The 41582-nt window shown below is 68.4% G+C and carries 32 protein-coding genes; 19 read left to right on the top strand and 13 right to left on the bottom strand.

Annotated features, from left to right (window positions below; all coding sequences use genetic code 11):
* Positions 1-893: hypothetical protein (locus TFC3_RS37780; protein ID WP_067496234.1), on the bottom strand; the 893-nt coding region annotated here is incomplete at its 3' end.
* Entirely contained in the window at positions 890-1219 is a 330-nt protein-coding gene (locus TFC3_RS05000; RefSeq protein ID WP_067496232.1) for a PadR family transcriptional regulator, read from the bottom strand. The genes TFC3_RS05000 and TFC3_RS37780, both read right to left, overlap by 4 nt.
* A gap of 321 nt (positions 1220-1540) precedes the next feature.
* On the opposite strand from TFC3_RS05000, the gene TFC3_RS04995 reads away from it, so the two are divergent.
* Entirely contained in the window at positions 1541-2056 is a 516-nt protein-coding gene (locus TFC3_RS04995; protein WP_067496229.1) for a hypothetical protein, read from the top strand.
* On the opposite strand, the gene TFC3_RS04990 is transcribed toward TFC3_RS04995, so the two are convergent.
* The 5 genes from TFC3_RS04990 to eno form a co-directional block, all read right to left on the bottom strand.
* On the bottom strand, positions 2053-2958 hold the full coding sequence (locus TFC3_RS04990; protein WP_067496226.1) for a Ppx/GppA phosphatase family protein: 906 nt from the start codon (positions 2956-2958) through the stop codon (positions 2053-2055). The two genes, TFC3_RS04995 and TFC3_RS04990, sit on opposite strands and share 4 nt — an antisense overlap.
* Positions 2959-3113: 155 nt before the next feature.
* A complete protein-coding gene (locus TFC3_RS04985) occupies positions 3114-3614 on the bottom strand; it encodes an amino-acid N-acetyltransferase (protein ID WP_067496223.1) in 501 nt (166 codons plus the stop codon).
* On the bottom strand, positions 3615-4118 hold the full coding sequence (locus TFC3_RS04980; RefSeq protein ID WP_067496221.1) for a DUF501 domain-containing protein: 504 nt from the start codon (positions 4116-4118) through the stop codon (positions 3615-3617).
* Positions 4119-4748, bottom strand: a complete 630-nt coding sequence (locus tag TFC3_RS04975) for a septum formation initiator family protein (protein ID WP_067496219.1) — start codon at positions 4746-4748, stop codon at positions 4119-4121.
* 110 nt (positions 4749-4858) lie between these two features.
* Positions 4859-6142, bottom strand: a complete 1284-nt coding sequence (gene eno, locus TFC3_RS04970) for a phosphopyruvate hydratase (RefSeq protein WP_067496215.1) — start codon at positions 6140-6142, stop codon at positions 4859-4861.
* A 211-nt stretch (positions 6143-6353) separates the two neighbouring features.
* Here eno and TFC3_RS04965 point away from each other — a divergent pair, with 211 nt between their 5' ends.
* Positions 6354-6974 carry a hypothetical protein gene (locus TFC3_RS04965; protein ID WP_067496212.1) on the top strand — a complete coding sequence of 207 codons (621 nt, stop codon included), beginning with the start codon at positions 6354-6356 and terminating at the stop codon, positions 6972-6974.
* A 64-nt stretch (positions 6975-7038) separates the two neighbouring features.
* Positions 7039-7746, top strand: a complete 708-nt coding sequence (locus tag TFC3_RS04960; RefSeq protein WP_067496210.1) for a hypothetical protein — start codon at positions 7039-7041, stop codon at positions 7744-7746.
* Here the strand turns inward: TFC3_RS04960 and TFC3_RS04955 are convergent.
* Genes TFC3_RS04955 through mfd form a run of 4 tightly spaced genes read right to left on the bottom strand, consistent with a single transcriptional unit; the run spans position 7728 to position 14862 of the window.
* A complete protein-coding gene (locus tag TFC3_RS04955; RefSeq protein ID WP_067496207.1) occupies positions 7728-9344 on the bottom strand; it encodes a DUF885 domain-containing protein in 1617 nt (538 codons plus the stop codon). The two genes, TFC3_RS04960 and TFC3_RS04955, sit on opposite strands and share 19 nt — an antisense overlap.
* 10 nt (positions 9345-9354) lie before the next feature.
* A complete protein-coding gene (locus tag TFC3_RS04950; protein WP_067496203.1) occupies positions 9355-10341 on the bottom strand; it encodes a MazG family protein in 987 nt (328 codons plus the stop codon).
* On the bottom strand, positions 10341-11129 hold the full coding sequence (locus tag TFC3_RS04945; RefSeq protein ID WP_161952534.1) for a SurA N-terminal domain-containing protein: 789 nt from the start codon (positions 11127-11129) through the stop codon (positions 10341-10343). The genes TFC3_RS04950 and TFC3_RS04945 overlap by 1 nt, the downstream gene beginning before the upstream one ends.
* 13 nt (positions 11130-11142) lie before the next feature.
* Positions 11143-14862: a transcription-repair coupling factor gene (gene mfd / locus TFC3_RS04940; RefSeq protein WP_067496197.1), complete on the bottom strand. Its 3720-nt coding sequence runs from the start codon at positions 14860-14862 to the stop codon at positions 11143-11145.
* Between the two features lie 186 nt (positions 14863-15048).
* Between mfd and TFC3_RS04935 the strand changes: the two genes are divergently transcribed.
* The 4 genes from TFC3_RS04935 (at position 15049) to TFC3_RS39060 (ending at position 23723) form a co-directional block, all read left to right on the top strand.
* Positions 15049-17088 carry a hydrogenase maturation protein gene (locus TFC3_RS04935; protein WP_236717989.1) on the top strand — a complete coding sequence of 680 codons (2040 nt, stop codon included), beginning with the start codon at positions 15049-15051 and terminating at the stop codon, positions 17086-17088.
* A gap of 332 nt (positions 17089-17420) precedes the next feature.
* Positions 17421-19427: a glycosyltransferase family 2 protein gene (locus tag TFC3_RS04930; RefSeq protein ID WP_236717988.1), complete on the top strand. Its 2007-nt coding sequence runs from the start codon at positions 17421-17423 to the stop codon at positions 19425-19427.
* A complete protein-coding gene (locus tag TFC3_RS04925) occupies positions 19424-21376 on the top strand; it encodes a galactose oxidase early set domain-containing protein (RefSeq protein ID WP_067496194.1) in 1953 nt (650 codons plus the stop codon). Before TFC3_RS04930 ends, TFC3_RS04925 begins: the two co-directional genes overlap by 4 nt.
* Before the next feature lie 1321 nt (positions 21377-22697).
* Positions 22698-23723 (top strand): glycoside hydrolase family 6 protein, encoded by a 1026-nt coding sequence (locus TFC3_RS39060; protein WP_369819664.1) that lies wholly within the window; start codon positions 22698-22700, stop codon positions 23721-23723.
* A 36-nt stretch (positions 23724-23759) separates the two neighbouring features.
* Here TFC3_RS39060 and TFC3_RS04910 read toward each other — a convergent pair whose 3' ends face one another.
* Entirely contained in the window at positions 23760-25334 is a 1575-nt protein-coding gene (locus TFC3_RS04910; RefSeq protein WP_067496188.1) for a lysyl oxidase family protein, read from the bottom strand.
* 168 nt (positions 25335-25502) lie between these two features.
* Between TFC3_RS04910 and ppc the strand changes: the two genes are divergently transcribed.
* The 7 genes from ppc to TFC3_RS04880 all read left to right on the top strand — a co-directional run bounded on the left by ppc (position 25503) and on the right by TFC3_RS04880 (position 32837).
* The gene (gene ppc, locus TFC3_RS04905; protein WP_067496185.1) at positions 25503-28298 is read left to right on the top strand and encodes a phosphoenolpyruvate carboxylase; all 2796 of its coding nucleotides are present in this window, start codon (positions 25503-25505) and stop codon (positions 28296-28298) included.
* 120 nt (positions 28299-28418) lie between these two features.
* Positions 28419-28589: a hypothetical protein gene (locus tag TFC3_RS37775; protein ID WP_161952533.1), complete on the top strand. Its 171-nt coding sequence runs from the start codon at positions 28419-28421 to the stop codon at positions 28587-28589.
* Positions 28590-28726: 137 nt separating this feature from the next.
* Positions 28727-29374: a dihydrofolate reductase family protein gene (locus TFC3_RS04900; protein ID WP_067496182.1), complete on the top strand. Its 648-nt coding sequence runs from the start codon at positions 28727-28729 to the stop codon at positions 29372-29374.
* Positions 29375-29446: 72 nt separating this feature from the next.
* On the top strand, positions 29447-30361 hold the full coding sequence (locus TFC3_RS04895) for an ABC transporter ATP-binding protein (protein WP_067496179.1): 915 nt from the start codon (positions 29447-29449) through the stop codon (positions 30359-30361).
* Positions 30354-31217: an ABC transporter permease gene (locus tag TFC3_RS04890; protein ID WP_067496176.1), complete on the top strand. Its 864-nt coding sequence runs from the start codon at positions 30354-30356 to the stop codon at positions 31215-31217. Before TFC3_RS04895 ends, TFC3_RS04890 begins: the two co-directional genes overlap by 8 nt.
* Positions 31214-32125: an ABC transporter ATP-binding protein gene (locus TFC3_RS04885; protein ID WP_173745297.1), complete on the top strand. Its 912-nt coding sequence runs from the start codon at positions 31214-31216 to the stop codon at positions 32123-32125. The genes TFC3_RS04890 and TFC3_RS04885 overlap by 4 nt, the downstream gene beginning before the upstream one ends.
* A gap of 1 nt (position 32126) precedes the next feature.
* The gene (locus TFC3_RS04880; protein ID WP_067496172.1) at positions 32127-32837 is read left to right on the top strand and encodes an ABC transporter permease subunit; all 711 of its coding nucleotides are present in this window, start codon (positions 32127-32129) and stop codon (positions 32835-32837) included.
* Between the two features lie 85 nt (positions 32838-32922).
* Here the strand turns inward: TFC3_RS04880 and TFC3_RS40150 are convergent, their stop codons facing one another.
* Positions 32923-34299 carry a glycoside hydrolase family 26 protein gene (locus TFC3_RS40150; RefSeq protein WP_067496169.1) on the bottom strand — a complete coding sequence of 459 codons (1377 nt, stop codon included), beginning with the start codon at positions 34297-34299 and terminating at the stop codon, positions 32923-32925.
* 145 nt (positions 34300-34444) lie between these two features.
* Here TFC3_RS40150 and cysC point away from each other — a divergent pair, with 145 nt between their 5' ends.
* From cysC to TFC3_RS04850, 5 genes are all read left to right on the top strand, one after another.
* On the top strand, positions 34445-35968 hold the full coding sequence (cysC, locus tag TFC3_RS04870; RefSeq protein ID WP_067496165.1) for an adenylyl-sulfate kinase: 1524 nt from the start codon (positions 34445-34447) through the stop codon (positions 35966-35968).
* A 112-nt stretch (positions 35969-36080) separates the two neighbouring features.
* Positions 36081-37958 carry a Wzz/FepE/Etk N-terminal domain-containing protein gene (locus tag TFC3_RS04865; RefSeq protein ID WP_236717986.1) on the top strand — a complete coding sequence of 626 codons (1878 nt, stop codon included), beginning with the start codon at positions 36081-36083 and terminating at the stop codon, positions 37956-37958.
* Positions 37955-39331 (top strand): O-antigen ligase, encoded by a 1377-nt coding sequence (locus tag TFC3_RS04860; RefSeq protein WP_067496161.1) that lies wholly within the window; start codon positions 37955-37957, stop codon positions 39329-39331. The genes TFC3_RS04865 and TFC3_RS04860 overlap by 4 nt, the downstream gene beginning before the upstream one ends.
* Positions 39321-40607, top strand: coding sequence for a hypothetical protein (locus tag TFC3_RS04855; protein WP_067496158.1), 1287 nt, complete (start codon positions 39321-39323; stop codon positions 40605-40607). The genes TFC3_RS04860 and TFC3_RS04855 overlap by 11 nt, the downstream gene beginning before the upstream one ends.
* On the top strand, positions 40607-41485 hold the full coding sequence (locus TFC3_RS04850; protein WP_067496155.1) for a sulfotransferase: 879 nt from the start codon (positions 40607-40609) through the stop codon (positions 41483-41485). The genes TFC3_RS04855 and TFC3_RS04850 overlap by 1 nt, the downstream gene beginning before the upstream one ends.
* The last annotated feature ends 97 nt before the right edge of the window (positions 41486-41582 follow it).

The raw sequence follows: 41582 nt of genomic DNA, 5'->3' as shown, positions 1-41582 counted from the left end.
GCGCTGGGGGTGGGCGAGGCTTCTGCGCCGGGTAGGCGGAAGGGGGCGCGGCTTGGGCAAAACGGGTAGACGCCCGGCGTGGCGTCGATGGAGAAGCCCTGCTGGTCGTCGTAACAGGAGGCGTTGCCCAGGTGGATCGGCTGGCCGTTCTGGTCGAGCAGACGGGCGTTGGTCACCAGGCGGCCCTGCTCGTCGTACACGAAAACGTCCTCGACACCGCTGTAGGGGTTGTCGTAGCTCGTTATGTTCGAATAGTACGAATTGCGGGTCTCGCTGTCGGCACTGAAGAAGCCGTTGAGCCCGACAAGCACCAGGATGGCGGTGGCCGCGTAGAAACTGAAGCGCGGCCATTGAGTCAGGGCGAACGACCGCCGGCCGAACCACACCGAGGCGACCACCCCGGCTGCGATCAGGACCCAAGCCATGGCGTCGCTGCCACCGATGCGCGGGAGCAGGCCGATTGACTGACCGCCGTTGTCGAGGAGCGCTGCGACCACCATCGCCAGCAGGTAACCGCGAACGACCCACCAGGCCGGGCGCAGCAGGCGGCCGAAGTCGCTGAGCCGCTCGTACCCCAGAATGCGTCCGGCTTTGAGGTCTGCCTCGTGCAGGTGAGGGGTGATTCGTTCGCGCAGTTCCAGCAGCGGGTTGACGCTCGAAGGCGGGTCGGGGAAACCACCGACATAGGGTGCAGTCCCCCGCAACTCGGATGCATAGGCGTCGGGGCTGCCCACGCGTTCGATGAGAGAACCTTCGCCGTCGGCCATGACTTCGCTCAGGTGCTCGGCTAGGTCCTCGAGCAACTCGTCGCGCTGAGCCTCGGGCAGGTCACCGAGCGCTGCGCGGACCGCAAAAACGTACGCGGTGATCTCGTCCTGGACCGTGGTGTTCACGCCGTCCCCCGCTCGCGAAGCAAATCGTCCATCGTGGATGCAAAGCCTTGCCATACCTTGCCCGACCGCTGCAACTCGGCCCGGCCGGCGGCGTTGAGCGCGTAGTACTTGCGGTGCGGTCCCTCATCGCTGGGCACGACGTAGGTCGTCAGCAGGCCGCCGTTGAACAGCCGGCGAAGTGTGCCATAAACGCTGGCATCGCCGACTTCCTCGAGGCCCCCGGCGCGCAGCCGGCGCAGGATGTCGTAGCCGTAACCGTCCTCCTCGCGAAGAACGGCCAGAACCGCGAGATCCAACACCCCCTTGAGTAGCTGCGTCGTATCCACGCGATGCACACTACTGTGCGATGCGAAGTAGTGTCAAAGAAGGCGTGGAATTTGCTGAACGATTGGGTCGAGGGGGGTGGCTCGCGTTTGGCAGGCTTCAAGCGGAGGCGCAAGCGTGCGGCGGGTCGCCGTGGGCGCGGCGTCCCCATGCGATGGACGCGGCGACTCGCCAGTATTCGCAGGGCCGATGCAGTAGGCGCAGGGCCGACATAACGGGTCTGGTGCCCAAATTAGTAGGCGCGGTGCCCATGCGAAGGGCGCAGTGACCCGGCAGGTGAGTACGGGGCGCAGTGGGCGCTGTCGTAGTCAGGCGGGAGAGCAGTGGACGAGATTGCGGCGCTGCCGGGGCAGGCTTGGGTTCTTGCCGGGCTGCTTCTGGTTCTTTGGGTGTTTTTGTGGTTCCAGGAGAGCCGGCCGATGCGGCTGTGGTGTGCGTTTCTTGCCCCGCCGGCTTCTTTCCTCTTCACCGTGTTTGCGGTTTGGCAGGCATTGGGCGAAGCGGACGCCGGGGATAAGTCGGTAACTCGTTTTCTGGCGCGCGCCGACAGTGCCATGGCTACGACAGCCGCTTTGAACGGCATGGGTGCGCTGGCCGCCTCGGTGCCGCTCCTGGTGATCACTTGCATTGTTGAGTTTGTGTTGCTGGTGCGGCGGCAGAACCGGGGCCTGACCGATCGGGATCTTCGGGAGAGCCGGCAGGTCTGGGATGAGCCCTGGCGCACTCAGGAAGCGGCGTGGACCTACGAGCAGGACGAGAACGATCAGCCTGAAGAGCAAATGGGAGCGCTACGACAGGCCGTAAACGATGCCGTCCAGAATGACGTGGTCGGGCGCTAAGACAGGCCGTAGGCGATGCCGTCAAGGATGTCGTGTTCGCTGGCCACTACCGCGTTCTTTCCGGCGCGTTCCATGATGATGCGCAGGATGAGCGCGCCGGCGCCGATGACGTCGGCTCGGCCGGGGTGCATGACCGGCAGGTCGCGGCGGTCGGCCACCGTGGCGCCCAGCAGTTCGGCGGTCACCTTGGCTACGTCGTCGTACGCGATCGTGGCGTGATGGATGCGCTTGGCCTCGTACGAGGGAAGCCGGAGAGCCAGGGCCGCCACGGTCGTGACCGAACCGGCAAGGCCGACCAGCGTGGCGGTGCCCCGGCCCGAGACCGTACGCAACGCGGTGTCGACGGCCTTCTTGATGTCCGCTTCCGCGGCCGCGACCTCGGCCGGAGTGGGCGGGTCGCTGTGCAGGTGGCGTTCGGTGAGGCGGACACAGCCGATGTCCATCGAGATGGCGTGGCGCACCTGCGCATCGCCGACGACGAACTCCGTTGAGCCGCCGCCGATGTCCACCACCAGGTAGGGCGCTTCGGCGGTGAGGCCGGCTACGGCACCGGTGAAGGACAGCCTGGCTTCCTCGTCGCCGGTGATGACCTCGGGGTCGGTGCCGAGCACCTGGCGAACCATGTCCCGGAATTCCTCGGCGTTGGAGGCGTCGCGGGAGGCTGAAGTGGCGCACATGCGGACGCGTTCGACGCCGAGTTCGGCGATTTCTGCTGCGTAGCCGAGGAGCGCTTGGCGGGTGCGGGCGATGGCTTCGGGGGCTAGGCGTCCGGTGCGGTCCACGCCTTCGCCGAGCCGGACGATTTCCATTCGTCGGGAAATATCCGATAAAGCCGTACCGCTCACGTCGGCGATCAGTAGGCGGATGGAGTTGGTTCCGCAGTCGATGGCGGCGACGCGCAAGGGAGGCTCCTCGAGGTGCGGCAGGACGGAGGCGCCACGAAGGATGGCGCAGCAACAAAGACAACAGGTGCAGCGACAAAGACAACAGGCGCATCAACGGCACGGGCGAAGCGGCGAAGACAACAGGTGCAGCGGCGACAGCGACTGGTGAACGGTCAGAGGTGCAGCAACATGCGCTTGTTGCCGAGGGTATTCGGCTTTACCCGTTCGAGGTCGAGGAACTCGGCTACACCTTCGTCGTATGAGCGCAACAGCTGCTCGTATACAGAGTGCGGGACCGGGGCGCCATCGATCTCGGTGAAGCCGAAGGAGCCGAAGAAGCGGGTTTCAAAGGTCAGGCAGAACACGCGGGCCACGCCGATCTCGCGGGCAACGTCCAGCAATGCCGACACGATTTTGTGTCCGATTTTCTGGCCTCGGCAGGCTGGGGCGACGGCGACCGTACGGATCTCGGCCAGGTCTTCCCACATCACGTGCAGCGCGCCGCAGCCCAGCACCTGGTCGCTCGCCGGGTCGACGGCGACCCAGAATTCTTGGACGCTTTCGTAAAGGGTGACCGTCGCCTTGCTCAGCAGCCGCCGGTCCCCGGTATAGGCGTCAACGAGCGCGCGGATCGCCTTCACATCCGACGTGCGCGCCCGGCGGATTTCAACCACTTACGTTCCTTCCGGCGAAACGCAAGGTCCCTCGGACCACCACGGCTCGATTGCCGCGCGGACCTCGTCACCGAAAGGGTTTACCCCGGATCCCGCGGCTAGTGCGTGACCGAGCTGGACATGCAGGCATTTCACCCGGTCGGGCATGCCTCCGGCCGAGATCTTGGCAATTTCCGGTACGTCCCCAAGTGCTTCGCGCCGAGCCAGGTAATCCTCGTGCGCGGCCTGGTAGCGCTGGGCCAGTTCCGGGTCGGTCGACAGGCGTTCCTGCATGTCGCGCATGACCCCGGCCGATTCCAGCCGGCTGCACGCCGCGGTAGCACGGGGGCAGGTCAGGTAGTACGTGGTGGGGAACGGGGTGCCATCGATGAGGCGGGGCTCGGTCTCCACCACGTCCGGGTTGCCGCAGGGGCACCGGTGCGCGATGGCGTGGGTGCCGCGGGGGCGGCGGCCGAGTTGCTCGGCGACGATGTCAAGATCGGATTTCGTTGGAGGGGTCGTCATCTACTTCCGGGATTCTGCATTGGCTGCTGCGACACTTCCCCACAGTGTGTCGTACCACCGGCCGGGTGGGGCGGCCGCGGTCCCCCCGCCGGCGGCGTCGCGCTGGGCGCCGGCCGGGTCGGTGTAGACCAGCAGCGGGGTTTCGCCGGGGCGGACATAGAACAGCCGGTCACGGGCCTGGATGCGGACGTATTCCGGGTCCTTCCACTTCTCGGCCTCTTCCTCCAGCCCCTTGATCGTCGCTTGTTGCGCGGCCTGCTCGGCCTGCATCTGGGCGATCTCGGACTCCTGGGCGAGATAGACCCGGACCGGATACGTATAGGCCAGGGCCAGCGCCACGAGCACGACGATCAGCACTGTCGCGCGGCCGGTGAAGGCCTTGGGCCGGGTCGCCACCGTGCGCTTGGTGGCACCGGCCGCAGCAGCCCGGCGCGCGGCAGCGGGGCGGCTGCTGGAGCGGTTGATGCTGCCGGTGGTGCGGGCGGTGGGGGTGCGGCGCGGCTCGATGCGGGTCGCCGCGGTGTCACGGGTGCGGGTGGGCCGGGCGCCATTGCGAACGCCCGGGCGTCCCGCGTAACCGGTGGGTCGGCGCGATGGCCCCTGCCCACTCGGGCTGCGGCGCTGCGTCATCCCTGCCCTCCCCCGGCACTCGCCCAAAGACCATGGAGTTGCGGCACCTGTCCCTGGACACTATGCCCACGGAACGGGGGGCCACAACTCCATGATCTCGTGACTGAGCGTTACGCGGTGCGGTAACGCGGGAACGCACCCGCACCGGCGTACCGGGCCGCCTCGCCGAGCTCCTCCTCGATGCGCAGGAGCTGGTTGTACTTCGCGACGCGGTCCGAGCGGGCCGGGGCGCCGGTCTTGATCTGCCCGCTGCCCACGGCGACGGCCAGGTCGGCGATGGTGACGTCCTCGGTCTCGCCCGAGCGGTGGCTCATCATGGTCTTGAAGCCGGCCCGGTGGGCCAGGTCGACCGCGTCGAGCGTCTCGGTCAGCGAACCGATCTGGTTGACCTTGACGAGGACCGCGTTGGCGGCACTCTCGGCGATGCCCCGGCCGATGCGAGTGGGGTTCGTCACGAACAGGTCGTCGCCGACGATCTGCACCTTGCTGCCGAGCTGAGCGGTCAGCGCGGACCAGCCCGCCCAGTCCTCCTCGGCCAGCGGGTCCTCGATCGAGACGATCGGGTACGTCTCGGCGAGCTTGGCGTAGTAGTTGATCATTTCTTCGGTCGACTTCGGCGAGCCCTCGAAGACGTACGCGCCGTCCTTGTAGAACTCGGTCGCGGCGACGTCCATGGCCAGCACGATGTCGGTGCCCAGGGTGAAGCCGGCGGCCTGCACGGCCTCGCCGATCAGGTCCAGCGCGGCGGCGTTGGTCGGCAGGCTGGGCGCGAAGCCACCCTCGTCGCCGAGGCCGGTGGACAGGCCCTTCTTCTTCAGCACCGACTTGAGCGCGTGGTAGACCTCCGCGCCGGTGCGCAGCGCCTCGCGGAACGAAGCCGCGCCGATCGGCGCGATCATGAATTCCTGGACGTCGACGTTCGAGTCGGCGTGCGCGCCACCGTTGAGAATGTTCATCATCGGCACGGGCAGCAGGTGCGCGTTGGGGCCGCCGACGTAGCGGAACAGCGGCAGCTCGGCGCTCTGCGCAGCGGCCTTGGCCACGGCGAGCGAGACGCCGAGGATGGCATTGGCGCCCAGCTCGGACTTGTCGGCGGAGCCGTCCAGGTCGAGCATCTTCTCGTCGATCAGGCGCTGCTCGCTCGCCTCATAGCCGATCAGCTCATCGGCGATCTTGTCCTCGACGTTGCTGACCGCCTTCTCGACACCCTTGCCGAGGTAGCGGCCCTTGTCACCGTCGCGCAGCTCGATTGCCTCGAACGCGCCGGTGGAGGCGCCGGACGGGACCGCTGCGCGGCCGATCGTGCCGTCGTCGAGGCCGACCTCGACCTCGACGGTGGGGTTGCCCCGCGAGTCCAGGATCTCCCGGGCGACGATCGCTTCAATGGTGGCCATCTGTCGTGTCGCTCCTCTAGGTAGAACTGTTGAAATTCCCTCGGACCGCGACCCTGCGGCCGACCACGCTCATTCGCACTGAGCGTATCTACCCTCGGATCCGGGCCATGCGGCGGCTCATGAACCCTTGGGTACGAGTTCCGGGCTTGCGCTGTTCTTGAGGCTTGCACCGCTCATGGCATCAACCGCAATGCCGATGTGCCCGGTTGCTATGACTACTCTCGCGCATCACCTCCCCGATGCCGGCTCGTACGTCGAGATGACCGCCTCCGACGAGCTGGCCGCCCGCGTCCGCGTGGTTCACGCCGAAGGCGCGGGCCTGACCCTTTCCACGCCGCTGGCGGCCGTCCCCCGGGTGGGTGCGTCTGTCACGCTGCGCTGGTCGGCTGCCCCCCGCGGCCGGTACGTCCTGCCGTGCTCGGTCATCGAGGTCGAGGAGAACCGGGTCGAGGTGCGCCCGGCCGCCGAAGCGCAGGTCGAACAGCAGCGTCACTACGTGCGCGGCGGTGGCGGCGAGCAGATCATCCTGCGCCGGCCCGGCTGGACGGATGCGCACGGCTGGATCCGCGACATCAGCGAGCACAGTGCCCGAGCCCATTTCGAGGGTACGAACGTAGTCGCCGGCGAGGGCTTGCAGCTCTGGATCCAGCTCGGCAGCGAGATTGTCGACTTGTCGGCCACCGCCTCGCGGGTCGCCATGCTGCCCCAGCAGGTGCCGCCGGGTCCGATGTCGGTGGAAATTGTCGCAGTGTTCGACTCCGACGAGGCTCAGGCCCGCGTTATCCGCCGCTATGTGATGCGCCAGCAGCTATTGAGCCGAACCCGCGCCTGATTGCGGACAGCTACCTGTCGAATACCGGTTTGCGCGGGTTGCAGGCATCGGCAAAGGTGGGCTCGTGCCCTCCTCCCGCCTCCGCTTGACCGCAGCCGTGCTGCTGGTGCTGACCGCCCTGCCGGGCTGCTCGGATCTGGACGAAGCGGCCGCCGCCGGGGTCAGCCCCAACGATCTGGTCGCCGACCTGGCGGCCCAGCTTGCGGGGGCATCGGAGCTCACCTACGAGGCGACCTACCAGCTCAGCGGCGGCGCCACGGGCACAATCGCCCAGGTACGCCAGCCGGCCGGCACGGCGTACATCTATCCCCAGGGCAAGCTGCTGGTCACCGGCGAGGCCACCACCTCCTGCGTAACCACCACCAAGCCCGCCACCTGCACTTTGACCGCGCCTGCCACCCCGACCAGCCCCACCCCGGCCGCGATGTACCGCGACGCCAGCGCCTCCGGGCTGGTCGCCCCCGCGGTCGTGCTGACGCTGCTGAACCGCGCGGTGCTGGACCCGGAGGTCGACGTCAAGCAGCGGGACACGACCATTGCGGGCCGGCACGCCACCTGCGTGACGCTCGGCGGGCTCGACGGTGCCGACACCAGCGACTTCGATACCTGCATCACCAACGAGGGAGTGCTGGGCAGCTTCAGCGGCCTGATCAACGGCACCCGCACCGACCTGGCGATGACGCACTACGCCGACCGGGTCAAGCCGGCCACGTTCATGGTCCCCGTGACGGCGAAGATCGACGACCGGCGCGCTCAGACGCCCAGCAGGTAACGCAGGTGCCGCGGCGGCGGTGAGCCGTGGGCGAGCATCGCGTCGTGCCAGGCCTTGGGGGTCGCTCCGAACGGACGGGCCGCGGCGATTCCGGCCATCTCGGTGTAGCCCACGAAGTACGTCGACAGCTGCGTCGAGGTAAGCAACGCCCGCTGCCACTTGCCGGTTGCCTCGCCCTCCTCCTGGAAGCCGAGGCCGGTCATCATCGCCATGGCTTCGGGCTCGCTCAGGTTGTCGCAGTGCACGAGCTGGTCGAGCACCGCGTTGAGGCTCATCCGAAGCTGCATCTTGAGCTGCTGCAGCCGCACCGGCAGCCCGCCGAAGCCCAAGCCGGCCATGAGCTCCTCGGCGTAGACCGCCCAGCCCTCGACGAAAGGACCGGAATAGCCGAGCGAGCGCACCCGGGTCGCCGAGCGGAAACGCCGGGCGTGGGCGAGCTGCAGGAAATGACCGGGCATCGCCTCGTGCACGGTCAGGTTGCGCAGCATGTGGTTGTTGTATTCGCGGTAGAACGAGGCCACCCGCTCGGCCGGCCAGTCCGCCGGTGCCGGGGCGATGCAGTAGAACGTGGGCAACGACGCGGTCTCCAGCGGGCCGGGCGGGTCGCAGTAGGCCACCGCCACGCCGCGGGCGAACTCCGGCATCTCCTCGATGACGCACGGGTCGTCGATCAGCGTCATCAGGGCGTGCTCGCGGACGAACTCGGTCGCCTCGCCCATGGTGAGCTTGGCCAGGTCGACGATGGTGGCGTCGTCGGGGTGCTCGGCGGCCAGCCGGCCCAGCGCCTGGCGCACGGTGTCGTCGGTTTCCGGGCCGCCGGTCAGCTCGGCGGCGGCTTCCCGCAGCTGTGCGCCCACGTCGACCAGGTTGCGGCGGGCCCGGGCGAGGATCTCGGCGGCGGGCAGCTCGGTGTCGAGGGTGTGCCACAGCCGCGCCTCCCACAGCGGGCGCCCCAGGCGGGGGTCGCGGCCGGGATCGCCGCTGTCCAGGCGCGCCTGCAGCCAGCGGTCGAAATCGCCGAGCGCGACCAGGGCGGCCTGCATCGCCGGCTCGACGGCCGGGCGCAACCCGGGAACCTCGGCGAGCAGGCTGGGGAGCTGGTTGCGGATCAGCGAGGCAGCGCCGGCGAACTGGCCGCGGGCCACCTCGGCGTGCAGCCGGGGAACGTCGTGCAGCGCCGCCCGGGCGGTGGCGAGCGCGTCGGGGATCGCGGCGAGACGGCCGGCCAGGCTGGTCAGCCGCTCCTCCGCTGGGGCAAACGGGCGGGCGATCAGCGCGTGCAGCAGCGGGCCGGGGTTGTGCTCCAGCGGGTTCCACTCGTGCTCGCGCACGTCGGTCAGCTCGAAGATGCCGCGCTCGATGACGGCCGACAGGATCGCGTGGTCGACCTGGTCCTGCTGGTCGAACAGGTCGGGGTCGATGCCGGACAGCGCGTCGGCGGCGTCACGCAGCATGGTGACCCGCTCGGTCACCGCGCCGGGCGACAGGTCGGGCAGCCGGTCATCGTAGCGATGATCGCCGGCGATGGACGCGAGCGCGGGGTCGGCTTCGAGGATGGCGTCGACGATGCGCTCGGCGAGCGGGACGAACTCCGGCATGGACCGGAATCTACTCGGCAGGTGCGACATTCTCCCGGGCAGCGGGTCCGGCTTCGGCCGATCGGATGGCTTCGGCGTACGTCAACGTGGCCTGCCGGAGCAGCGCCTCGGCATCCAGCCCGTCGCGGCGGGCCTGCGCCACCATGCGCAACAGCACAGCCCCCAAGCCGGAATTGTCGGGCAGCGCGACGTCCAGCCCGGCTCGCTCGGCCCGGTGCAGGATCTTGGCGGCCAGCGACAGCGCGGGCTGGCTCAGCGCGATGCCCTCCAGCACCGAGACCCGCGCCTTCTCTTCCTTCTTGATGCGTTCCCAGTTGTCGACAATGTCCTCGATGCTGTCAACGTTCTCCCCGGCGAACACGTGCGGGTTGCGCCGGACCATCTTGTCCACCAGCCCGCCGGCCACGTCGTCGACGTTCCAGCGTTCATCCTCGGGAAGCTCCTCGGCGAGCCGGGCGTGCAGGACGACCTGCAGCAGCACGTCACCGAGCTCCTCGCGCAGCGCGTCAAGGTCGTGGCCGGCGATGGCGTCGTACGCCTCGTAGCTCTCTTCGAGCAGGTATTGGGCGAGCGACTCGTGGGTCTGCTGGCGCTTCCAGGGGTCGCCGCCGGGTGATGCCAGCCGGTCCATCACGGCGACCGCGTCGAGCAGGCGGGCACCGGGCGGGTCCCAGGAGCCGTAGCAGAGTTCGAGTTCGGCCAGCGCGGGCTCGCGGGCCAGCCGCAGGCCGAGGCGCCGGGCGAAGTCCTCGTCACCGGACGCCCCAGCGAGCCAGACCACGCTGAGATGCTCGGCCAGCGCCTGCACCAGCCGTTCGGGGTCCGGCTCGATGATCGTCACGGGCACCCCGGAGGAGCGCAGCGCCGCCGACTGGTCGCTGGCGGCGGCGGCGAAAACGGGCCCTGACCGTACGAGATCCCAAGCAGTCGCCGTGAGCAACCCAGCAGGAAGCCGGGGCGAAGTGACCAGCAGAACGATCCGCCCGGGTTCGGTCATCAGGCGAGGCTGGTCACGGCGGAGACGTCAGTGACATACGGGGCCTCGTCGGCGTCACCGGCGAAAGTGAACACCACGAGCGGCACGTCCTTGCCATCGGCGGCCTGCGCGGACAACAGCGTGACCTGCTGGTTGCCGTAGCGCGGGTTGAGTTTGACCTTGTCGTCGGCCGTGATCGTCTTCATCTCGTTGCGCAGCCCGACGTAGGTCTCCAGCAGCGTTTTGTTCTCCGCCGAGAGCTGCGACGAGAAGTCCTGGAACGAGGTGCCCGGGTCGGCCGCACCGCCGGCCAGCAGGCGCTGGTAGACGTCGCGCAGGTCGTCCTCAGTCAGCGCCGCGGGAACAACCTTGCCCTGCAGCGCCGCTCGCAACTGGTACGTCTCGGTGTAGAGCTTGGTGTACTCCCAGGTGGCCGAGTAGTTACGCGCCTGCGCGACCTGGTCGACAGTGGGCTCGGCGGCGGCCTTGATGCCGTGCGACTGCGCGGACTTGCGCAGCACATCGAGGCTGAGCAGCGTGTTCAGCACGTCCTGCTGCTTGATCGGCATGCTCAGCGGGGCCACCGCACCCGGCGAGGCACCGTTCGCCTCCCCCTGCTGCTGCGCCTGCTGACGGGCGGTCGTCAGCTCGTCGCGGACCTGGTCGTAGATCTGCTCGACCCGGTCCTGGGTGATGGTCTCGCCGCCGACGTAGGCAGCCACGTCCGGGGACTGCTGACAGGCGGAGAGCCCGGTGGCGGCGAAGATGGCAACGACAGCGGTGGATGCAAGTCGGCGTGCACGCGGCATGGTCAAGACTCTCTCACGCTCCGGCTGTGACCGACGACACCGGGGCCGGGATGTCGCCGAGCACATCCTTGAGCAACTGGGTGCACCACTGCAGCAGGGCCAGGTCGCGCAGCGGTTCGCCGCCGACCCGCCGGGTGCTCGGCCTGGGCACGCTGACCTGGTCGTTCGCCGCCTTGTAGACCGAATCGGGGTGGTAGCGCTTGAGCCGCATCTGCTTGGAGTCCGGCAACGGCAGCGGCGAGAACCGCAGGTGTTTGCCCTGCACCGAGACGTCGGTCAGCCCGTAGGCGCGTGCCACCAGGCGGAACCGGGCGACCGCGATCAGGTTGGCGACCGTTTCGGGCGGTTCGCCGTAGCGGTCGGTCATTTCGGCGACCACCTCGTCGAGGCGCGCGTTGTCACGGGCTTCGGCCAGCTTGCGGTACATCTCCAGACGCAGGCGTTCCACCGAGATGTACTCGGTCGGCAGGTGCGCATCGATCGGCAGGTCGACCTTGACCTCCGGCTCTTCCTCGGGCCGCTCACCCTTGAAGGCACTGACCGCTTCGCCGACCATTCGGACGTACAGGTCGAAACCGACGCCCTCGATGTGCCCGGACTGCTCGCCGCCGAGCAGGTTGCCGGCGCCGCGGATCTCAAGGTCCTTCATCGCCACGTACATGCCGGCGCCGAGCTCGGTGTGCTGGGCGATGGTGGCGAGCCGCTCGTGGGCCTGCTCGGTGAGCGGCTTCTCGCGGGGATAGAGGAAGTAGGCGTACGCCCGCTCGCGACCACGCCCGACACGTCCGCGGATCTGGTGCAATTGCGACAGACCGAGCAGGTCGGCGCGCTCGACGATCAGCGTGTTCGCGTTCGGGATGTCGATGCCGGATTCGACGATGGTCGTGCTGACCAGAACGTCGTACTCCTTCTCCCAGAACCCGACCATGACCTTTTCGAGCTGCTCCTCGCTCATCTGGCCGTGCGCGACCGCAACGCGTGCCTCGGGAACCAGTTCGCGCAGCGTGCGCGCCGCCTTGTCGATCGATTCGACCCGGTTGTGCAGGAAGAAGACCTGGCCGTCGCGCAACAGCTCGCGATGAATGGCGGCGGCGACCTGTTTGTTGTCATAGGCCCCCACGTACGTCAGCACGGGGTGGCGTTCCTCCGGAGGCGTGGCGATTGTCGACATCTCCCGGATGCCGGTGATCGCCATTTCCAAGGTGCGCGGAATCGGTGTCGCGGACATGGTCAGCACGTCCACCGACGCCCGCAATGCCTTGAGCTGTTCCTTGTGCTCGACGCCGAAACGCTGTTCCTCGTCCACGATGATCAGGCCGAGGTTCTTGAAATGCGTGGACTTCGACAGCAAGCGGTGCGTCCCGATGACGATGTCCGCGGTCCCGTTGGCGGCTTCCTCCAGCGTCAGCGCGGCTTCCTTCGGCGTTTGGAAACGCGAGAGCTGCTTTATCCGTACGGGAAACTGGCCCATTCTCTCGGCAAAGGTGTTGTAGTGCTGCTGGGCCAGCAGAGTCGTCGGTACCAGAATGGCGACCTGCTTGCCGTCCTGCACCGCCTTGAACGCCGCCCGTACCGCGATCTCGGTCTTGCCGTAACCGACGTCGCCGCAGATCAGCCGGTCCATCGGAACGGCCAGCTCCATGTCGTGCTTGACCTCGCTGATGGCAGCCAGCTGGTCCGGCGTCTCGGTGTACGGAAAGGCGTCCTCGAGCTCGCGCTGCCAAGGGGTGTCCGAGCCGAACGCGTGCCCCTTGGAAGCCTGCCGCGCGGCATAGAGCTGGATGAGCTGCGCCGCGATCTCACGAACGGCCTTGCGAGCACGCGCCTTGCTCTTCTGCCAGTCCGAGCCGCCCATCTTGTGCAGGCTGGGCTGTTCGCCACCGACGTAGCGGGAAAGCTGGTCCAGCTGGTCGGTGGGCACGAACAAGCGGTCGCCGGGCTGGCCGCGCTTGCTCGGGGCGTACTCGATGACCAGGTATTCGCGGTCGGCGCCGTTCACCGTGCGCTGCACCAGCTCGACGTAGCGGCCGATGCCGTGCTGCTCGTGCACCACGAAGTCGCCCGTCTTGAGCTCCAGCGGGTCGATCGTGTTGCGCCGGCGGCTGGGCATCTTGCGCATGTCCTTGGTGGACGCGCCCCGGCCGCCGGTGATGTCGTTGCCGGTGATGATGGCCAGCTTGGAGCCCTCGTCCACGAAGCCGTGGTTGAGCCCGCCGCAGGTGATGAGCAGCTGACCCGGCTCGATCGCGGTTTCGATGGAGTCGACCGGGGTGACGCCCAGGCCCGCGTCGCGCAGCACCTCGGTAGCGCGCTGGGCGGTGCCGTGGCCCTCGAAGACGAGCGCGATGGCCCACCGGTCGGCCGACCATTGCTGCAGGTCACCGGCCAGCTTGGCGGTGTCGCCGTGGTACAGCGGGACGGGCTGGGCCTTGAGCGCCACGGCGTCCCCGACGTCCGGGCTCACCTCGGTGGCCGGCGTATCCAGCCACGGCGTGCCGGAATTGTCGGGCGTCTCGTCCTCAACCAACCCGAACGGTGACACCGTCCACCAGGGCTGGCGCAGGGTGGCGGCATGCGCGCGGACATCGGCCAGGGTGCGGAACGCGGCGGCGCCGACGTCGATGGGGGCCTGGCCGCCGACCGCGGCTGCGGCCCAGCTGGCCTCCAGGAACTCATCGGACGTACGGGTCAAGTCATGCGCCCGAGTCCGGATCCGTTCGGGGTCACACAGCAGCACATGGGTGCCCGCGGGCATGCAGTCGATCAGCAGCTCCATGCTGTCGGTGCCCTGCAGCAGCGCCGGGGCCAGCGACTCCATGCCCTCGACGGGGATGCCCTCGGCAAGCTTGTCCAGGATCTCGGCCAGTTCGGGGTGCTCGGCTGCCAGTTCTGCGGCTTTTGCCCTCACCTGTGGGGTCAGCAGCAGTTCACGGCACGGCGGTGCCCACAATCGCTCCACCGGGTCGATGGTGCGCTGGTCGGCCACGGCGAAGGTGCGGATCTCCTCGACCTCGTCGCCCCAGAACTCCACGCGCGAGGGGTGCTCGTCGGTGGGCGGGAAGACGTCGAGGATGCCGCCGCGCACCGCGAACTCGCCGCGCTTGGTGACCAGGTCGACGCGGGCGTACGCCATGTCGGACAGGCGGTGGGCGATCTCTTCCAGCTCGGCTTCACCGCCGGCTCGCAGCTCCACGGGCTTGAGGTCGCCGAGGCCCTTGAGCTGGGGTTGCAGGAGGGAGCGGACGGGGGCTACGACCACCTGCAGGGTGTTGCCGCCGTCTTCGTGTTTGCCGCTCGTACCGACGCTTCCGCCGTTTTTGCCGGTGCTTTCGCGGCTTCTGTCGGCGCTGATGGGCAGGGCTTCTTCGGGGTGGGCGAGGTGGCGCAGGACCGCGAGGCGGCGGCCAACCGTGTCGGAGCGGGGCGACAGGCGCTCGTGCGGGAGCGTCTCCCAGGAGGGGTAGACGGCGACGCGTTCCGGCGCGATCAGGCAGCCCAGCGCAGCCGCGAGGTCGTCGGCCTCGCGGCTGGTTGCGGTCACGGCGAGCACGGGACGCCCGGCGCCGCCGGAGTCGGCCGATCCGGCGACCGCGGCCACGACGAACGGGCGCAGCGAGGCGGGGGCCGTCAGGTCCAGCGCGTCGGAGTCGGCTCCGCCCTTGCGGGCAAGGTCGCGGGCCCGGGCGAGCCCGCGGTCACGCAGGGCGGCCGGGATGAGGCCACTGAGTTGCATGAAAAAGACTCTCTGATGAGCACATCGAAAAACCCCGGCGCCCGTTGGACGAGGGGTACCAGCCCAGCTTAGTCCGCCGGGTGCCGCCCCCGGGCCGCCGGACCGCTATCGGACAGCAAGTCCGACATAGTGTGAAACGACTGGTCCAGACTGCCCGTTCGTTGGGGCTTTGTCTGGGGAGGCAATGTGCGGGTCCTTTTGCTGGTGTCGGCGTTCAACGGCCTGAGTCAGCGCGTGTGGTGCGCACTGCGGGAAGCAGGCCACGACGTCGGCGTGCAGTTGGCGACGAACCCGCGCGACATGATCGACGCCGTCCACGCGGCGGAGCCGGAACTCATTCTGTGCCCGTTCCTCAAGGACCGGGTGCCCGCGGAGATCTGGCAGCACTTCCGCACGGTGATCATCCACCCCGGCCCGGCCGGTGACCGCGGCCCGTCATCGCTGGACTGGGCGATCACCGAGGCGGCAAGCTCCTGGGGCGTCACCGCGCTGCAGGCCGTCGAGCAGATGGACGCCGGCCCGATCTGGGCCACGCGGACCTTCCCGATGCCGCTCACCGCTCCGCGCAAGTCATCGCTGTACAACGGGCCGGTCGCCGACGCGGCAATGGAGTGCGTCTTCGAGGTGCTGGCAAAGGCTGCGGACCCGGGCTTCGAGCCAACACCCGCAACCGAGATGACCATCGAGGTACGAGGCGCGCGCCCCCGCCCGGCGATGAAGCAGGCGGATCGGGCGTTCGAGTGGTCGGCCCCGACGGATCACATCGTGCGGCGAGTGCGGGCTGCGGACGGTGCTCCGGGCGTACGGACGCAGCTTGCTGATCTTGAAGTATTTGCCTATGACGCCCATCCGGGGTTGGCGCGAGGGGCGCGGCCGGGCGCACTGCTGGCTCGCCGGCAGGGGGCCGTGCTGGTGGCGACCGGGGATGGGTCGGTTTGGCTTGGGCATTTGCGGGCGGCGGATGGGGTGTTCAAGCTGCCTGCGACTTCTTTGCTGGGCTCGCGGTCGGTGGGGTCGGGCGGCTCGGGGTCGCTTGGGCCGCGGTCGGGGGGCTCGCGGTTGCGGGATGTGCCGAATTCGCCGTTGCCGGCGGGCACTGACACGGAAGGGCCCTCGTACCGGCAAATCCGTTACCGGCGGACAGGCGCGGTGGGCTGGCTGGCTTTCGATTTCTACAACGGCGCGATGTCGGCCGGGCATTGCCGGCGATTGCTGGCCGCGTTCCAGCACGCAGCCGGGCAGGACACGCGGGTGCTGGTGCTGCGTGGCGGCACTGACGTGTTCAGCAATGGCATTCACCTCAATGCCATCGAGGCAGCGACCGATTCGGCCGGCTCGGCCTGGGCCAACATCAAGGCGATAAATAACATTTGCCGCGAGCTGATCACGTGCACCCGCCAGGTCGTCATTTCCGCGTACGCCGGGAGCGCGGGAGCCGGCGGCGTGATGCTCGGCTTGGGCGCGGACATCGTGGCGGCGCGGGACGGCATCGTGCTGAACCCGTACTACGACATGGGTTTGTACGGCTCGGAGCTGCACACCTTCACACTCCCCCGGCGCGTCGGCGCAACCACCGCCCAGCGCCTGATCGACGACAAACTGCCAGTGAGCGCGCAACAGGCCCGCTCACTGGGTCTCGTCGACGAAGTCGGGCCGCGCCACCCAGAGGCGTTCGCGGAATGGCTCACGGCCCTGGCGATGCGACACGCCGATGCACGCGACGCGCGGCACCTGCAGACCGCGAAGGCGCGGCGGCTGGCGGGTGAGCGGGTGCCCCTGGACGTTTATGAAATCCGCGAGCTGGCCGAGATGAGCAGCGACATGTACGGGGATCGGTCCGGCTTTGCTGCTGCTCGGCGGGCCTTTGTTACCAAGGCTCGGGCGGTGGGGACGCCGGCTCAGTTGCGGATCGCTGATCGCCCGGTCGGCGATCGTTCGGCCGCTGGCCGTCCGGTTGGTGACAGCCCGGTTGGTGATCGTTCGGCCGCCGACCGTCTGGTCGCTCCTCACTCGGCTGCTGAACGTCCGGCTGCCGATACTCCGGCTGCCGATCGTCTGCGGGATGGGGATTCTGCTCGGGCTACGCCTTACGTGGCTGGCTTTGCCGACGCGGGTGATCTTGACCGAACTCTGCCCGGGGTGGCTGTTCAGCCTGCTGCCTTCTCGGAGGTTGCGGAGCTTTCGGAGGTTCCAGCTGTGCGTCCGGCGGTGCCAATTTCCGCTTGAAGAGCCCGACTTATCCGACCCGCTGGATCTATTTGCGCTGCTGATGTGTATCGCGTGGCGGGCCGGGTGTGGGGCTACGGCTTGGCGCCGCGTTCACCCCTTCGTCGGACTCCGCGAAATCGGTCAGGGCCTTCCACCTGGATACGCGGTGCCGGCCACACGGGTGAGGCCTTTGACGAGCACCCGCCGCTCACGGCTCATCCGGCGCCTCGCGTTGACCTTAGGTCGCAGCGGATCGACGGCGGTCCTGCGTCGCGCCGTTCGTTCGCCTTCGCTACCCGCTCTGCTCGCTTCTCTGGTTATTACCTCCTAGGCCCCGCCCCCAGTCCACTTTGGGCGCCTCTCACCAGCTCGCGCGTTGCCCGCCCACCTGGATCGCCATCCATTGTTCGACCCCTTTCTCGTTCATCTTTGGAGAAGAACTCATGAGTGCCGTCCGGATCCCGCCACCCGAGCCGTCGCCTCGGGACGACACCCGGGTTATTCCGGCGCCTCGCGGGCGGGTCGGTGGTGAGCCGGCGGGGGTGGATGACACCACGGTCATCCCAGCGCCGCGCACGCAGCATCACATGGAAATTTTGAGCGGGGGTAACGACCAAACCGATATTTTGCCGCTCAAGTTCAGCTATAGCGCCTACAGCGTGCTGGCTGGGCCGGCGGAGTCGCGGCCGGGGCGGCGCAGTGTGCCGTACCGGGTGACCATGAAGCGGCTTGCACGCCGGCGGCCGGTCGCGACGATGCTCATTACGTTGTTCGCCTTTGCCTTTGAGTCCACGTTCTTCGGTTGGCTGCTGTCCTCCATCGCGCTGCCGGATCCGGATTTGCACACCGTCGTGTTCGCCGCGACCGTGTTCATGATTGCCGCGACGTGTGCCATTGAATTGTTCCGGCTCGTCAACGTGGTCACGCTGTGTCTGGCGACAATCTGGGCACGCGATCCTGTCCCTGTGGTTCCCGACGCGAACCTGCGCGTGGCGTTTCTGACAACCATCGTGCCCGGCAAGGAGCCGCTGGAGATGGTGGAACGCACGCTGGCCGCGGCTACGAGAATCCGTCACCCGGGACCATACGACGTCTGGCTGCTCGACGAAGGCGACGATCCGGGCGTCAAGCGGATGTGCCGCCGGCTCGGGGTGCGGCACTACACGCGGCGGGGTTTGCCCCAATTCAATACAGATGCCGGGGCCTTCAAGGCGAAAACCAAGCACGGCAATTACAACTCCTGGGCGCATCGGCACGGGGACTCGTACGACGTCTTCGTCTCGGTTGATCCCGATCATGTGCCGCAACCAAATTTCTGTGAGCGCCTGCTCGGGTACTTCGACGACCCGGACGTGGCGTTCGTGGTCGGGCCGCAGGTGTACGGCAATTACGACAGTGTGGTCACGCGCTGGGCCGAGTCGCAGCAGTACCTGTTCCACTCGCTGTTGCAGCGCGCCGGCAACAAGCGCGGCATCGCCATGCTCGTCGGCACCAACAACGCGGTGCGGCTCTCGGCGCTGCGCAGCATCGGCGGCCTGCAGGATTCGATCACCGAGGACATGGCCACCAGCCTGGTCATGCACAGCACCAACAACCCGGCGACGGGCCGGCGCTGGCGTTCGGTGTACACGCCGGACGTGCTCGCGGTGGGCGAAGGACCGTCCAGCTGGACCGATTACTTCTCGCAGCAGCATCGCTGGTCACGTGGCACCGACGAGGTCGTGCTCCGCAAGTTCGCCAAGCTCGGCTGGAAGCTGGGGATAGGCCGGGCTTTGCATTACGCGCTGCTGATGTCGTACTACCCGCTGACCGCCCTGGCCTGGGTGCTCGGCGCCCTGGTGGCCGCCTGCTACCTCGTTCTCGGCGCCAAGGGCGTGCAAGTGCCCCAGCAAGTCTGGCTGATGCTGTACGTCGACGCCGCGCTCTTTCAGATGGGTCTGTACCTGTTCAACCGCCGGCACAACGTCAGCCCGCACGAGGAAGACGGATCGTCCGGTCTGCCGGGCATGCTGGTGTCCACTTTGTCGACTCCGCTCTATGTGTCGTCGTTCTTCGGCGCGCTATTCGGGCGCAAGGCCGGGTTCGTCGTCACGCCAAAGGGTGACTCCAGCAGTCCCGACCATGTCCTGACATTCCGGCACAGCCTCGCCTGGGCCGGTTTTTACGCGGCCCTGCTGATCGCCTCGCCGTTCCTCGGCCACGCCGATGGCGCCATGTGGCTGTGGCCGTCCCTCAACCTCGTGATCTGCCTGCTCCCGCTGCTCGTGTGGCGGGTGCAGATCACCCACGCCAAATCCGCGAAAAACCGCCGGAAGCGCGTCCTGGACCCGAAGACCATGGAGAAGACGTACGCATGAAGCCCCGCACCCGCCCCACCCTGGCCCGCAAGCTCGCGAGCAGCACGGTCGCGCTGCTGGTGCTGGGCATCGTCGCCGTAGTGAACCAGCCGATGGTCGCCGCCGCCTCGGCGGCGTACCACCAGTTCGCCATCAACCGGCAGTCCTACAAGCAGGAGTCCGGGCACTGGTCGCGCCTGCCGGTGCCGCAGGACTTCAAGGTCAACGCGATCCATGCGGCGCTGCTCAACACCGGGAAGCTGCTCATCATCGCGGGCAGCGGCAACAACCGGGACGCGTTCGAAGCGGGGACATTCCGGACCATCATCTATGACCCGGCGACGGACAAGTTCAAGGACGTGCCGACGCCGAGCGACGTGTTCTGCGCCGGGCACACGTTCCTGCCGAACGGCAACCTGCTGGTCGCCGGCGGAACCGCGGACTACGAGGTGCTGCCCGAGGACATCGAGCACGCGTACGGGGTCATGAAGGTGAAGAACGAGTCGCCGACCAGCGGTCCGCACAAGTTCGCCAAGGGCACCCGGATCGTGTCCACGTCCGGGCACGTGTACCAGACGCGCGACGACGTGACGCTCGGCAAGGCCACCACCATGCGGCATGGCGAGCTGGTGATGACGCACGCTGCCGAGGTCGAGGTCTTCGTCGACGCGGTGGAGACGGGCAATGCGCCGGTTGTCGAGCAGCCGGCGCAGTACACCGTGGAGGGCCTGACCGGGCTGGACCGGCAGAACATCTACGGCGTCTCCGACAAGATCACTCGGGAGAAGCAGGAGTACGCCGGCGACAACAAGTCCTACGAGTTCGACCCGCGAACCGAGAGCTACGTCAAGGTCGGCGACATGGTGGAGCACCGGTGGTATCCGACGCTGGCCGAACTGCCGAGTGGGGACGTACTCGCGGTCTCGGGTCTTGATCAGTTCGGTCGGATCATTCCCGGCAACAACGAGCGCTATCTCGCGGAGCAGAAGGAATGGGTGGACGCCCCAGAATTGCACCGGACTTTTCCAACTTACCCGTCCTTCCACATGCTCGCGGACGGCAACTTGTTCTACTCGGGCTCGAACGCGGGCTACGGCTCCGACACCGTTGGACGCACCCCGGGAATTTGGGATGTCCGGAAAAATACGTTCAAAGAAGTTCCAGGCTTGCGCGACCCGAAGCTCACCGAGACCAGCTCGTCGGTGCTGCTACCGCCGGCCCAGGACCAGCGCGTGATGATTTTTGGTGGCGGCGGCGTCGGCGAATCCGAAGTCTCCACGAAGCGCACCGACATCATCGACTTGTCCGAGAAGAAGCCGCGCTACCGACCCGGCCCCGACCTGCCCGAGCCCGCGCGCTACCTCAACGCGGTGGTTCTGCCCGACGACACCGTGTTCACCACGGGAGGCTCCTCCGGCTACCGGGGTGGCAAGTACGGCGACAAAACCCGCAGCGACCTGTTCAACGCGCAGATCTACCAACCGGCAAGCAACACGTTCACCACCGCCGCCGAGTCCACAGTGGGCCGAAACTACCACTCCGAAGCGATCCTGCTGCCCGACGGCCGAGTGGTCACCATGGGCAGCGATCCCTTGTACGACGAATCGGGTAAGGGACCGGGCACCTTCGAGAAGCGGATCGAGGTGTACTCCCCGCCGTACCTCTTCCAGGGTTTGCGTCCTTCCATCACCGGCGGTCCGGAGCAGGTCAAGCGCGGCACAACTGTCGATTTCACCTCTCCCGACGCGGCTCGGGTGACCAAGGCCCGGCTGGTTCGTCCCAGCGCGGTCACGCACGTGCTGGACGTCGACCAGCGTTCGGTGGCGCTGGACATAACGCCCAAGGGCGGGGACACCCTGGGCCTGTCCATCCCGAAGACCAGGGGCATCGCGCCGTCGGGCTGGTACATGCTGTTCCTGCTGGACGGCAACGGCGTACCTTCCGTGGCTCGCTGGGTCCAGGTGCTCTGACTTGGCCGCCCACGCCCAACGGGAACAACCCGCAGGCCGTCGCCGACGTCACTCGGAAGCCTCGGGTGCCTGGAATACTTTGAATGGCCGGAATGGCTTGGATAGCCGGAATGGTTTGGATGCCCGGAATGGCTCGGATGCCTTGGCTGCCGCGGATGACAGTGGGGTGGCCTGCGGTGAGACGCGATCGGGGCGGCATCGGGCGGAGGGTACGGAATTCGAGGTGTCCTGGCCGCGGGACGCCTCCTCATCGCGGATCGGCGCGGACGACACGTCTTGGGCTCTCGTTGCGGGGCGGGAGGCTTTTCGGGCGCGTCATGCGGAGGCGGAGGATGTCCCTTCGCGGCATCGGCTTGAGGGTGATGCTTCGCAGCATCAGCTTGAAGGTGCCTTTTCGCGGCATCGGCAGGAGGGTGCCTCTTCGCGGCATCGGCTGGAGGGTGCCGAGGAAGGAGTTGGATCCCTGCGGCCGCGTTCGGGTGCTGGGGGAACTCACGTAGCCGGCACCTCCCGGCGGCGGCGCCGGGTTCAGGCCGTGGGTGCCGACCTTGAAGACGGTGCAAGCTCCACCGCTCGGCACGTGAGCGAAGGTGCGTTCGTTGAGCCGGACTCTGAATCACTGGCCGAGGGTGGGAGTACTTCGCGAGCACGCGACGGGGAGGTAGCGGACTTCGGTTCTCGGGCGCATCGCGGAGAGGATCCCGCCGCCGGGACGGAGTTCGGTTCGCGGGCGAGGGGGGCGGTTGTTGCGGCTTCCGCCTCGGGATGGACCGGCGAGGAGGATGCTGCTCTTGAGGCGAGGTCTGGCTCAGGGAGCGCTGGTACTGAGCCGGGAGCTGTTTTCTCGCGGCGTGAGCCGGGGTCGGAGTCTTGGCACGGGCGGAGCGCTGGTGGGGATGCGCCTCGACGCAGGCGGACTACGAACCGTGACGGGCGCCTGCGAGGAAGCGGCTCGGGCGAATCGGAGCTTGCGCCCAGGCCGGTGAGCGCGCTTCACCGCTACCGCGTCGAGCAAGAAGACACAAGTCACGAGAACGCGCGTAACGAGGACGAGGACATGCCTGAGCGTCAGCGCATCGAGGACGAGGGCACGCCCGATCGGCAGCGCACTGAACGCACAGGCGAGCCAGAACGGCAGCAGGTCGGGCCTGATGAAGGGCTTAGGGAAGGGTCCGTTCCGCGCAGGCAAGGCAGAGGCGAGGACACCGCCCGGCGCAGGCGAGGTTCGGGCGACGGCACTTCGGGGCGGCAGACCGCGGCGAGTGGGCGGCAGGAACGCTCCAGCGCGGCGCGGCGGTGGGGACCGTTGCTGGTCACTTTGGTGGTTGCTGCGGTGGTTGCTGGAGGTGTGGGGCTGGTCGCTTTCGATCGGGACCGGGCTGGGGAGCCCGGTAGCGGGAAGCCTGCGGTTGGGTCTCCCCCGCCGGCTTCGGCTGGCCGGGGCTCTTCGGGCCAAGGCCGCACGCTGCCGGCGCTTTATGTCGATCCGGATGGGGCTGCGGCGCAGCAGGTTCGGGAGTTCCGCTTGGGCGGGCGGACCAAGGAGGCTGCGCTCGTCTCGCGGATTGCGGATCGACCTACCGCTACCTGGTTTGCCGATTCGTCCGCGGAGGGGGTGAGCCGGGCTCGAAGCTTGGTTGAATCGGCGGGCAAAGCGGGCAAGATGCCGATTTTGACGTTGTACAACATTCCGCATCGGGATTGCTCGGGGCAGTCGGCGGGTGGGGCGGCTAGTGCTGCGGAGTACCGCTCCTGGATTGCGGCGATGGCCGGCTCCCTGCGGGACCATGACGCGCTTGTTGTTCTTGAGCCGGACGCGGTGGCGCAGGCTGTGCAGGGGTGCTTGACACAAGAGCTGGCAAATCAGAGATACACCCTTGTTTCGTACGCGGTGAGCACGCTGAGCGCTAACGCCGGCACCCGGGTCTATCTGGATGCGGGTAATCCGACGTGGATCACGGATACGACCAAGCTTGCAACAGCGTTACAGCGAGCCGGGATTGAGCGCAGCAGGGGGTTCGCGCTCAACGTGGCGAACTTCGAGACGACGCGGGCCAACGTCGAGTACGGCACCGCCCTGTCCGCACAGCTGGGGGGTGCCCCATTTGTCGTGGACACCAGCCGGAACGGTAACGGGCCAGCAAAGCAGGGCCCGCGGGGTCACGAACACTGGTGCAATCCGCCGGGCCGCAAGCTCGGTGATCCGCCCACCACCAAAACCGGCAACACGCTGGTGGATGCGTACCTGTGGATCAAAAGGCCGGGCGAGTCCGACGGCGCCTGCGGGAAGGGGGCTCCCGCAGCCGGCCAGTGGTGGCCGGAGTACGCCCTCGAACTCGCCCGATAAAGCCGACAAGCCAAGGGATTCGACGGGCAGGATCTGCTAGTCGAGGCCGTTTACGGAGGGGACCTCCAGGGTGCGCTCGGTCGGGGTGCCGCCGAGGTGGATCTCGCGCAGGGCCGTGTTGTTGGTGGTGCTCAGCTCGGTGAGCTTGTTCGACGGGTTGGCCTTGACCTCGATGTAGTAGGTGCCGTTGGGCAGGTCGGTCACCTCGAAGGACTGGCCCGGGCGTTCCTGGGTGTACGTGTCGCCGTTGCCGATGTCGAGGACCTCACGGACCGCGACCGCCGTGTTCTGACCGCAGGACGTCGACAAGTCGGTGTTGTCCGGGCGCCACTTGGCGTTCTTGACGGTGTAGTCGACCTGGTCGGTGTTGGCCAGGCAGAACGCTTCCTTCCCGCTGCGCACCGCAAGCTTCTTGTCGGCCGACAGCAGGTTGTACTGGGCGAAGTCGGTGAAGTGCCAGTGCCGGTGACCCTCGCGCGGGTCCCATTCCATGGTGCCCGCCTCGACCGAGCCGACCTCCTTGCCGTTCGCGTCGAAGAAGTACTGGTACGCGTCCATCAGCTCGGTGCCGGTGCGGCGGAAGCCGTCGACGAGCAGCGGGGACGTGCCGGCGTTCCAGACCGTCGCGCCGAAGTTGACGTACGACTTCTCGCCGTCCTGAGACAGTGAGATACCCCAGGCCGGCAGCGAGCGCAGGTCGGGACGCGGGCCCCGGGCAATGCTGCTCGCCTTGACCGCCTTCGGTGCCTTGGCCGGCGGGCGGAAGCCGGGCTTGTACGCCGACACCTGCAGGTTGGCATCGCCCTGACCACCGTGGTCACCGTGCTCGGCGACCGCGGCCTCGGGAGTGGTGTCCGCGCCGACGCGGGCCGCCTTGATGCGGGCCTCGGCCACCCCGGCGCCTTGCTTGCCTTCTTCCACGTCGACGATGGTCAGGTTGACCGTCTCCGTGGCGTCCTTGCCGGCGATCTGGAAGTAGTCGCGGTACTTCTGGTTGAGCGTGACCGTGGCGGTGTACTTGCCGGCCGCCAGATCGAAGTCTCCCGTACGCGGCATGCTGTCGGTGGTGGCGTTCCAGCCGGCCTGGATGCCCCAGACCGCGCCGAGGTTGAACGGGTTGTAGTCCGAGCAGCCCCGGGGGTAGGGGGTCTCGGCCGGCGCGTCGCGGCGGGTGCGCACGGAGTCGTACGAGTTGGGGCAGAAGTCGGTTTGGAAGCTCTTGACCTCCGCCCCTGCCTCATTCTGGAACGTCACAGTGGTGAAGTCCTTGAGCCCGCCCCAGCCGGTGACCATCCCGGCGGGCAGCGTGACAGACTTCTTCTTGCCGTTCTTGATTACCTGCTGCTGCGCGACGATGGGGTCGGCGTAGGACTTGCGGGTCGCGCGGATTTCGAACGGGTCCTTGCCGGCGATGACGTGCACGCCGAGATCCAGATACAGGTACGCCTGCCCGTCGTACGTGACGCGCTCGGCTGTCACGTTGGGCGTGGCCAGAGTGAACGCCAGCGGGGGCGGATCGGTGGCAGCGTCAGCCGCGCCAATCCCCACGCCGGTCAGCACGAGCGCTGTGGCAACTGCGCCCGTACCCAAGGCCTTTGACCTTTTTGCCATATTTCCTCCCCGGTGTCCTGTGCAGCACAGGTAAGCCGGAATGGTGTGAAGCTGACGTAAGGGACTATGAGACTGACCTCAAATCACCCCTGGGGTTGGCCGTACCGATACGATCGCGAAGTCGGGACAGCGCAGTCCTGGAGCACCTGTGACCAAAGGAGCGCCCCAGTGACAGACCAGCACGGCCATCTTGATCCCGACGGGCCCGACGCGGCCCTGCGCGCGGACATCAGGCGCATCGGCACCCTGCTCGGGCAAACTCTCGCGCGGCAGGAAGGCAAGCCGCTGCTCGATCTGGTCGAGGAAGTCCGGGCGCTGGTTCGCACGGATGCCCCGGCCGCAGCCGACCGCCTTGCCGCCATGGACGTCACCACCGGCACCAAGCTGGCCCGGGCGTTCTCCACCTACTTCAACCTGGCGAACATCACCGAGCAGGTGCACCGCGCCCGCGATCTGCAGCGCCGCCGCGCCCGCGACGGCGGCTGGCTGGACCAGGCCGCCAAGCGGATCGCCGAGCAGGGTGTGCCGGCCGATGAGATCGCCGCGGCCGCCCGGCACCTCGCCGTGCGCCCGGTGTTCACCGCGCACCCCACCGAGGCCTCGCGCCGCTCGATCCTGTCCAAGCTGCGCAAGCTGGCTGACAGCCTGGACGCCGAGGCCAGCGCCGCGGTCCTGTACGGCGCAACGGACACCACCGTGTCCACCAAACGCTTCGCCGAGCTGATCGACCTGCTGTGGCAGACCGACGAGCTGCGCCTGGACCGGCCGGATCCGACCGATGAGGCCCGCAACGCGGTCTACTACCTCAAGGACCTGTACGCCGAGGCCGCCCCGCAGGTGCTCGACGACCTCGCCGAGACGCTGCGCCAGCTCGGCGTGGAGACCGCGCCGACCGCCCGGCCGCTGTCGTTCGGCTCGTGGATCGGCGGTGACCGCGACGGCAACCCGTTCGTCACTCCGGCGGTCACCCGCGACGTGCTGCTGATCCAGCATGAGCACGGTATCCAGGCCACCGAGGCCGCAATGGAGGCGCTGATCGACGAGCTGTCGGTGTCGCGCCGGCTGCGCGGGGTCTCGCTCGACCTGTCCGCGAGCCTGGCCGCCGATCTCGAGGCGCTGCCCGAGGTGGCCCCGCGCTTCCGCCGGGTCAACGCCGAGGAGCCCTACCGCCTCAAGGTTCGCTGTATTCAGGCCAAGCTGTCCAACACCCGCGAGCGGCTGCGCACCGGCACCGTGCACGTGCCGGGCCGCGACTACCTGGGCACCGATGAGCTGGTTGCCGACCTGGAGCTGCTGCGCGCTTCGCTGGCCCGCAACTCCGGCCAGCTCACGGCGGTGGGGACGGTTGCTTCGGCCGTACGGACGGTGTCCGCTTTTGGGCTGCAGTTGGCCACGCTCGACGTCCGCGAGCACGCCGAGAAGCACCACGAGGTCCTCGCCCAGATGTATGCGCAGGTCGGCGAGGTGGACGACTACACCACGCTGAGCCGTGAGGACCGCACCAAGCTGCTGTCCACCGAGCTGACCGGGCTGCGGCCGCTGTCCTCGTCGGACACTCCGCTGACCGACTCGGCCCGCAAGACGTTCGACGTCTTCCACACCATCCGCCACTCGCAGGAGCGCTTCGGCGCCGAGGTGGTCGAGTCCTACATCATCTCGATGACCCTTGGCGTGGACGACGTGCTCGCCGCAGCGGTGCTGGCCCGCGAGGCCGGGCTGATCGACATCCGCTCCGAGCGCGCCCAGATCGGCATCGTGCCGCTGCTGGAGACACCGGCCGAGCTGGACGCGGGCGGCGAACTGCTGGACGAGATGCTGTCGCTGCCGGCCTACCGGGCGATCGTCAAGGCCCGTGGTGACCTGCAGGAAGTCATGCTGGGCTACTCCGACAGCAACAAAGAGGGCGGCATCACCACCAGCCAGTGGTCGATCCACAAGGCCCAGCGCGCGCTGCGGGACGTGGCCGCCCGGCACGGGGTCCGGCTGCGGTTGTTCCACGGTCGCGGTGGCACGGTCGGGCGCGGTGGTGGCCCCACCCACGAGGCGATCCTGGCTCAGCCGTACGGCACGCTCGACGGTGCCATCAAGGTCACTGAGCAGGGCGAGGTCATCTCGGACAAGTACACGCTGCCCGCGCTGGCCCGGGAGAACCTGGAGCTGACGGTCGCGGCGGTGCTGCAGGCCACGCTGCTGCACAAGGAGCCCTCGGTCGACCCGGAGTCGCTGGCCCGCTGGGACTCGGCGATGGACACGGCGTCTGCTGCGGCGTTCAAGCAGTACCGCGCGCTGGTCGAGAACCCGGACCTGCCGGCTTACTTCTGGGCGGCCACGCCGACCGAGCTGCTCGGCGCGCTGAACATCGGGTCCCGCCCGTCGAAGCGGCCCAACACCGACGCCGGCCTGGGTGGCCTGCGCGCGATCCCGTGGGTGTTCGGCTGGACGCAGACCCGCCAGATCGTGCCGGGTTGGTTCGGCGTGGGCACCGGTCTCACCGCGGTGCGCGAGGCGGGCAACGCCGAAGTGCTGCAGGAGATGTACGCCAACTGGCAGTTCTTCCGCACCTTCATCTCGAACGTGGAGATGATGCTGGCCAAGACCGACCTGAGCATCGCCCGCCGCTACGTGGAGACCCTGGTCCCCGAGGCGCTGCGGCCGATCTTCGCCACGATCGAGCAGGAGTACGCCAAGACGGTCGAGCAGGTGCTGGCCATCACCGGGCACAAGGAGTTGCTGGCCGCGCAGCCTGAGCTGTCCCGCACGCTGGGGGTCCGCGACACGTACCTCGAGCCGCTGCACCACCTGCAGGTCGCCTTGCTGCGTCAGTACCGCGATCTCGCCGAAGCGGACCGTCAGCTGGCCACCGCGCCGGGTGCCCGCCGGGCGCCGTCGGACTCGACGGCGTTGGAGCGGGCGCTGCTGACCACCGTCAACGGCATCGCCGCCGGCATGCGTAATACGGGCTGATCTGAAAAATTCAACCGCCGGCGCATCGTCCATCTCACCTTGTGGACGGTGCGCCGGTTTGTGTCAGCCCCAGGTGCAATCCTTCCTGCCTCGCGAGCGCGAGGTTCACGGGGAGGCTTCGTGCAACCGATTCACGCTGCCCGCGCAGCGATTCTGACCGTTCTCGCAGTGGTGCTTGCCACGCCTCAGGCGGCCTGGGCTGAACCCACGCCCACGCTGTCCACCAAGGCGCCGACAATCACGGGTACGGCCCGGAACACGGCAACGGTGAAGGTGGCGGCGGGCACGTGACGGCCAAGCTGACCGGCTACGTCGACGGCAAGGCCACCAGCAAGGCGGTCACTGTCAAGCAGTAGGCGCGCGCGGAATCAGTCATTGTGTCCGGCCCCCAAACGTGGTTGCATATCGCAATCGGTTTGGAGGCCGGCATGTCTTTGGTACGCGTTCACAACTTCGCCGTCTCGCTCGACGGGTTCGGCACCGGAGCAGGTCAGAGCCTCGAGGCGCCGTTCGGGCACGCCCAGCATCGGCTGATGCAGTGGTTCTTCGGCACCCGCACCTTCCAGTCCATGCATGGTGAGGGCGACGGCGGCAGCACCGGCGTCGACGATGCCTTCGCCCGGCAGTGGGGGCCGGGGATCGGCGTCGAAATCATGGGACGCAACAAGTTCGGCCCGCAGCGGGGACCGTGGACCGACGAGGAATGGCAGGGCTGGTGGGGTGATGAGCCGCCGTTCCGGACCCCGGTTTTCGTGCTCACCCATCATCCGAGGCCGGTACTTGAGCTCAAGGGCGGCAACACCTTCCACTTCATCGACGCGGACCCGGCGCAGGCACTGGCGATGGCCAAGGAGGCGGCAGGCGATCTGGACGTACGCATCGGGGGTGGGCCTTCCACCGTCCGGCAGTTCCTCGCCGCCGACCTGGTGGACCACCTGCATGTCGTGGTGGTGCCCATCGTGCTCGGGCGCGGCGAGCGGCTGTGGGATTCGCTGGAAAGCCTTGAGCAACGCTTCACGATCGAGGCGACCACATCCCCCAGCGGCGTCACCCACCTGGTGTTCGACCGCAGGTAAGGCCCTCCCTCAGGGGCGGCTCGGGGTCTTCACCGATCCCGGAAGGTGCGGGCGAACTCTACGCTGGCACCCGTGAGCCTCATCGTGACCCAAGGGTTGACCAAGACGTACGGCGGGCGGGTGACCGCCCTGCACGACCTGACCGTCGACGTGGAACCCGGGATCGTCGGCCTGGTCGGCGCGAACGGCGCCGGCAAGTCCACTTTCATCAAAATCATGCTGGGCCTGATCGAGCCGACGGGCGGAACGGTCCGGGTGTTCGGCCTGGACCCGACCGTCGAGCCGGACCAGGTGCGCAGGCGGGTCGGCTACATGCCCGAGCATGACGCGCTGCCGCCGGACGTCTCGGCGGCCGAGTTCGTCACCCATCTGGGACGGATCAGCGGCCTGCCCCGCACCGCCGCCCGCGAGCGCGCCTCCGAGGCGCTGCGCCACGTGGGGCTCTACGAGGAGCGTTACCGGCAGATCGGCGGCTACTCCACCGGCATGAAGCAGCGGGTGAAGCTGGCCCAGGCGCTGGTGCACGACCCCGACCTGCTGCTGCTCGACGAGCCGACCAACGGCCTCGACCCGGCCGGGCGCGACGCGATGCTGGCGCTGGTGCACCGCATCGGCACCGAGTTCGGGATCTCCGTGGTGACCTGCTCGCACCTACTGGGCGAGGTCGAGCAGATCTGCGACTCGCTGGTGGCGATCGAGAGCGGCCGGCTGCTGCGCGCCGACCGGATCTCGGCGATGACCGCGGCCAGCGACGTGCTCGCGGTAGAGGTCTCCGAGGGCACCGAGGACTTGGCCGCCGCCCTGCGCACCCTGGGCCTGCCGGTTCAGGTGGACGGGCGGGTTCTGCTCGTACCGCTGGATCAGGAAGACACCTACGACCGGATCCTGCGCGCGGTCGCCGACCTGGACCTGCCCCTGCACCGCCTTGACCAGCGCCGCCACCGGGTGGCCGAGCTCTTCGCCACGAGGGAGACCGCTGATGTCTGAAGCCAGCGTCATCCATGACATCGGATACCAGCGCTACTCCGGTCCGCGGCTGGGTCGCAGCGCGGTGTTCGGCGCGATCTACATCCACGGCCTGCGCGCCGCGTACGGCTTGGGCAGATCGGCGAAATCGAAGATCTTCCCGTGGCTCGTGGTGGGAATCGTGACCCTGGTCGCGGTGATTCTGGCCGCGGTACGAGCCCAGACCGGCCTGCTACCGCTCAACTACATCCAGTTCGCCGACGCCATGAGCTGGCTGATCATCTTCTTCGTGGCGATCGTGGCGCCGGAACTCGTCTCCCGGGACATGAGGGCGGGGGTGCTACCGCTGTATTTCAGTCGCCCGTTGCGCGCCGCTGACTACATCGGGGCGAAGGTGGCGGCGATGGTCACGGCGGTTTGTGGGCTTTTGGCCGTACCCCAATTCGTCATGTTCTTAGGGGCGGCATTCACCACCAAAACCGGCATGCGCGGCGTCTGGCACGAGCTCGGTGATCTGCTCCCGGCCTGGGCGTACAGCCTGTTGTGGGCGCTGCTGTTCACCGGCATCGGGCTGCTGATCGCCTCGCTGACCGGCAAGCGGGCGTTCGCGGCGGGTGGCATCGTCGCGGTGTTCCTGATGACCACCCCGATCGTCGGCGTGATCTCCATCCTGCACTCGGCCACCGCCCAGAAGCTCGCCGGGCTGGCCAGCCCGATGTCGCTGATCAGCGGCGTCGGCCAATGGCTCATCCCGGACGCCAGCACCGGCATCTTCGTCGGCGAGTTCGGCCCGGTCTACCTGATCGAGGCGCTCACCCTGATCGCCGCCTGCATGCTGCTCCTGCTCGCCCGCTACCGGAAGGTGGCCTCGCTGTGACCACGGTGAACCTGCAGAACGTGTCCCGCTGGTACGGCAATGTGGTGGCGGTCAACGACATCAGCATGTCGCTGGGCCCCGGGGTCACCGGCCTGCTCGGCCCCAACGGCGCCGGCAAGACCACGGTGCTGCACATGATGGCCGGCTTCCTGGCGCCCTCGCGCGGCACTGTCACCATCGACGACGCGCCCACCTGGCGGCACCCGGCCGTCTACCGCCAGCTCGGCCTGGTCGCCGAACGCGAGGCGGTGCACGGGTTCCTGACCGCCCGCGAGTTCATCCTGGCCTCGGCGAAGATGCAGAAACTGCCCGACGTGAAGGCCGCCACCGACCGGGCCCTCGAGCTGGTCGAGATGACCGACGCGGCGGACCGTCGCATCGAGACGTACTCCAAGGGCATGCGCCAGCGCACCCGGGTGGCCGCCGCGCTCGTGCACAACCCGCAGGTGCTGCTGCTGGACGAGCCGTTCAACGGCATGGACCCGCGCCAGCGCATGCACATGATGAAGCTGCTGCACGACCTGGGCGACCGGGGCCACACGATCCTGTTCAGCTCACACATCCTCGAGGAGGTCGAGCAGGTCTCCGGCACGGTGCAGGTGATCGTGGCAGGCCGGCTCGCCGCGTCGGGCGACTACCGCCGCATCCGCCGGTTGATGACGAACCGCCCGCACGTCTTCGCTGTCCAGTCCTCCGACGACCGTCGCCTCGCGGTGGCCCTGATCGGCGAGAAGTCGGTGAGTGGGGTGGAGATCGAGGCCACCGGCATGACCATCCGCGCCTCGGATTACGGCAGCTTCACGCGTGCCTTGCCCCGCATTGCTCTCGAATCGGGCATCCGCCTGCGCAAGCTGATCCCGTCCGACGAATCCCTGGAGAGCGTCTTCTCCTACCTGCTGGAGGCCTGACATGTCGACCGTCGCCTGGATAACGGCACGCGGCCTGTTCGGCCGGCGCCGCGCCCTGCTGCTGCTTCCGCTGCCGCTGCTGCTGGTGGGGCTGGCCGCGCTGTGCCGCGCGAACAACATCGCCCCCTCCGACTGGGGCACCCCGGTTATCGTCGGCCTCGGGCTGGCCGTCGTCCTCCCGGTGGTCTCGCTGATCGTGGGCACGGGCGTGCTCGGCTCCGAAGTCGACGACGGCACGATCGTGCACATCCTGACCAAGCCACTCCCCCGCCGCGACATCATCCTGGCCAAACTCGGCGTCGCGGTGGGCGTCAGCGCGCTCACCGCGGCCGTCCCACTGTTCGTGGCGGGCTGGCTGGCTGATTCGGTACGGCTGGGGCTCGGCCTCGCCGTTGCCGCGGCGGTCGGCGCGCTGGCCTACTCGGCGCTGTTCCTGTTGCTCAGCCTGCTCACCCGGCGGCCCGTGCTGCTCGGCCTGGTCTACATCCTGGTCTGGGAAGGACTGCTGGGCCGGTTCGTCAGCGGGACCCGGGTGCTGTCCATCGAGCAGTACGTCATCACGATCGCCGACAAAATCGCACCGACCGCCATCCTGGAGCCGAAGGTATCGGTCCCGGTGGCGGTCGTGATGGCGGCGATCTTCGTGGTGGGCTGCGCGGTGTTCGCGATCGACCGGCTGCGCAGCTTCTCCATGGCCGGCGAGACGAGCTGATCGCTGGTCGGGCGTTCAACGGCCGCTGTCCGGCTTTCCGGACGGCGGCCCTTTCGCGGCCTCGAGGCGGCGGCCTGACGCTGGCTCAGGGGAGCAGCGGGTCGACCTTCACCTGGAAGATCGGGAGCTTGCCGAGCTTGCGGTAGGCCTGCAGCGAGGCCGGCGTGGCGTCCACCGATGACGAGCGGCCGTCCTGGTTGTGCGGCGTGTCGAAGTGGATCAGAGCGCGGATCTTCGGGAACCGGGCGATCTGCCGGCCGACCTCCCGGTAGAACTCCGCCTTGTGACCCGGGTTCTTCTTGGAGGACCAGACCCCCCACTCGGCCACCATCAGCGGCTTCGACGGGTGCGCGCGGACCGCCCAGTTGTAGAAGCCGGGCCAGGCCGGGCGGGCCGAGGACTGGCGGTTCATCAGCTCGGCGAAGTCGCCGTTGCCGTAGCCGGGGTCGCTGTAGGCGTAGGAGTCGAAGCCGATCCAGTCGACCACGTCGTCGCCGGGGTACATGTCGGAGAACCACTTCTGGCTGGTGTACGGTACGTAGGCCATGTGCACCAGCACGGAGACCAGGTTGTCGACCCCGTGGGCGCGCAGCCGCTTCACCACGTAGCGGTACATGGCTGCATAGTCCTTGGCCGTGTAGCCCGAGCCCTTCTTCTCCCGTACGTTGTCCTCGGCCTCGTGGTGGACCGTGAAGAAGAACTGCTCCGGGAAGTCCTTGTTGATGTGCACGGCGAGCCGGTCGAGGAACTTGTCGGTCGCCTTGTCCCCCTTGACGATCTTCGCCCAGGACGCGCCCTTGGGCTTCCAGTTGAGGAACAGGATGCGCTCTCGCCCCGGCTGCCGGGCGATCTCGATCTCGCTCGGCGTCGGGAACAGCTGGCCGTTGCCCCGGTGGTAGGCGTGGTAGATGTCCTGGTGGCGCTGCGTCTTCGTCTCGAACGAGGCCAGCGCCTTCTTGCCCCGGGCATCGGTGAACGCGCCCGGCGCCACTCCCCAGAGGACGCCGCAGGTCGGGACGAGCTTCCAGCCGGTGCGGCACGGGCCGGCCACGGATTGCCCGCCGGATTTTCCGGTTGTTCCGGGCGTAAGCGGCGCGGTGGGCGCACCGGTCGGCGCGATGGCGCCCGGAGCGGTGCTGGGCGTCTTCGGCTGACCTGGCAGTCCGGTTCGACCCGGCTGGCCGGGCAGGCCGGGCAGGCCGGGGACGCCGGGGACGCCGGGGACGCCGGTCTCGGCGGCCGGGGGCGGCACGAACGTGTAGTCCGGGCCGGTCGGCCGGCGGGTGCCGTCCGGCAGGGTGGTGGCGGCCGGGCCGGGAACGATCGTGGGTTCCGCGGCGAGGCCGAACTGGTCAGCGCCGCCGGTCCAGGCCCACGCCAGCGTGGCTGTGGTCGAGACGGCAAAGACGGCGGTGATCGCGGCGAGGTGCAAAACCCGGGCGCGACGTGCGAGACGTGTCACAATTGGGCAGTTTGTTATGCAAAGTCCACTTTGTCGACTACCGACGAGGATGAAACATGAGCGGGTCGTCGATCGAGGACCCCGCTCGACGTGGTGAAGCCCGGCTGAGAAACTGTCCCTCAAGTCACTGCAGGGGGAGTCTCAGGTGAACGACGGGTCCGTGCTGCCCGAGGACGTGCTGCGTGACGCGCCGTCCTACACACCGCGCGCGCACGAACTGGCCGATCTCGAGTTGCTGCTGTCCGGGGCCTATGCGCCCCTGACCGGCTTCCTGGGCCGGGCGGATCTGCAGGCGCTGCGCCGACGGGGGCGGCTCGCCGACGGGACACCGTGGCCGGTCGCGGTCACCTGCGAGATACCGGGCGAGCTGGCCGCCGGGCTCAATCTCGATGACCCGCAGCGGCGCACTGTGGTGCTGACCGACCCCGAGGGCGCACCGGTGGCCGCGCTCGAGGTCAGCGACGCCTGGCCGACCTCCGAGCGGATGTATGCGGTCGGGGGCTCGGTGCGACGGATGGGCGATGGCGGTCACGGGCCGTTCCAGCGCTTACGTCGTACCCCCGAAGAGGTCAAGGCCTTGTTGCCGCCCGGCCGGGTGCTCGGGGTGATCGCCGACCGGCCACTGCATCGCCCGCAGCTCGCGCAGATCGCGCACGCCGCCCGCACGCTCGCCGCGCACCTGCTGATCTTCATCCCGGTGACCGGCCCGGGGCCCGACGGTCTGCCGCCGGAAGCCCTCGTGCGAGCAATTTTTGCCGCGCGCGACCGGATGCCGCCCGCGACGATCGTGGCGGTGCCGCTGATGACGCGCGGCGACGAGATGCGTGATGCGCTGCTGCGGGCCCGGGTCGCGGTCGCCTACGGCGTCACCCACGTGCTGTCCACCGGCGACATGCTCTCCGGTGGCGGCCTGCGCGTGCTGGTTCCGCGGGAGCTGGCCTACGACAACCGGGACGGTCAATGGCGCTGGCGTGACGACATCCCGCCCCGCAACCGTCGCTTGGCGATGCGTCCGGCCGAGATCGAAGACCTGCTCGACCGCGGTTTTCCGCTGCCGGAATGGCACACTCCCCCGGCCGTGGCCAAAGAGCTTTCGAGGGTACGTCCACCGCGGCGCCACCGTGGACTGGTTGTGTTCTTCACCGGTTTCTCGGGGTCCGGCAAGTCCACTATCGCCCGCGGGCTGGCCGACACGCTGCGCGAGAGCGGCGAGCGGACCATCACCTTCCTCGACGGTGACGTGGTGCGCCGCGAGCTCTCGGCCGGGCTGGGCTTCAGCCGGCTCGACCGCGATCGCAACGTGCGCCGGATCGGCTGGGTCGCCGCCGAGGTCGGGCGGCACCGCGGGATGGCGATCGCCTGCCCGATCGCGCCGTACGCCGACGCTCGGGCCGCGGTGCGCGCGATGGCCACCAACGCGGGAGCCGGATTTGTCCTCGTGCACGTCGCCACGCCCCTCGAAGTGTGTGAGCAACGCGACCGCAAGGGCCTGTACGCCCGCGCCCGCGCCGGTCAGCTGCGCGGCATGACCGGCATCGACGACCCGTACGAGGTTCCGGCGAATGCCGAGCTCACGGTCGACACGACGAACATGACGGTGCCCGAGGCCATCGATCGGGTGCTGGCCTATCTGGTGGAGAGCGGCTGGGTTGAACCCGCGATGAACTAACCGGTCGCGGCGAAGGAGTTACGCATCGGCGCACGGGCCGTTTACCCCTCGGGGGCCAAACGCCCGTTTGCCGGAAAACTCCTCCTTCACCCGCGAAAGGGCCGCCGTACCGATGGAAGCGACTCGCCCGTCCGCCGATCTGCCTCACTACCTTGGCGTGTTCCGCCGCCACTGGTGGGTGGTGCTGGCGGCGACCGCGGCGGGGCTGGCCGTCGGCGCCACGGTGACCCAGGCCACGCCCAAGGTGTACGAATCCACCGCCTCCGTGCTGGTGGCACCCGTCGACCAGGACGTCAACGCCTCCGGCGGGCGCACCAAGGGCACGATCAATCTCGACACCGAGGCGCAGCTCGTCGTCTCGGGCGCGGTTGCCACCAAGGCCGCGACGCTGCTGCGCTCGACCACCTCGCCGCTGGAACTGGCCCACGACGTCACGGTTGAGGTGCCGCCGAACACCACGGTGCTGCAGATCAGCTACTCCGCGGACAACGCCAAGGACGCCCAGGCCGGTTCGCACGCGTTCGCCGAGGCGTACCTGCGCAACCGCGAGGAGACCGCCCGCGCTTCGCTGGACACGCAGATCAAGACGCTGAGCACCAAGATCAAGCAGCTCACCACCGGCCTGACATCGATCAACAGCCGGCTGTCCAAGGCTCGCTCGGGCAGCTCCGAACGCTCCAATTTGGAAAGCCTGCGCAGCAACCAGCAGAACCAGCTGAACGGGCTCACCGGCCGGCTGAACGCGCTGACCACGTCCACCGTCACCGCCGGGCAGATCATCAGCGACGCCCGCGAACCCGAGGACCCGATCAGCCCCAACGGGCCGCTCAACATTGCCGCGGGCGCGATGATCGGCCTGCTGGTCGGGCTGCTGCTGGCGTTCCTGCGGGAGCGCTTCGACCGGCGGCTGCGCACGGCCGCCGATGTCCGTGACCGGGGCCGGATCCCGGTGCTCGCCGCGTTGGACGAGCGCACCACGCCCCATTTCGATGACGTGCTGCAGCCGTACGGTCCGGGCGGGCGGGTCTTCAACCGGCTGCGCAACGAGATCCTGGCCAGCCTCAACGCCGGTGACCAGATCATCGTGGTCACCGGGGCCAGCCGGGGCTCGTCAACCACGCTGGTGGCGGCGAACCTGGCGGCGGCGCTGGCTCGTACCGGCAGCGACGTGATCCTGGTCGGGGCGCACCTGCCGGACAGCGTGGTAGATGCGGCACCGCTGGCCCGGATGCTCGGGGTGTCCGCTATGCCCGGGCTCTCCGACCTGCTGGCCGGGCGGGTCGGGCTCAACGACGTCGTGCAGCGCACCCCACGCATCCCGTCGCTGCGGGTCGTCACTACCGGCGGCGCGGCCACGGCGGCTGGGCTGATGCAGTCCCAGCGACTGCGGGACACCCTGGACGCGCTGCGCCGGCAGGCCGGGTACGTGGTCATCGAGGCCCCGTCGACCAGCAGCAGCGCGGACGCGCAGAGCCTGGCGAGCCTGGCCGACGCGGCGATCCTCGCGGTTGAGCTGCGGCGTGCCAAGCGGCCGGCTTTGCTGGATGCGGCCGAGCAGCTGAGCCGGGTGGGTACGCCGTTGCTGGGGGCGGTGGTGCTGCCGCAGCTCAGTGGGGTGACTCGGTCGGCCGCTGAGGAGAATCTGCCGGCTGTTGCTCTGGGGGCGCCGGGTTCCGGTTCTGGCTCGGGCGCTTCCGGCTCGGGCACTGCCGGCTCCGCAGCTTCCGGCTCCGGCGGCTTGGGGCTTGGGGCTTCGGGTTCCGGGTTGGGCGGATCGTCGGCGGCTGGGGTTGGCGTCGCTGCGGGTAAATTGGATATTCCGGGCGGTCACGACAGTGAGCGCACGCAGCCGATGCGGACCGTCGGCTCGCTCTCACCCCGGCCGCCGCGCCAGGGTGACGGGCCGGAAGAAGTCACTGCGATCATCGACATCACCGGCACCAAGCCGTCGCCTGCTACCGCCAAGCAACTGCAGGACGACGACAAGTGACGCTGGTCGTCCCCGGCGCGACGCAGCGGGCGGCCCACAGCACGGCCCCGGCGCGACCGACGTGGCTACCGGCCTGGCCGGTAGCCGGCATCCTGGCGTTCTACCCACTGTGGTGGGCGCTGGGGCTCGGGGTGCTGATCTTCCCGATCATGGCCGTGCCGATGCTTGTGCTGCTGGTCCGCCGGCGCGCCGCTGGACGTGCGCTGCGGCTGCCGCCGGGGGCCGGATGGTGGGCGCTGTTCCTGGCCGCCGTGGTGATCAGCATCGCGGCGCTGGGTGCCGACCCGGCGGGCACGGTGGTCGAACACGCCAGCGCCCGGGTACTGGCGGTGGCGTACCGGCTGGCCATGTATCTGTCGCTGAGCGTGCTGCTGGTCTACACCGGCAACCTCACCGAGTCCGAATTGTCGCGGCGCCGGCTGGTGAAACTGCTCGGCTGGTTGTTCGTGGTCACCGTGGCGGGCGGACTGCTGGGCATGGTCGCCGGCCGGTTCGAGTTCACCTCGCCGGTGGAGTGGCTGCTGCCGAGCAACGTGCGCAGCAAGGGCTTCGTGCAGTCGCTGGTGCACCCGTACGCGGCGCAGCTGATGGACCTGGTCGGTGGCGAGAAGCCGCGTCCCGCCGCGCCGTGGGGTTACACAAACACCTGGGGCAACAACTTCTGCCTGCTCATGGGGTGGGCGGTGGTGGCCGCGTGGGCTTCCCGGCGTACCGGAATCAAGATTCTGGCCCTGCTCTGCCTGGCCGTGTCGATTGTGCCGGCGGTTGTTTCACTCAACCGCGGGCTGTGGATCGGCGTGGGGGTCATTGTCGTATATGTCGCGGCACGCTACGTGCTGATGGGTCGTCTGTGGATCATCGGCGCGGTCGCACTAGCCGGCGCGGGCCTGGTGGTGGCGCTGATTGCGACCCCGCTCGGCGACGTGGTGAACGCGCGGCTCGACAACGGCAAGTCCAACGGCGTGCGCTCGTTCCTGATCGAACGCGCGCTGGACGGCTTCGCGGAGTCCCCGGTGATCGGCTACGGCTCCACCCGCAACACGATTGGCGGGCGCAACTCGATCACCGTCGGCGAAAGCGCCGGCTGCGAGCGTTGCGGCAACTTCACGGTCGGGGGCAACGGCCAGCTCTGGCAACTGCTGTACGCCCACGGCGCGGTCGGCACCATCGCGTACCTGGGCTTCTTCGGTTATGGCCTGTGGCGCTTCCGCCGCGACCGCACGCCCATCGGGGTGGCCGCCAGCGCCGCCATCGTCAGCTCCTTCTCGGCGATGCTCTGGTACAACGCGATCCCCACCCCCCTGGCGTTCATGTTCCTGGCCTACGCGCTGCTGTGGCGCAACGAATTCGAGGGGGACGCCCATGCCCGTTAAGACCGCGCCGGCGGAGCTCACCGCCGGCGATGCTGCTCTTCGCACGCAGTATCTGAACGAGGTGATGGAGCTGCTCTATCCCGCACCCTGCTCCTCCTCTTCCTCCTCACCCACCGCTTCCACTTCCTCGCCTTCCGGGTCTGGCTCCGCGCCCTCTCCCGATGCGGCGTCTCATACGATTGCCCACTATGTGGTTGTGCCGGATGCCCGGCGGCCGCGGCTGCTGGTGCCGCTGACCTCGCGGCGGGTGGCGGCCGCGGCGGTGCGCCGGTACGCCGAACCGCAGTCGCGCGGCGCCCGGCTCAAGCGCGACGCGGTGGTAGCGGCCCTGCGAACCGGTGCTTCGAGCGTGCTGCTGCGGGACCGTTTGCACGTCCGCGGACCGGCCGGCGCCGGGATCGACGGCTACTTGCAGGAAGCGCTCGGGCGCGAATTGTCCGTCAGTATCCACATCGGTCCGGCACGCGCGAACCGCAAACCGGTCCTGCAACTGATCAGCCCGGATGGCGAGACGTTCGGCTTCGGCAAGCTGGGCACCGGCCCACTGACCCAGCGGCTCGTCAAGGCGGAGACGGCCGCTCTCACCGCGCTGGGCACCGTCGGGCTCACGAAGCTGACCGTGCCGCGGGTGCTGCACGCCGGGCAGTGGCGGGGTTCGCAGGTGCTGATCCAGTCCGCCCTTCCGGTCTGGCTGCCGCGCGCACCGCTGACCCCGCGCCGGCTCACCGCCGCGATGCTCGACATTGCCGGGTGCTGCGGCTACACCTCCGGAACGCTGGTGGGCAGCGCGTACTGGGCTGAGCTGCGCGGACGGCTGCACACGGTGATCGACCGGCCGGAGGGCGTGGCGCTGAGCTCGGCCGCCGAGCTGCTCGCCACCCACACCGGTGACAAGACGCTGCGGTACGGGGCCTGGCACGGTGACTGGGCGCCCTGGAACATGGCCAACCTAGCCGACGCGCTGCTGGTGTGGGACTGGGAACGGTTTACCAAGGGCGTACCGGTTGGCTTCGACGCCGTGCACCACGAGCTGCAGCGGCGCATCCAGGCCAGCGGCGACGCCGCGGCGGCCGTCGAGGCCACCGTGCGCAAGGCCGGCGAGCTGCTCGCGCCGTTCGGGGTGGAATCCGACGTCCGGGAACTGACAGCGCTGCTCTACCTGGTCGACCTGGCCGCTCGTTATCTCACCGACCGCCAGGCCGAAGCCGGGGCGCGCCTCGGGGTGCTCGGCACGTGGCTGCTCCCCGTACTGATTCGAAGGGTTGAGGAACTGTAATGGATGTGCGGAAGGTCCCCGCGCCGGTCAAGCGGGTGGTGCACCTCGGGTCGCGGTCGTACGGCCGGCTCACCGCGCCGAGCCGGATGACGCCGTCATTCCTCATCTGCGGCGGTCAGCGCTGCGGCACGACGTCGCTCTACCGCGCGCTTGCTGCGCACCCCGCGGTGCTCAAAGCGGTACTGCACAAGGGCGTGCACTACTTCGACGTCTCGTATGAGCGCGGAATGTCCTGGTACAAGGGACATTTCCCGATGCAAAGGCAGGCCGAGAAGGTACGCGAGAAGCACGGCGTTCCCGCGCAGACTTTCGAGTCGAGCCCGTACTACATGTACCACCCGCAGGCGGCCGCCCGGATCGCCGCGGACCTGCCCGGGGCGAAGCTGCTCGTCCTGGTCCGCGACCCGGTCGAGCGTGCGTACTCCCAGCACCACCACGAGGTGGCGCGCGGCTTCGAGACCGAACGCGACTTCGGCAACGCGCTGGCGCTGGAGCCGGCCCGGCTGCACCGCCAGGAGGAAAAGCTGGCGGCGGACCCGAGGTTCTACTCGTTCGCCCACCAGCACCACGCCTACCGGGCGCGTGGCGAGTACGCCCGCTACTTGAGCGTTATGGCCCAGCATGTCGGACGTGAGCGTATCCACGTAGTGGAGAGCGAGCGCTTCTTCACCCAGCCGGAAGAGGTCTACGACGAGGTCTGCACGTTCCTCGGCCTACCGACCAACCTGGGACACCCGGAGTTCGAACGGCACAACGCCCGCCTCCGCCAGTCCGACATGGACCCGGGCCTGCGACGCGAACTGTCGAACCACTACGCATCGCATGACGAAGCACTGATCACATGGCTGGGACGAGTGCCCATCTGGCGTCAGCAGTGACAGCTGTCGGTGACGCGTCAGCGGCGCGTATTGACGGCAGGGCTGCTGGCCTCGCTGACGGCGGGGCTGGGGCTGCCGGCGTTGCTGACGGCGGGGC

This window comes from Actinoplanes sp. TFC3 (genome assembly GCF_001553785.1).
In the GTDB taxonomy this organism is placed as follows: domain Bacteria; phylum Actinomycetota; class Actinomycetes; order Mycobacteriales; family Micromonosporaceae; genus Actinoplanes.
This window is presented reverse-complemented; position numbering and strand designations above follow the sequence as displayed.

What these genes read in the sequence shown, in the direction of transcription:
- mfd (WP_067496197.1), bottom strand. Translation starts at nt 14,862, where the DNA reads ATGCAACTCAGTGGCCTCATCCCGGCCGCCCTGCGTGACCGCGGGCTC.
- TFC3_RS04850 (WP_067496155.1), top strand. Translation starts at nt 40,607, where the DNA reads ATGGATGTGCGGAAGGTCCCCGCGCCGGTCAAGCGGGTGGTGCACCTC.
- TFC3_RS04945 (WP_161952534.1), bottom strand. Translation starts at nt 11,129, where the DNA reads ATGCCGCGTGCACGCCGACTTGCATCCACCGCTGTCGTTGCCATCTTC.
- TFC3_RS04950 (WP_067496203.1), bottom strand. Translation starts at nt 10,341, where the DNA reads ATGACCGAACCCGGGCGGATCGTTCTGCTGGTCACTTCGCCCCGGCTT.
- TFC3_RS04890 (WP_067496176.1), top strand. Translation starts at nt 30,354, where the DNA reads ATGTCTGAAGCCAGCGTCATCCATGACATCGGATACCAGCGCTACTCC.
- eno (WP_067496215.1), bottom strand. Translation starts at nt 6,142, where the DNA reads ATGGCCACCATTGAAGCGATCGTCGCCCGGGAGATCCTGGACTCGCGG.
- TFC3_RS04975 (WP_067496219.1), bottom strand. Translation starts at nt 4,748, where the DNA reads ATGACGCAGCGCCGCAGCCCGAGTGGGCAGGGGCCATCGCGCCGACCC.
- TFC3_RS04980 (WP_067496221.1), bottom strand. Translation starts at nt 4,118, where the DNA reads ATGACGACCCCTCCAACGAAATCCGATCTTGACATCGTCGCCGAGCAA.
- TFC3_RS04880 (WP_067496172.1), top strand. Translation starts at nt 32,127, where the DNA reads ATGTCGACCGTCGCCTGGATAACGGCACGCGGCCTGTTCGGCCGGCGC.
- TFC3_RS04910 (WP_067496188.1), bottom strand. Translation starts at nt 25,334, where the DNA reads ATGGCAAAAAGGTCAAAGGCCTTGGGTACGGGCGCAGTTGCCACAGCG.
- TFC3_RS04865 (WP_236717986.1), top strand. Translation starts at nt 36,081, where the DNA reads ATGGAAGCGACTCGCCCGTCCGCCGATCTGCCTCACTACCTTGGCGTG.
- TFC3_RS04900 (WP_067496182.1), top strand. Translation starts at nt 28,727, where the DNA reads ATGTCTTTGGTACGCGTTCACAACTTCGCCGTCTCGCTCGACGGGTTC.
- TFC3_RS04855 (WP_067496158.1), top strand. Translation starts at nt 39,321, where the DNA reads ATGCCCGTTAAGACCGCGCCGGCGGAGCTCACCGCCGGCGATGCTGCT.
- TFC3_RS04965 (WP_067496212.1), top strand. Translation starts at nt 6,354, where the DNA reads ATGACTACTCTCGCGCATCACCTCCCCGATGCCGGCTCGTACGTCGAG.
- TFC3_RS04955 (WP_067496207.1), bottom strand. Translation starts at nt 9,344, where the DNA reads ATGCCGGAGTTCGTCCCGCTCGCCGAGCGCATCGTCGACGCCATCCTC.
- TFC3_RS04925 (WP_067496194.1), top strand. Translation starts at nt 19,424, where the DNA reads ATGAAGCCCCGCACCCGCCCCACCCTGGCCCGCAAGCTCGCGAGCAGC.